The organism is Klebsiella sp. (genome assembly GCF_027492335.1).
GTDB lineage: Bacteria > Pseudomonadota > Gammaproteobacteria > Enterobacterales > Enterobacteriaceae > Klebsiella > Klebsiella huaxiensis.
In genome coordinates, this window is record NZ_JAPUEW010000054.1 from 1 (window position 1) to 57671 (window position 57671).

Genomic DNA, 57671 nt, shown 5'->3' on the forward strand with positions numbered 1-57671 from the left:
TGGCGAATGCTGTTCCGTATCGGGTGCCTGATTTTTATCCTTGCGGAGATCGGCGATGGAAACAGGGCTGCTGATACTTCCTTTTGCACTATGTCTCGACGCCTGTTCTCTGGGGCTACCGCTATTTATTCAACAGCGAAACCCTCGCCGCCAATGCCAAATGGGGCTGATCGCAGGAATATCAGGCGCGCTCATTGCCGCAGCAGCGCTGCACGTGAAGGGATTTTACTCCTGTGCTGATGGCCTCAGGGCTTTGTTTGATAGGCGCAGGAATGGGTACTATCGCGACCAATGCCCCGATACTGGTCACCACTGGCGCAGGGAATCAGCATGCTGAACAGTCTGGCGGCGTCCAGGCCGCCTCGCGCCATATCGGACAAGCGCAGGGAATGGTGGTCATCACCCTGGCGCTGCTTATCCGCCTTCGCAATCTGCCGAAGTCATCGTAGATTGCGCTATACTGCCGCCACTATCAAAAAAAAGCGGAACTGAACCATGAACGACAGTGAATTCCATCGCCTGGCCGATACCCTGTGGATGACTATCGAAGAACGTCTGGATGACTGGGACGGCGACAGCGATATCGACTGTGAAATCAACGGCGGCGTACTGACCATCAGTTTTGAAAACGGCAGCAAAATCATTATTAACCGTCAGGAGCCACTGCACCAGGTGTGGCTGGCAGCCAAGCAAGGCGGCTATCATTTCGATCTAAAAGGCGATGAGTGGATTTGCGACCGCAGCGGCGAAACCTTCTGGGATCTACTGGAACAGTCGGCAACGAATCAGGCCGGTGAAGAAGTGAGTTTTCGTTAAGGCGGCAAAGCTTCGATTTTCCCCGGAGGCGATGCTAACGCATCTGTCCGGGCTACACGATCCGATACCGCACGTACTCGTAGCCCGGGCAAGCGAAACGCCCCCGGGAAATTTACCAGCGCGGAATCACAGCTCTACGCAGCAGGTTAAGAGTAGTGCTGCAACATCGATGATGTCGCGGAATCCTCACCTGCAGCAAGGGTTGCAGCGGCAATCACCTGGCTGCGGAAGGGAATCACCTGTTCACGACCATCAACATCAACAATCTGATAGAACTGCGGCAGGTTAAAGTTGATAAAGCTCGAACCGTAGGTAAAGCGGTCATGGGATGACGAGTAGAAGCGGCTGACGTCGCGCACCAGCTCCTCTTTACTGCCTTCGCAATGATGATACACCTCGGCGCGGTTGCTCTCATCAAGGATATAGATGTTAAAGCCGTTATCGTTATCCGCATCTTCAAAGAAGAACTGAATAATCCCTTCGCTGGCAAAACCATCCACCACCTGCGGTAGCCTGACGTGGTTGGTTTCCACCTGCACCGACAGGCCGTGCAGTTTGTTATGTGAAATCGCACCGTAGAACTCAATAGCGTTCTCCAGCTTCTGCACCGAGACGTTAAGACGCTCGAAGAACAGCCCCCAGGTTTGCCCGGAAACGCGCAGCGCTTTAAAGCGGCCGGTATCCTGGCGGGTGCTGGAGAGACGCAGCTCGACGCATTCGGAAACCAGTTGCTGCACGCGAGTGCGGATTAACCCGCGCAGATGCTGGCTATAGCAGAACACTTCTACGCTGTCCGGCGGCGCGGCATCCTGATGCATTTTACCAAGAATGGTTTTCAGCGCTTCGATCATCGCCTGCTCGCCGTTGAAGTGCAGCGTACGCACTTCGTTCCACGAGTTACGGTACAGCAGATCAACGCTGCCAATCAGACATTTTTGCTCTTCACCAAAACTGAAAACGTCCAGCTTGCGGAAGTCAAAATGCACCACCTGATTGCGGAAGGCCGCCGTCGGGTCGTATTCCAGGTTTACGATGATCGCCAGATGGCGAATTTCGCACGGACTATACAGCGCTTTAGGCGTCGGAGACGGCAGGCGCAGCGGGAAGTGGTGCGATACGTCGGCAACCATTTCCTGCAATTTAGCCAGATCGACAATGCCGTTGCCCTTAATAAACAGGCGAGTTCGTGACGTCAGCAGGCCGTTAAACCAGGCCCAGGCCACCAGCTTATTAAGATAACGGTTATATTCCAGCGGCTGATGGCTGATGATCGACTCCATATCCGGCGCGCGGTTATAAACATACCAACCGGTACGGTTGGCACGGCCCGGCGGCACATGGATAAAGGTCAGATTAGGTTCAGACAGATCCGGTGAAATTTGCGGGTTGACCAGGGTGACTTTCCCCGGCAGCGCTTCAAATGCGGCGTACAGCTTACGCGTCAGCACGCCAATATCCTGCGGGCTGGCGGAAACGCTCAGGTTATTGCGGCGCGCGAAGCGAATCAGATTGCGATAGCTTTGCATCATCGCATCAAGCAGCTCGTTGTGCGCCTTGCGTACTTCGTCGATCTTCCAGTTGGCCCGGTTGTCGAGCATCATCAGACGCTTTTCATCCCAGCCCCACTCTTTCACCAGATGGCTAACCACTTCACGGCGCCAGCCGACGCAGGCGCGCTCGCGGCTAAGCTTTTCGCACACTTTTAAATAGAAACATCGGCGCACCAGGTCGAGGCGCGTTTCGTCTTCAATGGCTTGCAGATAGAGCGTCACGCGCTCCAGCATCATGCAGTACGGATCGAGACCAAACGAGACAATCTCGCCGTCATGCAGGCGCTGTTTGATATCTTTCGCCAGCAGGCGGTTGTTCGGATATTCCCAGGAATAGGCTTCCAGCAGCAGCGTCTTCAGCACCGCTTTATACGGCGAGTCGATACTTTTGTAGAGCTGCCACAGGCTGGCACCGAAGTATTCTTCCGCCGACAGCGAACTCAGGCCGCCGAGATCCAGCCATTCGTTCGGCGTCAGGACCCCCTGCGAGTACAGCGACATCACGTAATCATCGTAATGCTCTTCTTCATCGCACGGCACCATATTCCACAGAATACGTTTCCCGGCGAGACGCACAGCGGTACGGTAAAACTCATCCAGCAGCAGGATATGTTGGGTTGAACCGCAGTCTTCGCCGCCGAGGCTACCGCTTTCATTATGACGGAAGCGGTTTTCATCGATCAGGAAGAAGCTAACTTCAACGCCCAGCGATGCCGCCCAGCTTTCCAGCAGGCTGCATTTACGCTGTAACAGCTGACGCTCATCGGTATCCAGCCAGGCCTGATGACAAACCCAGATGTCGAGATCGGAAGAGCAGCTTTGGCCGACGGATGAAGTACTGCCCATGGAGTAAAGGCCGGTGATCGGCAGTTCGCCTTTCGGCGGCTCCTGCGTCAGCATTCCACGGTGCAGTTCAAGCTCGTCAAGGTAGTGGCGTTGGGTTTCATCAGGCGTGTAGAGGCAAATGCCTCGGGGAACGTTACCGTCAAGGTAACCCGGCATCAGCGGGTGATGATAATGTAGTAATGTCGGCAGTAGACTGTAAACCTGCTGGAAAGCGGGTCCCATGGCAGCAAGGGCGCGATCCACGCGCAATTGGTTGATGGCATCCAGTCTCTGTTTCAGTGTCTCAATATAGAGGTACAAGACATATCGCCTGATGTTCAAAAACCCGACGTACAATAGTACGGAGAGTTTCAGTATTTCAACAAAAACCGTCACCATTCGTCGTCGGTGTGGTTGTGATGAACTGCTGACTGACAAATGGTTTAAAACGTGATCAATCTAACACCTTGCGGATTGACCGTAAAGAAAGATGCGCTACATACAAGTGTAGCACCCTTTACTATGTGTAAATTCTTCACTACGTTTGCGGCAACCCGCAAACGCATGAAAGGCTAAAAAAGATGGCCGCGACCCTTATCCCCACAAAACTAACATCCCTAAGACAACAATGTTAGGATGGTTAGTGGTCGACTATGACGGTAACAAGCATGTTAGACAAAGTTTTGAGAATTGCCACACGGCAAAGCCCGCTTGCGCTATGGCAGGCACATTATGTGAAAGAGCGCCTGGAGTCCTGTCATCCGGGGCTTTCTGTTGAACTGGTGCCGATGGTCACCCGCGGTGACGTGATCCTTGATACTCCCCTTGCAAAAGTGGGCGGTAAGGGTCTGTTTGTCAAAGAGCTGGAGCTGGCCATGCTGGATGGTCGCGCCGATATCGCCGTCCATTCCATGAAAGACGTGCCGGTGGAATTCCCCGAAGGGCTGGGGCTGGTCACCATTTGCGAACGCGAAGATCCGCGCGATGCGTTTGTCTCAAATCACTATGCGTCCATTGATGAACTGCCGCATGGCAGCATTGTTGGCACGTCAAGTTTACGCCGACAGTGCCAACTGGCCGCCGATCGTCCGGATCTGGTGATCCGCTCTCTGCGCGGCAACGTTGGCACACGTCTGAGCAAGCTCGATAACGGCGAGTACGACGCCATTATTCTTGCCGCTGCAGGGCTCAAACGCCTGAATCTGGAAACGCGTATTCGTCAACCGCTAACGCCGGAACAATCCCTGCCCGCCGTCGGCCAGGGCGCCGTTGGCATCGAATGCCGCCTGGACGATGAGTGGACGAAAGCTTTGCTTGCACCGCTGAACCATACGGAAACGGCCATACGCGTACGCGCCGAACGAGCGATGAACACCCGGCTTGAAGGCGGGTGCCAGGTGCCTATCGGCAGCTATGCCGAACTGATCGACGGTGAGCTATGGCTGCGCGCGCTGGTTGGCGCGCCGGATGGCTCGCAAATGGTGCGCGGCGAGCGGCGTGGTCGCCCGGAAGATGCCGAAACGCTCGGCGTCTCCCTCGCCGAAGAACTTCTGGATAACGGTGCTCGCGACATTCTCGCGGTCGTTTATGCGGGAGAAGCCCCGCAATGAGTATCCTGGTCACCCGTCCGCTGCCGCAAGGCGAAGAGTTAGTCAGCCGCCTGCGCGCGCTGGGACGCGTGGCCTGGAGCTTTCCGCTCATTGAATTTACTCCGGGCCGTCAGCTTCCAGAGCTGGACGGTCAGCTGGCAGGCCTCAAGGCGGGTGATTTACTCTTCGCGCTATCGCAGCACGCCGTTGAGTTTGCCCACGCTCGCCTCCAGCAACAGCGACTGCACTGGCCCTCTGCGCCTGATTATTTTGCGATTGGCCGTACCACCGCGCTGGCCCTACACAAAGTCAGCAGTCATGATGTTCGCTATCCGTTAGATCGGGAAATCAGCGAAGTCTTGCTACAATTACCTGAATTACAAAACATTGCGGGGAAAAGGGCGCTCATCCTGCGCGGTAACGGTGGGCGAGAATTACTCGGTGACACACTCCGTGAACGCGGTGCCGATGTCACTTTTTGTGAATGTTATCAACGTAGTGCAAGGCACTATGATGGCGCAGAAGAAGCAATGCGCTGGCAGTCTCGTGGGGTCTCGACGTTGGTGATTACCAGCGGCGAGATGCTGCAACAGCTCTGGACGTTAATACCGCAGTGGTACCGCGAACATTGGCTCCTGAGCTGTCGCATTTTAGTTGTCAGTGAACGTCTGGCCGAACAAGCCAGGGAATTGGGCTGGCAGGATATCCAGGTTGCCGATAGCGCCGACAACGATGCGCTGCTACGCGCATTACAATAACTCTCAACATTGGAAGCCATAATGACGGAACAACAGAATCAATCCGCCGTGGTTGAAGAGACCAGGGAGGCCGTGGAAAAAACACCACAGCCAGAAAAGAATAATGTAGAAAAGAAAAACGGCGGCAGTAAAACCAGTCTCGCCCTGAGCGCAATAGCCATTGCTATCGCCCTCGCCGCTGGCGTAGGCCTTTACGGCCTCACGAAAACTCAGGCAACCCGTCAGAGCGAAACCAGCGCCGAGCTATCCAGCCAGATCGCCACACTGCAAAAAGCGCAGGAAAGCCAAAAAAGCGAACTCGAAGGCATTATTAAGCAGCAAACCGACCAGTTGACGGAAGCCCAGCGCCAACAAGATTCGCTAACGAAGAAACTTGAAGAGGTACAGGAAAAAGTTGCCATTATCTCAGGTAGCGACGCCAAAACCTGGCTACTCGCACAGGCTGATTTTCTGGTAAAGCTAGCCGGGCGTAAGCTGTGGAGCGACCAGGACGTGACGACCGCTGCCGCGCTGCTGAAAAGCGCCGACGCCAGCCTTGCGGATATGAACGATCCGAGCCTGATTAGCGCCCGTCGCGCCATCACTGACGATATCGCCTCGCTTTCCGCCGTGAGTCAGGTGGACTATGACGGCATCATCCTGAAGGTTAACCAACTCGCCAACCAGATTGATAATTTACGCCTGGCGGACAATAACGACGATGACTCCCCGATGGATTCTGATAGCGACGAACTATCCAGCTCCATTAAGGAGTGGCGGGTAAACCTGCAAAAAAGCTGGCAGAACTTTATGGACAGCTTTATTACCGTTCGCCGCCGTGACGAAACAGCGGTTCCGTTGCTGGCTCCAAACCAGGACGTCTACCTGCGCGAAAATATTCGTTCCCGCCTGTTAGTTGCGGCACAGGCCGTACCACGTCATCAGGAAGAGACCTATAAACAGGCTCTGGATAACGTCTCTACCTGGGTTCGTGCCTACTACGACACCGAAGACGCGACCACTAAAGCCTTCCTTGAGGATGTGGACAAGCTCAGTCAGCAAAGCATCACTATGAACGTACCGGAAACCCTGCAGAGCCAGGGCCTGCTTGAAAAACTCATGCAGACACGGGTACGTAATCTGATGGCGCAACCGGCTGAAACACAGACCAGCGCTCCGGCGCCTGCTGTTCCTGCGCCAGTAGCCCCCGCGCCAACACCTGCGCCACAAGGAGAGTAACGCATGTTGAAAATTCTCTTACTCTTCGCGCTGCTGATTGCTGGGATCGTTGTCGGCCCGATGATCGCCGGTCATCAAGGCTACGTGCTGATCCAGACCGATAACTACAACATTGAAACCAGCGTCACCGGGTTAGCGATCATTCTGATCCTCACCATGGTGGTCCTGTTTGCGATTGAATGGCTGCTGCGGCGTATTTTCCGCACCGGCGCGCATACCCGCGGCTGGTTCGTTGGCCGTAAACGCCGTCGTGCCCGCAAGCAAACCGAACAGGCGTTGCTGAAGCTGGCGGAAGGTGATTACCAGCAGGTTGAGAAGCTGATGGCGAAAAATGCCGATCACGCGGAGCAGCCGGTGGTGAATTACCTGCTGGCGGCGGAAGCGGCCCAGCAGCGTGGGGATGAAGCCCGCGCTAACCAGCATCTGGAGCGCGCGACCGAACTGGCAGGTGACGATCTGATCCCGGTAGAAATCACTCGCGTACGTCTGCAGCTGGCGCGTAATGAAAATCACGCTGCCCGCCACGGTATCGACAAACTGCTGGAGATCACCCCGCGTCATCCTGAAGTTCTTCGCCTGGCCGAGCAGGCCTATATCCGTACCGGGGCCTGGAATTCGCTGCTGGATATCATTCCGTCAATGGCGAAAGCCAACGTCAGCGATGAAGAGCATCGCGCCGAGCTGGAACAGCTGGCGTGGATTGGTCTGATGGATAAAGCGCTGGCCGACGGCGGCAGCGAAGGGTTGCGCGACTGGTGGAAAAGCCAGAGTCGTAAAACTCGTAGCCACGTGGCTCTACAGGTGGCCATGGCGAATCGCCTTATCGAAAGCGACGACCATGATACCGCCCAGCAGATTATTATTGATGGTCTGAAAAAGCACTACGACGACCGGCTGGTCATGCCTATTCCGCGGCTGAAAACCAATAATCCGGAACAGCTGGAGAAGGTGCTGCGCCAGCAGCTTAAAACGGTCGGCGACCGCCCGCTGCTGTGGAGCACGCTGGGGCAGTCGTTAATGCGCCACGGTGAGTGGCAGGAAGCCAGCATTGCGTTCCGCGCCGCGCTCAAGCAGCGTCCGGATGCGTTTGATTACGCGTGGTTGGCCGATACCCTTGACCGCCTGCATCAGCCGGAAGAAGCGGCAACCATGCGCCGTGACGGCCTGCTGTTGACCCTGCAAAACAACCCGCAGCAGTAAGCACGATCTTCACTATCGCCTCCATCGGGGGCGATAGCACTCCCCTTCAGCAAATGCTTCACACACCCAAATAAAAAAACGCCTGCTCTGAAACCAGGGCAGGCGTTAAAACAGGTCTGTTTGACAACAAATTGGGTGCTTCACTCAACGTAGTGTCCATGGTGTTTGATGAGGCTATATGCTTCATCCTTCACGCTGTCTCTTCGTTGGCTGCACACGCTCACCCCAGTTACTTACCTTTGTAAGCTCCTGGGGATTCCCGTGCTGGCCGTCTCGACACATCATGAAAGATTTAGCATATAAAATGCGACATCTGTCAGTGGACGATAAGCACCGTAAACGGCTCTGCATCATTCCTGGGTTTATGAGGCACTAAGGCGAACATAAGAGATGGAATGAGCATCTACCCGTTTATTATCGCACAGGATCTACGGAAATTGCATCTATGAGAGTAATGAATTGGGAGTATTCCGCATAATAAATCGCGTCGCAATCAGCGAGATATTTTTAGGGAGATCATGGGGATAAGAGAGTTTTTGGCAAATTCAGAAAACAAAAAACCCCGCCGAAGCGGGGTTCAAAATTGGTCGGCGAGAGAGGATTCGAACCTCCGACCCACTGGTCCCAAACCAGTTGCGCTACCAAGCTGCGCTACTCGCCGATGTACTGCTTTTTTGAATTTTTAGTTCAATTCTTTATAAAGTCGTGGTGCGAAGGGAGGGACTTGAACCCTCACGTCCGTAAGAACACTAACACCTGAAGCTAGCGCGTCTACCAATTCCGCCACCATCGCATGTTCACAACTTTCTAAATAATGGGGTGGCTAATGGGATTCGAACCCACGACAACTGGAATCACAATCCAGGGCTCTACCAACTGAGCTATAGCCACCACTACAAATCTTTTTACGCGGTCTTATAACCACCGCAGCTCCAGCACCGGGTAAATGGTGCGCCCGACAGGATTCGAACCTGAGACCTCTGCCTCCGGAGGGCAGCGCTCTATCCAGCTGAGCTACGGGCGCTTAGCGCCGTTGCGGGGTCGGATATTACGGACTTCCTACCCCGCTGTCTAGTGCCTTTTTAAAGAAAATTACCGTTTGCTCATGCTTTGTGCATTTTGTCGCTTATTCCGCCACATTATCCACATTTCCGCGTCGACCAAGGCCAAAAACCTTATAAATGAGCGTGACAGCCGCCAGGAAAATAATCCCGACGAAGAGCGACATGCGGGTATCGTCATTAAATCCCATACCTATCAGCACGCAAATCAGGAATGCCATGGTTAAATAGTTCGCCCACGGGAACAGCAGCGAGCGGAAAGGATGGCTGGCCATTGCTTCTTTGTGTACAAGACGAAAACGCAGCTGGCTAATCAGAATCACAAACCACGGCACCATGCCCGGCAGCACGCTGGCGCTGTAGACATAGACGAAGACCCGCTGTGGATTAGGGATGACATAGTTGAGGCAAGAACCAACTAACAGAATCAGTATCGACAGCGCAACACCCACCGCCGGCACGCCATTACGCGAGACTTTAGCGATCGCCGCTGGCAACTGGCGATTTCTTGCCAGCGCATAAAGCATACGCCCACAGCTGTACATACCGCTGTTACAGCCGGAAAGCGCTGCCGTCAGCACCACAAAGTTAATAATTCCCGCCGCTGCGGTAATGCCGATTTTGGCAAAGGTCAGCACAAACGGACTGCCGTTGGAGCCAATCTGATCCCACGGGAAAATAGTCACAATAACGAAAATCGCACCGACGTAGAAAATCAGGATACGCCACAGCACCTTCCCTACCGCGCTGCGCAGAGTGACCTGCGGGTTCTTCGCTTCACCGGCGGTAATACCGATAAGTTCAACACCCTGGTAGGAGGCGACCACAATGCACAGCGCCGTCAGGAAGCCTTTCCAGCCACCAGCAAAAAAGCCGCCATGCTCGGTCAGGTTCCCAAAGCCAATGGAGTGTCCGCCGTTGCCAAAGCCAAAGAAAATGACGCCCAGCCCAACCACAATCATCACGATAATGGTGGTGACCTTAATCATCGCGAACCAGAATTCGATTTCACCATATAGCCGCACCGCCGCCAGGTTCGCCAGCGCCACCAGCCCAACGGCAATCAGCGCCGGTATCCACTGCGCCATATCCGGGAACCAGAACTGCACATAGACCCCGATAGCCGTAATCTCCGATATCCCGACCGCCATCCACATAAACCAGTAGGACCAGGCGGTGAGATAGCCGAAAAACGGACTCATATAGCGATGTGCGTAAACGGCGAACGAGCCGGTTACCGGTTCGAGGAACAGCATTTCGCCCATGGAACGCATGATAAAGAAGACAAACAATCCCGCGATAATGTACGCCAGCAGGACCGAAGGCCCAGCCCACTTCAGCGTACTTGCCGCTCCCATAAATAAACCCACGCCAATCGTGCCGCCAAGGGCGATTAGCTCAATATGCCGCGCCTCCAGTCCTCGCTGAAGTTCCGCTTTTTTCTCAGTCATATAGCCTCTTGTGTTTGCCCTGCTCCGGGTTTATTGCACTCCAAACGAAGGTGTATATATCCCGGTTATTTTTATGAATAAATAAAATGGAAAGCCCTGCCTGAGCGACGGCAAAACCTGCCCGTCGCGTATTAAGCATGCGAATGGTTAATGAATTTTATGGAAATGGCAAATAAAGTATCAGGCGAGTGAATACATTACACAGAATACCCAGGTAAACTCGCCAGAACGTAGTGGAATGTCAAAGCTTATCGGTGTAATGCCAGCGTAAATAGCGTAGCAGGCGGGCCTGTCTTTTTATCCGGCTCGGCTGCGACACCAGACGATAAAACCATTCCAGCCCAAGGTCCTGCCAGAATTTTGGTGCCCGCTGAACGTGACCAGTAAAGACATCGTAGGTCCCGCCGACACCCATATACAGCGCCTGCGGATAAACATTCCGGCAATCGCGCATCAAGATCTCCTGGCGCGGCGAGCCCATCGCCACGGTGACAATTTTCGCCCCACTTTCGCGAATGCGTTCAAACAGCGCCTGACGTTGATCGGCGGCGAAATAGCCGTCCTGGCTACCGACGATATTCACGTTCCAGCGCTGGCGAAGCTGCCGCTCGGTTTGCGCCAGCACTTCCGGCTTGCCGCCAATCAGAAATACCGGCGTTCCCTGAGCGCCAGCACGCTCCATCAGCGCTTCCCATAAATCAGCCCCGGCGACGCGCGACACCTGCGCTTGAGGATATTTTTTACGTAATGAGCGCACCACGCTGATGCCATCAGCATATTTAAATTCTGCGGCTTCAATCAGCGCCCGAACCTCGGGGTTGTCTTCTACCGCCAGCATCTTCTCTGCATTAATCGCGACCAGCGTCCCCTTGCGGAGCTCGCCATCGCCATACAGATAATCCAGAGCGTGTTGCATATCGCGCCAACCAATGAGTTGCAAGCCTCTCAGCAGATACAACGGCGCGGATGTAGTCCCAGTCATGTACACCCTTATCAGACTTGAGGTTGCGTCAGCGGTTTAACCCGCTTATGAATCAGTCCAACGCTATCCAGGAACCAGTACAGCAGCTTTGCCGCCAGCAAGCAGAGACCAAAGATAACGAGGAAAAAAACCACGCGGGAGCCGAATGAATCCAGCCCTTCGCGCGCCAGCACGATCATATTGAAGATAGCGCCGAAACAAAAACTGTGCAGGATCGCCGCTTTATAGCGGTTAGTCTCCCGGTTGCCCAGCTCGTACAGCCAGTCAAACCATTTAATAATTAGCCCAACCGCCACCGCGCCCAGCGGTACAAACCAGACGCCGCCCATCACCACCAGTGAGCCAATCAGGGTCGGCGAAATCGCCAGGCCAGAATGGTTATTCAGCACTTCCCAGGTGAAATAGTTAGCGGTATTGAGCACCATCGTCGGGCGACCATGCCATAACCAGCTAGGGATAAAGACATAAAAATCCCGGACGATCGGCGCCAGACCCTGGAACTCAATCTTGTCGTAGTTTTGCAGCAGCAGAGCCAGGTTTTCCCACGGCGAGAAGGTATCGCGGGTCAGATAGAGAAAAGTATAAAACGCCTCGTCACCACTCACGTTCATGCCATAGCGTTTAAGCGCCAGCCAGAACATACCGACGATACCCAGCACGCCCGCCGCCGCCAGCATCCACAGGCTGATCCAGCCGCGAATAATGCCGATGAACAAAAAGATAGCAAAAGCGATGATAATATTCGCCCGGGTGCCGCCGACGATGGCATAGGTCAGCAGGCCAAAGGCCACGGTGCTGACAAGGAAAAATATCCACGCCTTATAATCCTGACGCAGAAAATAGACCACCAGCATCGCCGGGATGAAGAAGTAGAAAAAGCGCTTGAGCGCCACGCCGGAAACTTCACTGGAAAAGATCTGGCTATAGGAGTTGAGTCTGAATAACAGGAAGCCGTTGTGCGCAAAGAAAATCCCCACGCAAAGCAGCGCAATACCCAGCAAAATCAACCAGGTCAGGTGAGTTTCCACGCGGTTCATGGTGTACAGCGGGCGATGCTGATGCTCCCGACTCGCTGGGCGCAGTCGCGTTTTATAGGTGACGTAGTAAACCGCATAAAAACAGACCGAAACCAGCAGGGTTTGCAGCAGGATTTCCGGTGGGGCCACCGCCACGTCGAAACGGAACACCAGAATGCTGGTCAACGGGAAACCGAAGAAGAAGGTCAACAGAAACAACAACGAGAAAAAGACGTTGAAATTAAACCGCACGCGGCGAAATTCAAAGTACGTGGTGGTGGCGATAAATAGCGTCGACAGCAACCAGACCGCCAGTAACCCGCTAAATTGCATTAATGTCATGCGTCCACCCCCGCGGCAACCCGCAACGCTCGTCGCCAGCCCGTCAGGTAATTCGGACGGAAGAAGGCAATCTGATTCTTATCCACACCGGCCAGCTGGCGCTGCGCTTCTCGCACCACGGCCGCGTCCAGCGTATCGCTGGTAAAGAGTACCGGAATATGCTGCTCCGACATATCCTGCCAGAAGGGATTCTCCCGGTTCAGAACGCAGGGGATCCCAGCCTGAATCAGCAGGCACAGCGTGCCGATACCCTGCTGGCGGGCAAACAAGAAGTAGCCGAGATCACAGCGGCGCAATAGCGCAAGGTAGTCATCGAACGCCAGCTTGTCGCTCAGAACCTGAAGATGCTGCGGGCTAAACAGCGCCGCTCCGGCCTCGCGGACCTGGTTGATGTAATCACTATTATTGGCCGGGTAACCCATCGGCACAATCACGTTGACCGTATCGCCAAACTGCTGATGAATCGCGCGCAGCGCCGCAATATGTTCATTGCTGCGGTCACCGGAATTCCCCACCAGGATAGTCAGCGTGTCGCCGCGCGGAGCGCTATCAGCAAGGGTATTCAGCGCCGGGTCCATTCGGGTCGGGAAATAGAGCAGTCCGCCCGGCACGTCCGAATGACGGGCGGCAAACCAACTGAGATCGCCGCGGGTGGCAAATACTCGCCCTACTCGCCCCTGTGCCATACGCCGTAGTGGATAAAACAAGCGAAACTTCAGGCTGGCGGAATTCTCATACAGATCCGCGCCCCAGATATGCCAGTTAAACTGCGCTGGGCGGATCCCACCGCTGAGTAACGCCAGCCACAGCCCGGTATTGAACTGGCCATGAAAGAAAAAGCGCTGCTGCCGGTTGGCCTTTGCCAGCGCGATAACCGCCTGTGCCAGCAACTTTTTCCCTGCAAAGCAGGTGATGAATAGCGCGGGATACGCTTCGCGAACTCCTGTCACATCACCGACGACCATAAACGTACGAGCCTGCTCGTCATCAACGGCCAGCTCGTCATTAAAGAACCGCAGAACGGTCTGGTTGTGGTGCGGGATATCCGATCCCAGTACATGTATTAGTGCTGTCATGCCCGTTTACGCCAAAGTAAAAACACGCCACTACAGAGGGCGAAATAAACAATATAAGTAGCCATATACGCCTGCGCCGCGCCGATTGCACCGTGTGCCGGAATAAGCCAGTGCGAAAATGCGGTTAACAGCGCGAACTGGCTGATTTCCGTCAGAATATAAAAACGCAGCGAGGCTTTGGCGATCACCAGATAGCCGTAAACATACGCCCCGACCTTCAGCACATCGCCCACAAGCTGCCAGGCGAAGAGATCGCGCATCGCCGTAAAGCGGTCGGAAAAAAGCAGCCAGATGGCGAAGTCGCGCAGCAACCACACGGTTAAGCTCGCTGCCGCCACCGCCGGAAGGACAAATTTCAGCGATTTGCCAATCTCACGGGTGATGTCCGCTTTGGCGGTCAGGCGAGAGAGCGTAGGCAGCAGGTACACGCTAAACGAAGCGGTAATAAACTGCAAATAGGCGTCGGAAATGCTGCTGACGCCTTGCCAGATCCCCACCGCCTCCCAGCCATAATGGGCCGCCAGCAGGTTACGCATCATCACGTAGGCGACCGGCAGCGTCACCGAAGTAATCAGCGCCATCAGGGTAAACTTCGACAGCTGACCCGCCAGGCCGTTATCCCAACGCGGGCGCAGCGCACTCAGCGGGATATTACCGCGTCGCCACAGCACAACAGCTGCCGGAACCACCACCAGAGCAGGTACCAGCGCCAGACCGAGCAATGCGCCCTGATAGCCGCCGAAACGGTAGCAGGCATAGTATGCCGCCACGCCAATCAGGCTCCCGGCGATCAGCGACAGCGCGTTTCCCGCCGCATCGCGAAAGCCTTTCATCAGCGCTAACAGGAAGTTCGCCCAGGCGATACCCATCTGCACCAGCGCCACCAGCCGGACCAGATTCTGGTAATGCTGATGCCCAAACAGCCCCTGGCTTATCGGCGCTGCCGCCAGCAGGAATATCAGCGCCAGTAGGGTTGAGAAACCCAGAACCATCGCTGAAGAAGTGCCGACAACCTTATTCAGTTGCTGACGATCGTCATGATGCTGGGCCACCAGCTTAGTGACGCCGTTAAAAATCCCGGCCCCCGCCAGTACACCAAGCACGGTCACCAGTTGGCGGAAGTTACCCGCCTGACCCACTCCGGCAGGGCCGAACGATACCGCCAGCAGTTTAACTACCAGCAGTCCCGCCCCGATTTTGACCAACGTGGACGCGGCGGTCCACAGAGAAGCTTTAGCCAGCGACATATCAGGAGAAATAGCTCAGCAGCGAGTTAATCACCGTACGCTGGTTTACCACCGACAAATTGTAGAATAACGGCAGGCGCAGCAGGCGCTCGCTCTCCTGGGTGGTATAACGATCTGCACCGTGGAACACGCCGAAGCTCTCCCCTGCCGGGCAACTGTGCAGTGGGATATAGTGGAACACTGCCAGAATCTCCGCTTCTTTCAGCCAGGCGATCAGCTTGCTACGATCGTCAATATCGCGCAGCTTGATATAGAACATATGCGCATTGTGTCCGCAGTCGGCCGGAATCACAGGCAGGTCGATACGCCCGGCGCGCGCCAGCGGTAAAAGCGCGTCATAGTAACTCTGCCATAGCATCAGGCGCTGCTGGTTAATCCGCTCCGCCGCTTCCAGCTGTGCCCATAGATAGGCCGCCTGTAGATCAGACATCAGGTAGCTGGAGCCAATATCGCGCCAGGTGTATTTATCCACCAGACCACGGAAGAACTGGCTGCGGTTGGTGCCTTTTTCGCGAATGATCTCCGCACGCTCCACCAGCTTACGATCGTTAATCAGCGTCGCGCCGCCTTCACCGCCCGCGGTGTAGTTTTTGGTTTCATGGAAGCTGAAGCAGCCAATATGGCCGATAGTACCGAGCGCCCGGCCTTTGTACGTCGACATCACGCCCTGCGCGGCATCTTCCACTACAAACAGATTATGTTTGCTGGCAATGGCCATAATGGTGTCCATCTCGCAGGCCACGCCCGCATAGTGGACCGGCACAATCGCCCGTGTTTTTTCGGTGATTGCCGCTTCAATCAGCGTTTCATCGATATTCATGGTATCGCGACGAATATCGACAAAGACGATTTTCGCTCCGCGCAGTACGAAGGCGTTGGCGGTGGAGACGAAGGTGTAGCTCGGCATAATTACTTCATCGCCCGGCTGAATATCCAGCAGCAGCGCCGCCATTTCCAGTGACGCGGTACACGATGGCGTCAGCAGCGCTTTCGCCGTTCCAAAACGCTGCTCCATCCACTGCTGGCAGCGACGGGTAAAGCCGCCATCGCCGCACAGCTTGCCGCTACCCATTGCGGACTGCATATAATCAAGCTCGGTTCCCACCACCGGCGGCGCGTTAAATGGAATCATCATTTCACCTGTATAACCAGTACGCGGCGCTTTCCACATTCGCACCGCTAAGAATGTAACGTTTAAGCGCGGCGGTGTTGCCCATCTGGGTCGCCACCCGCAATGTAGTCAGTTCACGCTGCACGGCCCAGTGCTGTGCCGCTTGCATCAGTTCCGTTCCAGCGCCTCGTCCGGCCAACAGGCCAATCCTCGCCTCACGCTCGTTAAGCTGTCGCAGAGAGACAAACGCGCGGATATCGCCATCGGGCGCGCGAAAAATCAGGCACTGGTGATCGAAAGTCCCTCGTACCGCATTTTCAATCCACTGGGCGTAGAAACGACCGCTGGCATCGGCAGCGTACCAGGGGGCACGAAAACGACTTAGGGCAAAGGCCAGCGCCGCCAGCTCGCGCAGCCGAGGAATATCCGCCTCCGTCGCCAGCTCAGCTCCGGCATCGTCAGAGGCAGTCAGCGCAAGCGCAAGATCGACCTCTCCCTCCACCAGCCGAAAGCCTAATGCCTGCAGCGCATCCAGACGGGCGGTATCATCCGCCGCGACTTTCGCCTGCACCCGCGACCATCCAGCCAGCGCCTGCGCCGTCAGCAGCGGCGCATCATCGCCAAAGCGCACGATGGCGCTGTTGACGCCAAAGAAGCGGTTTTCCCACTCCAGGGGCTCAATACTGGCGCGGGCGAGCACGGAGCAGATCCAGTAAGTATTGGCCGTAACCAGTTTTTTCCAGCCGTTTCGCCGCACGTTTGACGCCGTCGTCGTCCAGCCAGCCGTTGCGCCAGGCGATCTCTTCCAGACAGGCAATTTTGAAACCCTGGCGTTTTTCAACGGTTTGTACAAACATGCTGGCTTCAATCAGGCTGTCGTGCGTGCCGGTATCCAGCCAGGCAAAACCACGGCCCAGCAGCTCCACCGTCAGTGCGCCATCGTCGAGGTACATTTGATTGATAGAGGTAATTTCCAGCTCACCGCGTTCCGAGGGTTTAACCCGCTTCGCGTACTCCGCCACTTTACCATCGTAGAAATAGAGGCCGGTCACCGCCCAGTTGGATTTGGGCTGTTTTGGCTTCTCTTCCAGCGAAATCGCGCGGAAATCGTCATCAAACTCCACCACGCCAAAGCGTTCCGGGTCCATGACCTGATAGCCGAACACCGTCGCCCCGGTAGTGCGGGCCGCCACGCTGCGCAACTTCGGACTAAAACCCTGACCGAAAAAGATGTTGTCGCCCAGCACCAGGCATGAGGGTTCGCCGTTGAGGAACTCCTCGCCGATGATAAACGCCTGCGCTAATCCGTCCGGGCTAGGCTGGGCGGCATAGCTTAACTGCACGCCGAACTCTGAACCATCACCCAGCAGGCGCTGGAAATCGCGCTGGTCATCAGGCGTGGTGATAATCAAGACTTCGCGGATCCCGGCCAGCATCAGCACCGAGAGCGGGTAGTAGATCATCGGCTTGTCATAGATGGGTAGCAGCTGTTTTGAGACGCCGCGCGTGATCGGATGCAGGCGGGTACCAGAACCGCCTGCAAGGATAATACCTTTCATTTTTCCCCCTCAAGCACTCAGGCTTGCAGCCCCAGGCGTTCGCCTTGATAACTGCCGTCCAGCACCTGCTGCCACCAGGCTTCATTGACCAAGTACCACTGAACGGTTTTGCGCATCCCGCTGGCAAACGTTTCGTCCGGCGTCCAGCCCAGCTCACGCTCAATTTTCGCCGCGTCAATGGCGTAGCGCAGGTCGTGTCCGGGACGGTCGGTAACGAAGGTGATGAGATCGCGATAGCGCTCCAGGCCATTCGGTTTGCGCGGCGCCAGCTCTTCCAGCAGATCGCAAATCGTTTCCACTACCTCAATATTCTTACGCTCGTTATGGCCGCCGATATTGTAAGTTTCGCCCGGCTCCCCGCTCGTTGCCACCCGATACAGCGCCCTGGCGTGATCTTCAACGTACAGCCAGTCACGGATCTGTTGACCATTGCCGTAAACCGGCAGGAGTTTACCCGCCAGCGCGTTGAGGATGGTCAGCGGGATCAGTTTTTCCGGGAAATGATACGGTCCATAATTATTCGAGCAGTTAGTTACTAGCGTCGGCAAGCCATAGGTGCGCTGCCAGGCGCGTACCAGATGATCGCTACTGGCTTTAGAGGCGGAATAAGGGCTGCTTGGCGCATAAGGCGTAGTTTCGGTGAAAAATTCACCGCTATCATGCAAGTCGCCATAGACCTCATCCGTCGAGATGTGGTGGAAGCGAAAGGCCGATTTTGGGTCATCCTTGAGCCCATTCCAGTAAGCCCGCGTCGCTTCCAGCAGCGTATAGGTGCCAACGATATTGGTTTCGATAAACGCCGCAGGGCCGTCAATAGAGCGGTCAACGTGGCTTTCGGCGGCCAGGTGCATCACGATATCCGGCTGATGATGGCTAAATACGCGATCCAGCTCCGCGCGATCGCAGATATCCACCTGCTCAAAAGCAAAGCGAGCATCCTGAACAACAGGAGACAACGACATCAGATTCCCGGCGTAGGTCAGCTTATCAACGACCACCACGTTATCGGCGGTCTCAGTGATAATTTTACGTACCACCGCCGAACCGATAAACCCGGCTCCGCCGGTGACCAGAATCGTTCTCACCGCCAGACCCCTTTGGTATCGACGATAAACGGCTGGCTGACGCTATCGCCGCTAATGGCTTTAAATTCTTTGTGATCGACCAGCATCACCAGCACGTCCGCACTCGCCAACGCCTCGTCCAGCGACGCCAGAGCGCACAAGCCGTCGAGCTTTTTCGGCAACTGATGAATATTTGGCTCAACAACCAACGTCTCACCGCCATGCCAGCGGGCGATTTGCGCGGCAATCGCCATGGCCGGACTTTCACGCAGGTCATCGATATTGGGCTTAAATGCGAGGCCGAAGCAGGCAATTTTCAGCTCGCTGGCGCGCTTATTGCTGGCCGCGAGGCAGTCGGCAACCCGCGCTTTAACCTGGTCGATCACCCATTCTGGTTTATGGTCGTTCACCTCGCGCGCGGTGCGGATAAGCCGCGCCTGCTGTGGGTTCTGCGCTACGATAAACCACGGGTCAACCGCGATGCAGTGGCCGCCAACTCCCGGGCCGGGCTGGAGAATATTGACGCGCGGATGGCGATTCGCCAGACGAATCAGTTCCCAGACGTTGATCCCCTGATCGGCGCAAATTAGCGAAAGTTCGTTAGCAAAAGCGATGTTAACGTCGCGGAAACTGTTTTCGGTCAGCTTGCACATCTCGGCGGTGCGCGAGTTAGTCACTACGCATTCGCCTTCGAGGAAGATTTTATACAGCTCGCTAGCGCGGGCGGAGCAAACCGGGGACATTCCGCCGATCACGCGGTCGTTTTTAATCAGCTCAACCATGACCTGCCCCGGTAAAACACGTTCAGGACAGTAGGCGATATTGACGTCTGCCGCTTCACCAACCTGCTGTGGGAAGCTCAGATCAGGGCGCATTTCCGCCAGCCAACCTGCCATTTGCTCGGTTGAGCCGACAGGGGAAGTGGACTCGAGGATCACCAACGAACCTTTCTTCAGCGTCGGTGCGATAGATTTGGCCGCCGATTCAACGAAAACCATATCCGGCTCATGCAGGTCTTTAAACGGCGTCGGTACCGCAATCAGGTAAGCGTCGGCTTCCACCGGCGCGGTGGTGGCGCTCAGATAACCCTGCTCGACCGCCGTTTTGACGACGCTCGCCAGATCCGGCTCCACGATATGAATTTCACCACGGTTAATGGTCTCCACGGCATGTTGATTGATATCAACGCCGACCACCCGCTTTTGCCGGGAGGCGAACGCGGCTGCAGTTGGCAGGCCAATATACCCAAGGCCAATTACCGAAATGGTAGAAAAGCTCATAGCGTTACCTGATTATTTTTAAGTGCGGACAAAATACGATGACACGCTTGTCCATCGCCGTACGGGTTATGCGCCCGGCTCATGGCCTGATACGCGGACTCATCTTGCAGTAAGCGCGTGACCTCATCGACGATGCGCTGGCTGTCAGTACCCACCAGGCGCACGGTGCCAGCGCTGACGGCTTCCGGGCGCTCAGTCATTTCACGCATCACCAGTACCGGCTTGCCAAGCGACGGCGCTTCCTCCTGAATACCACCGGAGTCGGTGAGAATCAGCCATGCGCGATTCATCAACCAGACAAACGGCAGATAGTCCTGTGGCTCAATCAGCATGACGTTATCAACATGGCCGAGAATGCGGTTAACCGGTTCGCTGACGTTCGGGTTCAGATGAACCGGGTAAACAATTTGTACGTCCGGGTTATTAGCTGCAATTTCCGCCAGCGCATGGCAGATTTGCTCAAAACCGCGACCGAAGCTCTCCCGACGATGCCCGGTAACCAAGATCATCTTCTTGCCATTGCCAAGGAAGGAATAGCGCTCGGTCAGTTCACTGCTTAACGCTTCGTTGCTCAACACGCGATCGCGTACCCAGAACAACGCATCAATCACCGTGTTACCCGTGACCGTAATTTGAGCATCCGCAATGTTTTCCTGCAGCAGGTTTTGTCGCGAGGTCTCCGTCGGCGCAAAATGGTACGTCGCCAGCCGTCCGGTTAACGTGCGGTTCCCCTCTTCCGGCCACGGCGAGTTCAAATCCCCCGTGCGCAACCCTGCTTCGACATGTCCCACCGGGATGCGTTGATAGAAAGCCGCCAGGCTCGCCGCCATCGTGGTGGTAGTGTCGCCATGCACCAGCACGACGTCCGGTTTGAATGACTCCAGCACCGGCTTTAATCCCTCAAGGATGCGACAGGTAATCTCCGTCAAGCCCTGACCCGGCTGCATAATGTTGAGGTCATAATCCGGAACAATTGAAAAAAGTTTCAACACCTGATCGAGCATCTCCCGATGCTGCGCGGTCACGCAAACTTTCGCCTCAAAATGAGGATCCCTTGCCAGCGCATGTACCAGAGGTGCCATCTTGATGGCTTCTGGTCTCGTGCCAAATACGGTTAGTACTTTCACATCGATTCTCTTCGATTAGGTGATGAAGGGCGAATGTCCTTCATCACAGGCTGCATTCACTGGATACGGCGACGCGATAACGCAACGCCTGCGCCGATGAGCGCGCCCACAATCCCCCACATCACCATCAGAAATACGCGGCGCGGGCTATCGCGTTTTACCGGTTCTTCAGGTGTTCGCAAATACCGGTAAGTCTGAAAACGCGGGTCCAGCGTTGGCCCAACGTTCAATGTTGTTAGCATTGCGCGACTTTGGTCATAGTCGATATCGTATTCCGGTCCTACTGCCTGTAGGTTTTCCAGTCGAGCCTGCAGCATCGGCCGCCCCAGTAAAAACAGTTCCGAATCTGGCAGTTGGTCAGGCGGAACATCGGTTTCGCTGCGAGAAATGTTGTGCTGTTGCGCGACTTTCAGCGCCTGCTCCACGCTATGGTTGCGGCGATTGAAAATCTCACGCGCCACCTCCTCCTGTCGCTTTACCTGCGCTTTCATCTGCACGGTCCGCGCCGCCCAGGCACCTTTCAGTTCATCGTTCAGATGCCCTGCCGCACGCTGGCTGGCGAAAGCGACATACTGACGCAGCAAGTTGTTAGCATCCGGTGCCGTTTCAGCCGTCAGCTTCACACTATCATTGACGCTTTTTAGCGCATCGCCGGGCATAAACTGAATATCGTTAATCAGGTCATCCAACAATGCAGCGTCTGCGCGGGCGTTGCCCGACTGGCGCTGTTTGTAGTAATCCGTTTGCAGCCAGAAGTCGCGCCGGGTATCCCAGGACGCCTGCTGCATAATGAACTCTTTGTACGCCTCGTCCATTACCGAAGGTTGATCGACCGATACAAGATTGGCCTTGATGTCGAGATTGCGTAAGAACTGCTGCTGCGAATAGTAGCCGCCCAGCATATTCACTGTTGGCCGGTCAGTAATCGCCGTTGCGCTCCACTCCTGGCGAGCAAAAAAGGTATAAACCAGAACAATCAGCGCAAAGAGCACTGCCGTACCTACTATCCAGCTTTTTCCTGCCCATAAGGCGCGAAACAACCCGCGAATATCCAGCTCATTCTCAACGTTCACTGCTCGTGCTCCCGGTAATGGTTGAGTCATCACATCCCCAGACTTACTTGGTTAATTTGGATTATTGCTGCTGTGTCGCCGTATTCTGCGTCTAATGCGCTTAACCAGACGCGCCACTTTCCAGGCGCGTTTAATGCAGTAGCCATAAAGGAAGAAGGCTAACAAAAACAGTATCAACATCACCCATTCAGGAACAATACGGGTGTATTCCGCCACCACGCCTACCAGCGCCAGCAACGCGGCGGCCAGGGTGATCAGCACGAATGCCTGGCGGGAAGTAAACCCGGCACGCATGATTAAATGATGAATATGTTGACGGTCCGGGGAGAACGGACTCATCCCTTTACGCAGGCGGCGATACATAATCGCCACCATATCCATCAACGGAATGGCAATAATCCACAGCGCGGTAACCGGGCTAATGGGGTGCGTTTTACCTTGCGTGGTCTCCAGCAGGATCCAGATGATAGTGAAGCCAATCATGGTACTGCCGGCATCACCCATAAAGACCTTGTAGCGACGACCAAGCGCACCGAGGTTAAGTAAAATATAGGGCAAAATGGCGGCGATCATCGCAAAACACCACATCGCCAGGCTGTATTGACCATCAAACCACAGAATGATGCCCGTCGCCGCGAAAGAGACAGAGGAGAGACCGCCAAGCAGACCATCAATACCATCAACCATATTGAAGGCATTGATCGCAGCCCAAACGGCAAAAAGCGTGAGGAAGAATCCGAAAGGGCCGAGCACCAGCTCCCACGAACCAAAAATAAAACCCAGGCTACTAAGATGAAGATTACCGACCGTCATCATAATGACGGCGATGGCGGCCTGAATAACCGCGCGAATTTTTACACTGATATCAAAGCGGTCGTCCAGTGCACCAACCAGCACAAGTACCCCTGCGCAAGACAGATATAACCGCGCGTGGGGGATATAATAATCTGCGATAGCAAACGTAAAACAAATACCTGCATAAACTGAGATACCACCGACTAACGGAATCAAACCCTGATGCCGTTTGCGATAGTTAGGTTTATCCACCAACCCAACTCTTTTTGCCGCCTTACGAGCAACAAATATAAATAGGGTAGTGAATAAGAAAATACTGATTAATTCAGTAATAGCAGTGAGTAAATTCACAACGCATGTGCTCTCAGCATAGTTAATCCGGGAAGTATAACGATGATGTCTCAACTCCTGAAGGGGTAAAGCAGAACATTACAAATTTATTGTATAGATTTTAGTCTGTTAAAGTTCACTCTGCCTGGTATTGTGCTGCACACATCATACGATAACACCCGCTTTGTTTTCCCTTTCTGGATCATACAAACCCAGAAAACAAAACGCCACGCAATAGCGTGGCGTTTTCTGGCTTTTTTTAACTTACGAGCGCTTCATCATGTCAAAGAAGTCATCGTTAGTTTTGGTCATCGCCAGTTTATTGATGAGGAACTCCATCGCGTCAATTTCACCCATAGGATGGATGATTTTGCGCAGGATCCACATCTTCTGCAGCTCTTCCTGAGTGGTGAGCAGCTCTTCTTTACGCGTACCGGAACGGTTGTAATCGATCGCCGGGAAGACGCGTTTTTCAGCGATCTTACGCGAGAGGTGCAATTCCATGTTGCCGGTACCTTTAAACTCTTCATAGATAACTTCATCCATTTTAGAGCCAGTATCGACCAGAGCTGTGGCGATAATCGTCAGGCTACCGCCCTCTTCCACGTTACGCGCAGCACCGAAGAAACGCTTCGGACGATGCAGGGCGTTGGCGTCAACACCACCGGTCAACACTTTACCGGAAGCCGGTACGACGGTGTTGTAGGCACGAGCCAGACGGGTGATGGAGTCGAGCAGGATGATAACGTCTTTCTTGTGTTCAACCAGACGTTTCGCTTTCTCGATAACCATTTCCGCAACCTGAACGTGGCGGGATGCCGGTTCATCAAAGGTAGAAGCAATAACCTCACCTTTCACCAGACGCTGCATCTCTGTCACTTCTTCCGGACGTTCGTCGATCAGCAGTACCATCAGCACACAATCAGGGTGGTTGTACGCAATGCTCTGTGCAATATTCTGCAGCAGCATGGTTTTACCCGCTTTCGGCGGTGCAACAATCAGACCACGCTGACCACGACCGATCGGCGATGCCAGATCCAGGACACGAGCAGTTAAGTCTTCCGTAGAACCATTACCACGCTCCATACGCAGACGTGAGTTTGCGTGCAGCGGCGTTAAGTTCTCGAACAGAATCTTATTACGCGCGTTTTCCGGCTTGTCGTAGTTAACTTCGTTAACTTTCAACAATGCAAAGTAACGCTCACCCTCTTTAGGAGGACGAATCTTACCGGAAATGGTGTCACCAGTGCGGAGGTTGAAACGGCGGATTTGGCTAGGGGATACGTAGATGTCATCAGGACCGGCGAGGTAGGAGCTGTCTCCAGAACGGAGGAAACCAAATCCATCCTGCAGTATCTCCAGCACACCGTCGCCAAAGATATCTTCGCCACTCTTTGCGTGCTGCTTCAGGATGGCAAAAATGATGTCCTGCTTGCGCATACGTGCCTGGTTTTCCAGACCCATATTTTCGCCGAGAGTAATCAGCTCAGAAACCGGCGTATTCTTTAATTCGGTAAGATTCATAATGGTGTGGGTTCTTAAACTCGGGGTAAAACTCGAACTTAATGTTGTGAATGGTATGGCAGGAACATCCATGCCTGTTAACGGCCTTCATCTCGTGTCTGTACGTCGCCTGGTCACAGGAAAGAACGCAGAACTGAAACGACTAGACGGAATGAGTGATAAGCCCGGAATTATTAGCTTCACGCGCATTTTCTGCGGGACGCTTTGGGTAAAACAAGATTCAAACAAAGGTATGTTTAAAACGAAGTCTGGAATTAACTTAGCACGACTCTTGCCGGGCGTCCAGAGATCCGCAAAAAATAGGAGTCTGGACGCCGGAATAGCAAATCGCTTACGCCAGGTTGGCGTCGAGGAACTCTTTCAACTGGCCTTTAGACAGCGCACCAACTTTGGTTGCTGCAACTTCGCCATTTTTGAACAGCAGCAGAGTCGGGATGCCGCGAATGCCGTATTTCGGCGCAGTACCCGGATTCTGATCGATGTTCAGTTTCGCAATGGTCAGTTTGCCCTGATACTCTTCAGCGATCTCATCCAGAATCGGGGCGATCATTTTGCACGGACCACACCACTCTGCCCAGAAATCGACGAGGGTTAGCCCGTCAGCCTTGAGTACGTCCGTGTCAAAACTGTCGTCAGTCAGGTGAATAATTTTATCGCTCATATTTAACTCCACAGGAATAAGCCTGGTGTGTTGGTGTCGCAGTCATCAACGACGTGTCGATGCTCCGTTATGCACGCTATTTTCAGGATGCCCCTTTAAGCCACCTGCGCGACACGGCCCATCATGGACCTCGCCGCTCAGGAGTCAAAGCAATCTGTATTCAAACCGGCTTATCGCAGATTTGTCACCCCGGCTCGCTTAAGTAGTCTAAGCTTTCGAGGATTCGTTCAGTTGCCGCAGACGCACCTTGAGTCATTTCATGCATAGCCAACGAAAGGTTGACGTTATTTCACCGGATACGCTTTCTTAATGCAATAGTTAGCTGATATTCTACCACACTATGAGCAAAACACACTTAACAGAACAGAAGTTTTCCGACTTCGCCCTGCACCCGGCAGTGATTGAAGCCCTTGAAAAAAAAGGGTTTCATAATTGCACACCCATCCAGGCACTCGCTCTCCCGCTGACGCTGGAAGGTCGTGATGTTGCCGGGCAGGCGCAAACCGGTACCGGTAAAACGATGGCGTTTCTGACGTCAACGTTTCATTATCTTCTCACTCACCCGGCCATTGCTGACCGCCAGGTCAACCAGCCGCGCGCACTGATCATGGCTCCGACCCGCGAACTGGCAGTGCAGATCCACGCTGATGCAGAACCGCTGGCACAGACTGCCGGTCTGAAGCTCGGCCTCGCATACGGCGGCGACGGCTACGACAAGCAGTTGAAAGTACTGGAAAGCGGCGTTGATATTCTGATCGGAACCACCGGCCGCCTTATCGACTACGCCAAACAGAACCATATCAACCTCAGCGCCATTCAGGTTGTTGTCCTCGACGAAGCCGATCGCATGTACGATCTCGGCTTTATTAAAGATATTCGCTGGCTGTTCCGTCGTATGCCGCCGGCCAATCAGCGCCTGAACATGCTGTTTTCTGCCACCCTTTCTTATCGCGTGCGTGAACTGGCGTTCGAGCAAATGAACAACGCCGAATACGTCGAAGTCGAGCCGGAGCAGAAAACAGGTCACCGAATTAAAGAAGAGCTGTTCTACCCTTCCAACGAAGAAAAAATGCGCCTGCTGCAGACGCTGCTGGAAGAAGAGTGGCCGGATCGCGCCATTATCTTCGCCAACACCAAACATCGCTGTGAGGATGTCTGGGGCCACCTGGCGGCGGACGGCCATCGCGTTGGTCTGTTGACCGGCGATGTCGCACAGAAAAAACGCCTGCGCATTCTCGACGAATTCACTCGCGGCGATATCGATATTCTGGTCGCCACCGACGTTGCCGCCCGCGGCCTGCATATCCCAGCGGTTACTCACGTCTTTAACTACGACCTACCGGACGATTGTGAAGACTACGTTCACCGCATCGGTCGTACTGGACGCGCTGGCGCTAGCGGTCACTCAATCAGCCTGGCTTGTGAAGAGTACGCGTTGAATCTGCCGGCTATCGAAACCTATATTGGACATTCGATTCCGGTGAGCAAATACAATCCAGATGCGCTCATGACCGATCTGCCCAGGGCTCTACGTCTGACGCGTCCGCGTCCGGGTAACGGTCCACGCCGTAACGGTCCGCCACGTAACCGTCGTCGTTCAGGTTAAAGCTATATGCCATACACAAAATCATTCAAGTTGCATCAAGGCGGCAAGAGAACGAATCCCGATGAGCTTACTCTGGTAAGTGATTCGGGTAAGAGAACGCAGCCAACGCAGAGGCAATTTGAAGGATGAAGTGTATGAACTCCACCTCGCTCTATGCAGCTATCGATCTAGGTTCTAATAGCTTTCATATGTTGGTTGTACGCGAGGTGGCGGGGAGCATCCAGACCCTCAGTCGTATTAAACGCAAAGTGCGTTTGGCTGCCGGTCTGAATGGCGACAATACGCTCTCTGTAGAAGCAATGGAGCGCGGCTGGCAATGTTTACGTCTGTTTGCCGAGCGCCTGCAGGATATACCTCCAGCGCAAATTCGCGTGGTCGCCACCGCGACGCTTCGTCTGGCAGTAAACGCTGGAGAGTTTCTGGAAAAAGCGCGGGAAATCCTCGGCTGCCCGGTGCAGGTCATCAGCGGTGAAGAGGAAGCTCGTCTGATTTATCAGGGCGTTGCGCATACCACTGGCGGCGCAGATCAGCGTCTGGTCGTGGATATCGGCGGAGCCAGTACTGAACTGGTTACTGGAACCGGTGCGCAAACCACCTCGCTTTTCAGCCTGTCGATGGGTTGCGTCACCTGGCTGGAGCGCTACTTCGCCGATCGCAGCCTCACCAAAGAAAATTTCGACCTTGCCGAAACCGCCGCGCGCAAAGTGCTGCGTCCCGTGGCCGATGTTCTGCGCTATCACGGCTGGAAGGTCTGTGTCGGCGCATCCGGTACCGTTCAGGCCTTGCAGGAAATCATGATGGCGCAGGGGATGGATGAACGCATCACCCTGGCCAAACTGCAGCAGCTCAAACAGCGCGCAATTCAGTGCGGTCGTCTGGAAGAGCTGGAGATTGAAGGCTTGACGCTCGAACGGGCGTTAGTCTTCCCGAGCGGTCTGGCAATACTGATGGCCATTTTCAGCGAGCTGAACATTCAGTGCATGACCCTCGCGGGTGGGGCACTGCGTGAAGGTCTTGTCTACGGCATGCTGCATCTGTCGGTCGATCAGGATATTCGTAGCCGCACGCTGCGTAATATTCAGCGCCGGTTTCTGGTGGATACCGAGCAGGCGCAGCGCGTTGCACAGCTGTCCGCGCATTTTGTTCGTCAGGTGGAAAATAGTTGGGATATTGAGCCATTATGCTTCGATCTGCTGCAAAGTGCCTGTCAACTGCATGAAATAGGCCTGAGCGTAGAGTATAAGCAAGCGCCTCTGCACGCGGCCTGGCTCGTTCGAAATCTCGACCTGCCTGGCTTCACACCTGCGCAAAAAAAACTGCTGGCGACGCTGTTGCTAAACCAGACCAACGCCGTCGACCTCTCTTCGATTCATCAGCAAAACGCGGTGCCGCCGAGAGTCGCGGAACATATGTGCCGCCTGCTGCGTCTGGCTATTCTGTTTGCCAGCCGCCGACGCGACGATCTGCTACCGATGATTACGCTGACTGCCAAAGATGAAAATTTGACGCTGACGCTACCGCAAGGCTGGCTGGAGAATCATCCGCTGGGCCGGGAGATGGTAGAACAAGAGTGCCAGTGGCAAAGTTACGTTCACTGGCCGTTGCAGCTCAGCGAGGAGCGCGCAGCAAAATAGCTCAACCAGGGAAATATCATGCGAGAAGAACTGGATTTCAAATCGCTGCGTTTTTTTTCCGCCCTCTTCCGCCTGGGGAACGTCTCTCCCGCCGCCGAAGCGCTCAATATCAGCCAGCCGACCGGCAGCCTGCTGTTGAAAAAACTGCGCGAGCATTTTGACGATCCTCTGTTTGTGCGTATAGGGCAACGCATGGTGCCCACGCCGCGCGCTGATGATATCGCCCAGACCATTTTTACCATTCTTCAATTGGTCGATAATCAACTTCCTGGCAACCCTGAATTTATCCCCCAAACCAGTACGCGTAATTTCACTATTGGCATGACCGATATCAGCCAGATGACATTGTTACCGCCCTTGCAGGTACGGTTACAGCAACAAAACGCTGAAGGTATTACTTTTTCAGTGCTGAATATCGACGATCAAACGCTGGGTGCGCTTGAATCAGGCAAGTGTGATTTAGCCATCGGTTATCTGATGCAGCTACCGGATAGCGTTTACCAGCAGCGCCTGTTTAATCAATCCTATGTTTGCCTGGCGGCAAAAAATCATCCGCGGATCCGTTCCTCGTTTACCGCCGAGAACTGGCGGCTGGAAAAACATCTGGCCGTTCACGTCAACGGCACCGGGCATGGCGATATCGATCGACTGCTCAATGAGTACGGCATGCCACGCCGTATTTCCCTCACCCTCCCCAGCTTTTTAGGTGCAGGTGAGCTGGTTTCGGGCAGTGAACTGATCGCCGTCGTTCCCGAGCAATTGGCACACCATATTACCCATCGTTATCCCTGCTGCAGCTGGCCGTTACCCTTTTCGCTGCCGGAAATCGCGATTCGTCAGGTCTGGCATCAGCGTCTGCACCGCGATCCCGGGCACATCTGGCTGCGTACGCTGATCGCCAACTTTGCTACAGCCAGCCACAATAAAAACCTCTATTAACTTTTAAGCATTCAAAAATAATGCTGTATTAGTTTTTCTGATAACCCGTATTGGATTCTGTTTATTGCCGTAAGTACGTAAAAAATTCTATTCTCCTCGCATCAGGTCATACAAAAACAGATTCGAGGAATATATTATGCGTGGAAAAATCGCTTTAGAAGAGCACGTTTCAACACCGAAAAATAACAGCCTCTGGGACTCAACTGGCGAAGCGGCAAGAAATGGCTCAGAATATATGAAAGACGTTGAACGCCGTTTATTAGATCGCAGCTATCAGCTGGATGAAATGGCGCAACGTAATATCGACCACGTGATTCTTTCTCTGACTTCACCTAGCGCACAATCTATTTTAGATAAATCAGCTGCGGTATCTTTCGCTCGTGAAACCAACGACTATATCGTTGAAAATTATGTTAAGCCAAACCCGGATAAATTCAGCGCATTTGCGACTCTGGCATTACAAAATCCAGAGGCTGCAGCCGAAGAACTGGATCGCGCAGTCAAAAAACTAGGCATGAAAGGCGCGCTGATTAACGGTTATACCAACGTCCAGGATAGCGAACATGGCCTGTACCTGGATGATGAATCCATGCTGGTATTCTGGGATAAAGTCAATGAGCTGAACGTCCCCGTATATTTGCACCCGCGTGAACCATTAGAAGGCCCAGCGCGCGGTATCTACACCGGCTATGAAAGCCTGATCGGTTCCGCCTGGGGCTTTGCTCAGGAAACGGCGGTCCATGCGATTCGCCTGATGATGAGTGGTCTGTTTGACCGTTATCCTGACCTGAACCTGGTTTTAGGCCACTTAGGCGAAGGCCTGGTACACATGCTGCCGCGTACTCAGCATCGTCTCTACCGTCAACGCTTCGGCTGCGGTTTGGGCAAAGCAGAGAAACCGTTAATGCACTATTTGCAGAATAACTTTATCGTCACCACCAGCGGTCACTTCAATACTTATTCTCTGCAAAATGCGATTGATATTATGGGCCCGGATCGCGTGATGTTCTCCGTCGATTATCCGTATGAGGATATTCATCAGGCTTGTGATTGGTTCGATCCGCTGGAAATGGATACTGAATTGAAAAATAAAATCGCCTGGGGCAACGCCAACCGCGTATTCAATATCAAATAATTTCCTCCTGTCGTAACAAAAGGGCCTGACACAGGCCCTTTTCATTATTAATTACCAAATCCATTCTCGATTCCTTTACCACCGTTATTTTTACCTCCGCACTCGGCTACATTATCGCCATCATCTTTGTGCCTCAGCTTATTGTCTTCGTTATTCTCTTTTTTGCCGCCAGTTTTATCATGACGATGATTAATCCCTCGATGGTGGCCGATTTTACGGCCTGCGGGGGCATCATCATGCTGGCGACAGGTTTTCGGCTCTGCGGAATTCACGCTTTTCCTACGGCAAATATGCTGCCATAGCTAATTCTGGTAATGCCCTTCTCCGCCGCGTGGCAACTATTCATCTTTCCAGGCTGTGCCTGCAGTGCCCTATGCCCGCAACGCCTGAAGCTTTACTCTGAAATCAAAGTTAAAGTAATTACTCAGGCAAAACGCGGTTCCATACTCAAGCACGTCCCCATGAGCATTACGGCTTTTCAGCGTAATTTTCATCAACGGCACCCCATGCGGTAAGTCGAGCAAATTCAGTTCCTCACCCGAAGGGATATGCACCGTCAGGGAGTAATCCTGAAGATCGGGAAAAATATTGTTTTCAGCCCAGTGGGCATACAGCGAGCCTTCGAGCAAATCCGGGCGAGGCAAGAAACGTTCAGGGATAAACATGGTTTCGATGGAAACAGGAAGGGCATCAACTAAACGTACACGTTTTATTTTTGCCACCCGATCTCCAACCGCGATCTCCAGCTCACGAGCCAGAATATCATCCGCCACCAGCTTTTCCCTCACCAGCCACCGATTAGACACCGTCCCTGAATTTTGTAGCTGGGCAGAAAATCCGCCGCTGGCAAGGTTATAGCTTACCGGCAGATTCACCTCAGTACCTTTCCCGTGACGCTTGGTAACCAGTCCGGCTTCCAGCAGCGCCTCCAGCGCCTTGACCACCGTCACGCGCGATAGCTCGAGAGCCTGGGACATTTTGCGTTCAGAGGGCAAAATACTGCCATGAGTCAGTAACCGATCCGCTATTGCAGCTTCAATAGCCTGTTTTAATTGAATATAAAGCGGCGCAGGCGCCTCGGCATTCAGACGACCTTTTATATACTCAAGCAGCGGTTGCGACATAATTCATGTGGCCTTAAAGGATTAATCACCAGTGGATTTATCATAGTGGATCCATACTGGAATCTATACCCTCATCATAACCCCTCCCCGCACTCTCCCGAATCCCAATTTGCTATCAGAATGCGCCGTCGATCACAGAGTGATTATAAAGGACTTTAACTGGACTTAATCTGGATCTATTTTTAGTACAACTTTTATTCATCTCTTACCGGGAGTCGTCGATGTCTGATATTCGCCCTACCTATACCGCCGAACGCCGTATCCTTGGCTGTCTTTATGGGCAAGCCATTGGTGATGCAATGGGTATGCCTTCCGAGCTATGGCCTAAACGTCGAGTCATCAACCATTTTGGCTGGATTGAACGCTTTCTTCCCGGCCCGAAAGAGAATATCGCGGCCTGCGAATTTAGCGCTGCGGAGTTCACCGATGATACGCACCAGTGTATCGCTTTAATGGATGCACTGAATGAAACCAACGGTGTAACCGATCCACTGGTCATCGCCAAACATATTCTGCTGTGGGCCAGACGCTGCCAGGCGTTTGAGAAAAATATTCTCGGCCCGACTTCGAAGGCCTCTCTGCTCGCACTCGAGCAAGGGCAAGCGCTTGATGAGATCGCAGCTAACGGCGTGACCAACGGCGCGGCGATGCGTGTAGCGCCGATGGGTTGCCTATTGCCAACCCGAGACAGGGCGTTTTTCATTGCGCAAGTACGGCTATCCTGTCTACCGACGCACAAATCAGATATCGCGATTGCCGGCGCGGTGGTGATTGCCTGGGCTATCAGCCGCGCCATTGAAGGTGCCGGGTGGCCGTTAATCAAAACCGAGCTGGCATCACTCGCCAATGAAACCCAGCGCCAGTACGAGTCCACTTTTAGTCCACTTCTCGGGAATCGCATCCACTTAGCGTTAGATATGATGACCAGAGAGACTGACCATCTGACAGGCATTGAACGTATTTACGAAGATATCGGTGCCGGCATGGATATTATCGAATCCGTCCCGGCAGCGATTGCGCTGGTCGAACTGTCAGGAACTCAGCCCATGAAATGCGCCATGCTGGCGGCAAATTTAGGCGGCGACACGGATACCATCGGCGCGATGGCAACGGCTATCTGCGGCGCGCTTCATGGCATAGAAGCTTTCCCTGAAGAACATATACAACAGATTAATCAGGCCAACGGCATCGACTTCGCGCCTTACGCACAGCGGCTTGCAGGCTACCGCTTCGCATAATTCACAGAGGGCATCAATATGGACAACAAAGCTTCATACGATGGTAATATCCAAACGGCGGATCCCGGAATGGCGGAGTTGGGGATCGGTCTGGTTCCCCCGGTTCACCAAAACCAAAAGCCGGTACAGCTCTTTTTCGTCTGGTGCGCCGCAAATATCGGCATTCTTGGGGTTGTTTACGGTGCAGTTATTGTGTCGTTCGGTCTCTCATTCTGGCAGTCAATTCTTGCCGCCGTTGCGGGAGTCGCCTCCTTTGCGCTGGTCGGAGTGACCAGCATCGCCGGAAAAATCGGGCGAACGACAACGTTGACGCTCTCCCGCGTGATATTTGGCAAACGCGGTAATATCGCGCCCACCAGCTTTTGCTGGGTGAACCTGATGGGCTGGGAATCGGTCAATATCATTACCGGCACGCTCACGCTCGTCGCGCTGTTTGCCGCCATGGGTTTTGAAGAGAGCCTGACGACCACTGCACTATCGCTTTTCCTGTTTGGCGGGTTGACCGTGCTGGTCAGCGTACTCGGCCAAAATGCCGTGCTGATGATGCAAAAATGGATCACCCGAATCTTTGGTGCCATGACGCTACTGGTAGTGATTTATTTGCTGTTCACTGCGGACTGGCAGGCCATCCTCGCCCTGCCTTCAGGCAGTTGGCTGACCGGTTTTCTCCCGGCAGTCTCTATTATCGCCGCAGGCACCGGCATCAGTTGGGCTATTGCCGGTGCCGACTATAGTCGGGATCAGCGCCCTGACTCCGGTGAAAAGAGCATTTTTCTCGCCGTTGTTAGCGGCGCTGCCCTTCCCTTACTGCTGCTGATGCTCACCGGGATACTGCTTACCGCCCAAATCCCTGATTTGGCGTCCAGCGAAAATCCAATTTCCGCGATCGGCAAACTACTGCCTTCGTGGATGGCAATCCCCTATCTTGCGGCGGCTACCGCCGGGGTTGTGACCATCGCAGTGTTGAGCCTCTATTCCGCCAGCCTTAATCTATTAAGCATGGGGATTAAGCTACAGCAGCGTTCCGCCGTGGCCATCGACGCCGTGCTGGTGCTGGGGATCGCACTCTACGTGCTGTTTGTGTCGAAAGATTTTCTCGGACCGTTCATTGCGTTTCTGATTTTCTGCGGCGTATTTCTGGCCGCCTGGGCCGCCATTTTTATCGTCGACTTCTACCGGATCCGCCGCCATGTCGGATACTCGGAAGCTGACTTATTCAGGGAAAGCGGCGCGAACCGAACCGCGCTGGGCTGCTGGATTGTCGGCGCGTTGGCGGGATTGATGGTATCCAAAACCGGGTTTATCGACGGGCCTTTCGCGGTCGGGATTTTCGCGGACTCCAGCCTGGGATTATTCATCTCTTTTGTTCTGGGCCTGGTGCTGTATCTCGCTTTTGGAGCCGGGAAGGGGGCTTGCCATGACAATAACAGCTGACCTGCTATCACCACAGCGCCCAATAGTGGTTATTGGCGCTGCTTTTGGCGACCTTATTCTCCACCTCAATACGCTGCCGCAAAGCGGTAGCGATGTCTCCGCCCGCGATGGCGGGCGGCAGATTGGCGGCTGCGCGTTCAACGTCGCCCGTGCGCTCGCGCGTCTCAACCTGGCCCCGGTTAACGCCATACCGGTGGGCAATGGCGACTGGGGGCAAGCCGTTGCGCAAAAAATGGCGCAGGAAAGTTTACCGGTTCTCTTGCGCCACCCTACCCACGATAACGGCTGGTGTCTGGCCCTCGTTGAGGCCAACAAAGAGCGGACGTTTGTCACCGTTGAGGGCTGCGAGCAGCACTGGAGCACTGAGCTACTGGCGCAAATTCCACAGCCGAAGGACGCAATTATTTACGTCTCAGGCTACGAGCTGGCCAGCGAAGCGCTGCGTCAGTGGATCCTCACACTTTCTGAAGATAAAACGCTGTTTGTCGATTTTGGCCCCCGCCTGTGCGATCTGGATATTGGTTTTATTAAGGCGCTGTTGCATAAACGTCCCGTGCTCACTCTGAACCGCAACGAACTCAGCGCGCTAAGCACACGTTTATATCACCAGGAGAATGCTACGCTTGAGTCAGCCTCGCGGCTCGCCAGAGACTGGCAGCTACGGGCAATTTGTCGGTTTGATAAGGATGGCGCGTGGGTGGTTGAACCCAACGCGGAGCCACAGCATATCCCGGCATGCCGCGTGGTAGTTCACGATACGATTGCCGCAGGAGACAGCCACTGTGCAGGAACAATTGCCGGGCTGGCCTGCGGGATGAGTCTGCGTCAGGCAACGCAATTGGGCAACGAGGTGGCGGCTATCGTCGTCAGCAGGCCTGGCTCAGACGGTGCGCCGACCCGCCAGGAGCTACGCCAGTTCCAGCTTCAGCAGGAAAACGACCGCTAACCGCTATTTACGCGCTTTCGCCAGCATCTCCCGGATGTTGGCGACGTTCGCCTGGCCTTTATGCATCCTCTCTTCCGCCGAGATAACCTTGCGCTCCTGCTCCCAAATCAGGTCGTCCTGCGGCAGCTCCAGCAGGAAGCGGCTCGGCTCCGGACGCACTAGCTCACCGTACTGTCGGCGTTCCCGACATAGCGTAAAGGTCAGTTCTTTCTGTGCCCGAGTGATGCCTACGTAGGCAAGGCGTCGTTCTTCATCGACGTTGTCTTCGTCAATACTGCTTTGATGGGGAAGCAACCCCTCTTCCATGCCGACCAGATAAACATACGGAAACTCCAGGCCCTTTGAGGCATGAAGCGTCATCAGCTGAACCTGATCCGTCTCTTCATCAGACTCTCCTCGTTCCATCATATCGCGCAGCGTGAAGCGGGTGACAACCTGAGTGAGCGTCATCGGCTCATCGATTTCGCTCCCTTCCAGCATTTCGGTCATCCAGGTGAAGAGCATATTGACGTTTTTCATCCGCATTTCGGCGGCTTTCGGGCTGGGTGAGGTCTCGTAGAGCCAGGATTCATAATCCACCCCGCGGATCAGGTCACGGACGGCGACAATCGGCTCACGCTCTGAGAGCTGCTGGATCTCCCGCAGCCAGTGGGTGAAGCGGGTCAGCGACTCATAGCCACGCCCGGTTAGCGTCTGGTTCAGTCCCATATCGAAGCTGGCGGTAAACATGCTTTTGTTACGCCCCATCGCCCACTCGCCCAGCTTTTGTAGGGTCGCCGAGCCAATTTCACGCTTTGGCGTATTAACGATACGCAGGAAAGCGCTGTCGTCGTCCGGATTGGTCAACACGCGTAGATAAGCCAGAAGGTCTTTAATCTCCGGGCGAGAGAAAAACGACGTGCCGCCGGAAATTTTGTACGGGATGCGGTTTTGCATCAGCATCTTTTCAAAAACCCGCGACTGATGGTTGCCGCGATAAAGGATCGCATAATCCTTATATTCGGTTTTATTAATAAAGTGATGGGCGATCAGTTCACCGGCGACGCGCTCAGCTTCATGTTCTTCATTATTGGCGGAAAGTACCTTCAGTTCCACACCATAGCCCAGCTCGGAAAACAGGCGTTTCTCAAAGACGTGCGGGTTATTGGCAATCAGGATGTTGGCCGCCTTCAGGATACGCCCGGAAGAGCGGTAGTTCTGCTCCAGCTTAATCACCTGCAGCGCCGGAAAATCCTGACTGAGCAGAACCAGGTTCTGCGGCCGCGCGCCGCGCCAGGAGTAGATCGACTGATCGTCGTCACCCACCACGGTAAAGCGCGCCCGTTGTCCCACCAGCAGTTTCACCAGCTCATACTGGCTGGTGTTGGTGTCCTGGTATTCATCCACCAGCAGATAGCGAATCTTGTTCTGCCAGCGTTCACGCACTTCTTCATTGCGCTGCAGCAACAGCGTTGGCAGCAGGATAAGATCGTCAAAATCCAGTACGTTGCAGGCTTTCATATGCGCGTCGTACAAGCTATAGCAGTGGGCAAAGATCCGATCCCGCTCTCCTTTCGCGCCAGCGGCAGCCTGTGAAGGCGTTTGCAGATCGTTTTTCCAGTTCGAGATCGTGGAGATCAACTGCTGAAGCATCACTTTATCGTCTTCAATAAGCCCTTCGGTGAGCTCTTTTAACAGCGCTACCTGGTCGGTATCGTCGAACAGCGAGAAGTTAGATTTCATGCCTAATGCGGCATACTCACGTTTGATGATATCCAGCCCCAGCGTATGGAAAGTGGAGATCATCAGGCCGCGCGCTTCTTTGCGTCCCAGCGTTTGCCCGACGCGCTCTTTCATCTCACGCGCGGCCTTATTGGTAAAAGTCACCGCCGCGATATGGCGCGCCTGATAGCCGCATCCGCGGATCAAATGGGCGATTTTATTAGTTATAACGCGGGTCTTACCGGAACCGGCACCCGCCAGCACCAGGCACGGTCCGGTAACAAATTCGACGGCTTGTTGTTGGCCAGGGTTTAAACGCATGGGAGTATTTTGCTCAATCTTCGAACGGGGTGGGGATTGTAGCAGAAAGAGGGGGAGAAGGCGTAACAGGCTACCCCTGAGGGTAGCCTGAAAATCAGTCTATCAGGAAGCCGTCGCGGCTAGTGGCGTATAGCCGTTGCGCTGCGCGCTCTTGATCCAGCTGTAGGATCCCATCACCGCAATTGCCGTCAGCAGGACATATTCGAGCGACATGGCGTAAACGCCCTGCACCGCGTAGATAACCACGCTAATCACGTCGATAAGTACCCACAGCAGCCAGTTTTCGACGAACTTGCGCGTCATCAGTACCATAGCCGCAATCGACAATACCAGCATGGTGGAATCCCAGAACGGGAAGGCATCGGGCTGGAGGTCAGGCATAGCGACCTGCATACCAAATGTTTGCAGCAAGGCAATCATGATGCGGGTGAGCGCCGAGAACACGGGGTCGATAAACAGCGTCATCATAACAATCGCCACCGCGCAAACGCCTGCTAATGCCAGTGTTTGCTGGCGGGAAAGCCAGCGTACCTTGAGCGCAGCTTCCTGCGCCTCGTTTTGTCGGCTCCATGCATACCAGCCGTAAATGTTGGCGGCGAAGAAAAACACCTGCAGCAACAGGCTGGCGTAGAGCTGAATCTGAAAGAAAATCGCCGCAAACAGCGTGACGTTAATCAGGCCAAACAGGTAGTTGATAATTTTTTCCCGGCTGGCGCACCAGATGCACAACAGGCCAAACACGGTACCGATGGCTTCAATCCACGATAGCGCATAGCCGCCTTCGCCGAGAGGAATGTTGACCATCACATTGTTAATGCTAAAAAAGTCCATCACTGACCCCCTTGCTGGCTATCGGAATGAATGGCGCGCAGCGCCAAAGTAATTTGTCGTTCTTCGCCCTGTTGGCACAGCGTTTCCTGCTGGACATAATCATTGATACTGCTGTCCAGGCAACCGTTGTGGGCAACAACCACGTTGAGTAATGAGGCAGTTCGTAGTCCGCGTAATGCACCGATAGTCATCAAAGCGGCGCTTTCCATGTCCGCGCCAAGCACGCCGCGAGCTGACCATTCGGCATCCAGTTCCGCTTCCCGGTCGGTATAAAAACTGTCATGGCTACGCACCAGACCGCAGACGGCAGGGATATTCATCTGACGCACCTGCGCCATGAGTTCCCAGGTAAGATGTGGGTCGGCGCAGGCCGGGTAACCCGCTGGCGCATAGGTTCGACTGGTGCCATCATCCATAACCGCAGCATAAGCGATAATCACATCGCCAAGCGCAAGGTTATCCTGCAATGCCCCGCAGCTACCGATGCGAATTAGGGTGGTCACGCCAATCTGGCGCAGCTCTTCAATGGCGATAGCCGTGGATGGCCCGCCGATGCCGGTGGAGACCACCAGGATTTCAACGCCCTGATACCAGCCGCGTGCGGCGCGAAACTCCCGGTTCTGGCCCAGCAACTCCGGGTTATCAAGAAAACTGACAATGCGATCCACCCGCTGCGGGTCGCCCGGTAACAGCGCGTACCGTGCGCTGGTCATTTCCTGGCTTAACTGGATATGGGGTTGCAGCGCCATTCTCCCGCCTCCTTTACTCTTACGGTTATCCGATATCAGCCTCCTGCTTTAATTTGTCAGGGGCTAACAACACAATGCGTTCACCATCGGTATCAATAATCTGTAACGCTTTCAGGTCATGCAAAATACGATTAATACTGCGGGTCGTCGCCGCAAACTCCTGGCTAAGGTTCTGCTTATTCAGCAAGATTTCATTCGCGCCATCCTGTTGATAGCGCAGCCATAATGCCTGGCACACTCGCTGATGCAGCGAGTAGAGATTGTCGCTGCTGGCCTTTTTCGACAGCTGGTAATATTGCTGACTAAAGAAACGCAGCATCCGCTGGTTAAAATGGTTATCTAATGCCAGCCAGCGGCAGAAATGTTCCTGCGACAAACTCAGAAGCTGCACATGCCCTACCGCTACCACCGAGCAGATGTAATGACGCGACTCAAAGATCTCGAGCTCGCCCAGCATGTCGCCTTTACGGTAGCGGGCCTGACGGTAACGACGCCCATCTTCGGCTTCATAGAAAACATCGACCTCACCGGCAATAATCAGTGAAAAACGCTGACACACTTCCCCTTGTCGGCAGATAAAATCGCCGCGCGGAATTTCTTCAAAGCGCCAACGCTGCATAATTTCCAGTGGGCAATATTTCAGTAATTCATACAACTGCGGATCGCCAACAATCTCGCTAAGCCCGGCAAGCCAGGCGACTGAAAATTCAGCTTTTTTCATTGCATCCATGTTATCTCTCTCCACGACGGGAAGGACAGGACGACTGTCCTGGGCAAGAAGGAATACACCGGGTAAAAATGTCGCTCATCTCCCGCTTCCATTAACCAGGCGGGACATCTGTCCTGGGATGGCAAAGAGTATATGTCCAGGACCAGGACGGGTGGTAAAGTAACGGCACATCTTTGAGAAGTGAGAACAAAATAATGGCAAAGAGCGCAGCAGCCCTGCACATCCTGGTAAAAGACGAAAAGCTGGCACAGGAGATCCTTACGAAGCTGGATCGCGGCGTGAGTTTTGATCACCTGGCAAAGCGCTATTCAAAGTGCCCATCCGGCCGCAACGGCGGCGATCTTGGTGAATTTAATCAAGGGGTAATGGTCGGGCCGTTTGATAAAGCCGCCTTCAGTTGCCCGCTGCTAAAGCCTTACGGGCCGGTCAAAACCAAGTTCGGCTACCATATCATTAAGGTGCTATATCGCCGCTAGCCCATGCTACTATTGCGCCCTAATTCATCCCCATTCAATCAAGGCGCAATCATGGCTAAAACAGCGGCAGCAATGCACATCCTGGTTAAAGAAGAGAAACTGGCCCTCGACCTGCTGGAGCAGATTAAAAACGGCGGCGATTTCGAGAAACTGGCGAAGAAACACTCTACTTGCCCTTCAGGCAAAAAAGGCGGCCACTTAGGTGAATTCAAACAGGGCCAGATGGTTCCTGCGTTTGATAAAGTCGTGTTCTCCTGCCCGGAGCTGGAACCTACCGGCCCGCTGCACACCCAGTTCGGCTATCACATCATCAAAGTGCTGTACCGCAAATAACCAGTTTGGCCCTTTTCTTTCGTAAAGGGCCAGTATCTGACATGTTAGTTATACGAAAAAATTCCCATAACTCATAATGAATACTGACGTTTCCTGCAATAACAGAACCAGCCCACATCAAAATCTCAAATCTGACATGTCAAAAACATTCATTTACTCCATTTTTTTGTGATAAATGTCACACTGAAAAGCATTTATATCGCCATTTTTCGTGATCTAAACTTCAATTTATTACGCTCTCTGTCGTCATATAAAAAATGAGTGATATCTTATGTGACATGTCAGATTGAGTGGTAATGTCTCAACTGACTAAAACAGCGGCGTCTCTATGAAGACAAACCCAGGACTCCATGCCATGGTGTGGAGACGCGCACCAGACCTTATGACTTTATTCAGGAAACACGTGTTATGAGTCATTCAATACAACAACAGTCCCTGGATGCGAAAAATGATTTCGAAAAAATCATCGTAACAAAAACGACCAGGAAACTTGTTCCACTGATGGTATTGATGTACATCGTGGCGTATATAGATCGTCAGAATATTAGTTTTGCTAAATTACAAATGGTAGATAGCCTCGGATGGAGTGAAGCGGCTTTTGGACTCGGCGCATCGCTTTTTTTCATCGGTTATTTAGTTTTCAGCGTTCCCGGAAATTTAATATTATCAAAAGTAGGTGCTAAGCGCTGGTTCACTATTAGCTTATTGTCATGGGGAGTCATTACCATGGCGCTGGCGTGGACCGAAAAAATGTCAACGTTTTACGCCTTACGTTTCATTCTTGGCGTTGCCGAAGCCAGCTTTTATCCTGGGTTAATTTACTACTCCACTAAATGGTTCCCTTTAAAGTATCGACCACGTATTGTCGGTTATTTAGTCACGGCAAGTATGGTCGCAAATATGATTGGCGCCCCAATTAATGGCTCTCTGCTTAGTATGCATGGTTTTATGGGACTGGAGGGATGGCAATGGTTATTTCTGGCAACTGGAGTGCTCGCACTTCTGCTGATTGCCCCAGTGCTGCTATGGTTCCCGCAAGGCCCGGAACAGGCTCGCTTCTTAAACAAAGAAGAGAAAAGCTGGTTAATTAAAAAACTGGCGGCCGAACAGGATGCCAACACCGATAAATCGGTCAATAGCTTAGGTAAGTCACTAACCGACTGGCGTGTTCTGGCCCTCGCGCTGGTATACGGATTCATCTGCTTTGGCGCCTACGGTATCAGCTACTGGATGCCGACTATCGTTAAAACCTTCGGTGCTTCGGATATGATGAATGGCCTGGTCAATATGATCCCATGGGCGATGGTTATCATCATGTTGCGCTGGATAACCAGTAAGCCAGAACGTACCGAGAACCCTTATATTAATGTCGCATTACCTATGTTCACCGCCGCAATATGCCTGCTGCTCTCGGTCTGGACATTCTCACAGCCGATTATTAGCTTCCTCTGTATTTGCGGTGTTGTATTATCAGTATTTGCGATTCAACCTTGCTTCTGGAATTTAACTAAGTTTCTTTCAGGCGCAACGGCGGCAGCAGGTATTGCTATTATTAACTCACTGGCAAACCTGGGTGGATTCTTCGCGCAAAACACCATTCCTTTGGTACGCGATTTAGAAAAAAGCGACTCAGCACCAATGCTATATTTAAGCGCAGTTATGCTTATCGGCGGTGTTGTCACAATCTTAATTATTCGCTGGTTAAAGAATATTGCTATCAAGGACACTCAAACGGTTACACAGTAATTTTATAAAACCCGAATAAAAACCCATTAGTTTCACATCCTGTTTTCAGGATGCGGCGAACTACAGCCATAAAAATTTAATCCTTAATTTTATAATTAAGTATGGTAGATATTATGAAAAAGATAGTCGTTATTGAACCCGGATATTTAAATTACTCTGCAGAAGAAAGTATTTTACGCGAGTGGGACCCGAAGTTTGTTGTCGTTCCGGCAAATGCCTCTCTGGAAGAGAAGTTGCGCCAGGTAAGTGATGCTGATGCCGTCATGGTCCGCGAAGCAACCGTCAGTCGCCCCATGATTGAAGCAATGCTTCAGTGCCGCATCATCGTGCGCTACGGCGTCGGTGTAGACAATATCGATAGCCAGGCCGCCAGGGAAAAAGGCATTTACGTCGCTAACGTACCGGACTACGGCTCGGAAGATGTTGCTGAGCACGCTCTGGCGCTGCTCCTGGCCGCAACGCGCCGCATCGCCACCCGCAATCGCGACGTTCGCGATGGACAGTGGGGGATTGGTCAACGCGAACCCATGTTCCGTCTGGCAGGAAAAACGCTTGGAGTCGTCGGATTTGGCCGTATCTCCCGCTGCTTCGTGCAAAAAGCATCCGGGATCGGCTTTAAGCGCATTCTGGTTGTCGATCCGTTGCTTACCGATGAGCAGGCGTTACTGGCAGGCGTAACCCGGGTCAGTCTCGACACGCTGTGCCATGAAGCGGATTTCATCTCCCTTCACGCCCCATTAACCCCGGACACCCATCACCTTATTGGTGAGGCCGAACTGGCGAAAATGAAGCCCAGCGCCATTCTGGTCAATACCTCGCGCGGCGGGCTTATCGATGAACAGGCGCTGATCAACGCCTTGCTGCAACAACGTATTTTCGCCGCCGGACTCGATGTTTTTGAATCCGAACCCCTCAGTGCAAAAAGCCCATTACTGCAAATGGAGAACACCTTATGCACGGACCACACTGCCTGGTTTACCGAAGAGTCGGTGATCGAACTGCAAAGTAAAGCCGCACATGAAGTACGTCGGGCATTTGAAGGCCAACAACCGCTTAACTGGGTTAACCCATAGATCCGTATTCGCTATAAAAAGAGGAAGTGTTATGTACAGCAAAGATATTATCGACGGTTTTCGCGCTATTTTTTCGACCGCTTCTGTCGCTGATGCCTGCGATCAGATCCTCGGCAAGACCATGTTCCTGCCTTTTGAAATCAAAAACCGCATCAACGACAAAAAAATCGTTGGTCCGGCCGTCACTATTTATGAAGACGTCACTGACGAAAAACTGCCACCGCAGCATGCGCTGGACGCGATTGACGAATCCGCCAGCGGTTCGGTCATCGTCATTACCGGCAACCCGTCGCTGGAAACCGTTGCCGTCTGGGGCGGGCTAATGACCGCCGGGGCCGTTGCCAATAAACATGAGGCCGCAGTGTTGAACGGCGGCGTCCGTGACCTGGCGGAGATCCGCCGCGATTATGATTTCCCGGTTTACGCCAAGACCGTAACCCCAGGCACTACGCTTGGTCGTTTCAAGACCATTTCAGCCAACCAGCCCGTCACCATCGGCGATGTCACGGTGAATCCAGGGGATTTGATTGTTGGGGATATCGACGGCGTGGTGTGCATACCGCAGGCGGTCGCTGCCGAAGTCTTAGCGCTTGCGCAATCCATTGATAGCCGCGAGCTGGAACAGGCCAAACTGATTATTCAGTCCGGTTCTCTGCGTGAAGGCCTGGCGAAATACGGCCGAATCTAATTAACCCAGACGCCATCAGCCAAACCGGCTGATGGCGAGCCTGGACTATCATATGGAGAACGCAATGAAGCAGTTCGATATTCTTTCATTTGGTGAACCCCTTTTCGAATTCAATCAGCTTCCCACGGAGCATTCTGAGCAGCATTACCTCAGCGGATTTGGCGGTGATACGTCAAATTTCGCCATCAGCGCGGCGCGACAAGGTGCTCAGGTTGCCATGTTAACCCGCCTCGGTGACGACGTATTTGGGCAGAATTTCAGATCATTATGGGATGAAGAAAAGGTCGATCATCAATGGGTTGGTGCGCATAAAACAGCCCCGACGGGTATCTATTTTATTTCGCACAATGAACAAGGCCATCACTTTACCTTTTATCGTAAAGGCTCTGCGGCCTCAACGATGACTGTCGATGATATCAATGAGTCCGCGATTGCGGCCGCACGCTTATTTCACAGCTCAGCTATCACGCACGCCATTGGCAATAACGTCAGTGATGCGCTTTTTCACGCCATTGAATTATGCAAAAAACACCAAACGCTGATTTCCTTCGACACCAATCTGCGGCTCAAACTGTGGCCATTAGCCCGCGCCCGCGCCATCATTCATGAAACGATCCGTCATGTAGATTACTGCATGCCCAGCCTTGATGAAGCCCGTCTGCTCACTGGGAAACACCATGCAGATGAAATTACGGATTTCTATCTCCAGCTTGGGGCAAAGAATGTAGTGTTAAAAATGGGTGCGGAAGGCGCGATGTTTGCCAATGAGAACCGGCGGGTCATCTATTCTGGCCATAAAGTCGCCACCGTCGATGCAACCGGAGCCGGGGACTGTTTCTCAGGCGCTTTCCTTTATCGCATTATCAAAGGCGATTCGCCGGAAGATGCGCTGTGCTACGCCAATGCCGCCGCTGCGCTCACGACAACCGGTTATGGTGCCGTCGCGCCTATTCCTCGCCAGCCACAAGTTGAAGTATTGATCCAGCAAACTCAATCACAGTAATCTCCGCCGCGCCTGCCAGCGCGGCACATTTTCTCACGGTACACCAGCGGCAACTTGTTGCCATATATCATTTTCCCATTCCCGTAAATCTGTTATACAGTCACCTCTATTGCTGGTCCTAAACGGCCGCTCACCGAGTTAACATGCCGGAATTTTCAATCAATATGACAACGGACTTACTCAAAGACGTTATTTATCGTCGTATCAGAGATATGATCATTAACGGCACATTACCGATGGGCTGCAAAATATCAGAATCAGCCCTCGCGACGCGTTTATCTTCCACTAAAGCGCCAGTACGCGACGCCTTGAGACGTCTGCAAAGCGAGGGGCTGGTACATATCCGCCCAAAAAGCGGGACCTTTGTTTTCAATCTGAGCGATATTGAGTTCAATGGATTGCTGGAGTTTCGTTATTTTGTTGAGGCAAAAGCGCTGAGGCTGTCCCTGCATCGCAATCAGCGCCAGCTAGTACAAGCATTATCTTCCTATCTCGATCACATGACGTTTTGTCTGGAAAATAACTCCACGCATGAATATATTCGCCTCGATAATCTGTTCCACGAGGCTTTATTCACCTATTGCGGCAATGCCTATTTACAGCAATCCTACGTCCTTATTTCCGCACAGATGGCGACAATTCGTAATTACCTTGGCAGTAATGACGAGCATATGCACCGCTCTCATCAACAACATGTCGCAATCATTCAGGCCATCCAGGATGCGGATGCGGAAAAAGCGCTCCAGGCATTACAGGAACACATCCTTCCAGAAAAAGGCGCGTATTGGGGACAATTCGGCTAATACCGCGAACAGATTGACCGAACGCGGTATTTATTGGTAATAAAACCTTATTTATGCGGCTGAAGAAGCTTCTGCGCTTCGTATTTCATCACATGGGTACTGACGGCGGCCTGGAAAACTTTAAACATCAGGCCGTTAATTAGCGTGGTGAGGGTAATCACGATAAACGCCGTCATTACCCAGTCAATCAGCGCAAAGCCGCTGTTCAGTAGCGCCGGGCGATATACCGCCATCCCGCCAAAAACGACCCAGTGACTTAAGCAGTAGAAGCACTGGAACAAGTGGCCCATCAGCGCGTTCTTCTTCGCCGTCCATTCTCGAAACACAGCAAACAACTCCGTCTGCGTCACCGTCATCGAAATACTGCTCGCCGCCATCGCAATCATCAGGCAGGTGGTTAAGGTTTCAGTCATGGTCGTGGCCTTTGTCGTTGAAGTAGCTGATAAATTCGCTGCCAATATCCTGCAACGTCAGGCGCTTAAAGCGATCGAGGATTAGCGTCTGCGCGTCGGCGAGCGTCTCTGACATCACCCGGTTTACCCCCTGCTCCACCAGGCACTGCGGGTTTTCGCTGCGGTTGCCAAGCGCAAACAGCGCCGGTTCGCCGAGCGCCATATAGATGTCGTAAAGCGTAATGTCACTGACCGGTCGGCAGAGCCGCCAGCCGCCGTGGTGCCCCTTAGTGGCACAGACGATACTGTTTTCCCTGAGCCCGGCAAGCAATTTGCGGATGAACGCCGGATTGCCGTCAATAAAAGAGGCCATCTGTTCCGACGTCAGGGGCTTATCCATCTGCTCCAGGTGAAGCAAGATGTGCAGCGTGGCTGAGAATGAGTTGTTTATTTTCATGTAACTTACAATATTACATAAGATAGGTGTGAGCAATCCCAGAAAGGATAATCGGTACAAATAAAAGCTATCTACATGATAACCAGATGAATTTATATGATGAGAGTGTGGATTCAGAGATCCCGCCAAACGCGGATAAAAAAACAGCCCGGCAGCGAGACGCTGACCGGGCCGGATGATAATGAGGTTTTATTAGCCAGCGACGGCAATGCGTTTCATGTCGGTCATGTAGCCGCGCAGTTTCTTACCAACCTGCTCGATAGCGTGGCCGCGAACCGCTTCGTTCACATCGCGCAGCTGGGCGTTATCTACCGCGCCTTCAGCAATCGCTTTGCCCAGGTCGCCGGTCTGCAGGGTAGTCATGAACTCTTTCAGCAGCGGTACGCAAGCGTAAGAGAACAGGTAGTTACCGTATTCTGCGGTATCGGAGATAACCACGTTCATTTCGTACAGACGCTTACGGGCGATGGTGTTGGCGATCAGCGGCAGTTCATGCAGTGATTCGTAGTAAGCAGACTCTTCGATGATGCCAGAATCAACCATGGTTTCGAACGCCAGCTCAACGCCCGCTTTCACCATCGCGATCATCAGAACGCCTTTATCGAAGTACTCTTGCTCGCCGATTTTACCTTCAAACTGCGGTGCGGTTTCGAATGCGGTTTTACCGGTCTCTTCACGCCAGGTCAGCAGTTTCTTATCGTCGTTGGCCCAGTCAGCCATCATACCAGAGGAAAATTCACCGGAGATGATGTCGTCCATGTGTTTCTGGAACAGCGGCGCCATAATCTCTTTCAGCTGTTCAGACAGCGCGTAAGCACGCAGCTTAGCCGGGTTGGACAGACGGTCCATCATCAGGGTGATGCCGCCCTGCTTCAGCGCTTCGGTGATAGTTTCCCAGCCGAACTGAATCAGTTTTTCTGCGTAAGCAGCGTCGGTGCCTTCAGCCACCAGCTTGTCAAAGCACAGCAGAGAACCTGCCTGCAGCATACCGCACAGGATAGTCTGCTCGCCCATCAGGTCAGATTTCACTTCTGCAACGAAGGAGGATTCCAGTACGCCAGCACGGTGACCACCGGTTGCCGCGGCCCAGGCTTTAGCGATCGCCATACCTTCGCCTTTCGGGTCGTTTTCCGGGTGAACCGCGATCAGCGTCGGCACACCAAAACCACGTTTGTACTCTTCACGTACTTCGGTACCCGGGCACTTCGGAGCAACCATCACTACGGTGATGTCTTTACGGATCTGCTCGCCCACTTCCACAACGTTGAAACCGTGGGAGTAACCCAGCGCTGCGCCGTCTTTCATCAGCGGCTGCACAGAACGCACAACGTCGGAGTGCTGTTTATCTGGAGTCAGGTTAACCACCAGATCTGCCTGCGGAACCAGCTCTTCGTAGGTACCGACTTTAAAGCCGTTTTCAGTCGCTTTACGCCAGGAAGCGCGCTTCTCGGCAATCGCTTCTTTACGCAAGGCGTAAGAGATATCCAGACCGGAGTCACGCATGTTCAGGCCCTGGTTCAGACCCTGAGCGCCACAGCCGACGATGACCACTTTTTTACCCTGAAGGTAGCTCGCGCCGTCGGCGAATTCGTCGCGGCCCATAAAGCGACATTTACCCAGCTGTGCCAGCTGCTGGCGCAGGTTCAGTGTATTAAAGTAGTTAGCCATGATGGTGTACTCCGTGATGTTGTGTGTCGTGCTTATTGTTCGGTTCGCTTATGCGAGAATGAACCCACTATATGACAGGAAATTTATTGCGGAAATTGATATATTCACAACATCACGTTGCAATTTATGCAATGTAAAAACGTGGAGTACGAGCCGTGGATTTACGCGATCTAAAAACCTTCCTGCATCTGGCGGATAGCCGCCACTTTGGCCGCAGCGCGCGGGCGATGCACGTCAGCCCCTCTACGCTTTCCCGGCAAATTCAACGGCTGGAAGAGGATCTCGGTCAGGCGCTGTTTATTCGCGATAACCGTACGGTAACGCTCACCGAAGCGGGCGAAGAGCTACGCGTCTTTGCCCAACAGACGCTGTTGCAATATCAGCAATTACGCCACACCATCGATCAGCAAGGACCGTCGCTGTCGGGCGAGCTACATATTTTCTGCTCGGTGACCGCCGCCTACAGCCATCTGCCGCCCATTCTCGACCGTTTTCGCGCCGAACACCCGTCGGTGGAGATTAAGCTCACCACCGGCGATGCCGCTGACGCAATGGAAAAAGTGGTCACCGGAGAAGCTGACCTGGCGATAGCAGGGAAACCGGAGACGCTGCCCGGCGCGGTGGCGTTCTCCATGCTGGAAAATCTGGCGGTGGTACTGATCGCCCCGGCGTTACCCTGCCCGGTGCGCAATCAGGTCTCCGCCGACGAACCCGACTGGTCAACGGTGCCGTTTATCATGGCCGACCAGGGGCCAGTACGCCGCCGCATTGAGCTGTGGTTTCGCCGTAATAAAATCAGCAATCCGTCAATTTATGCCACGGTCGGTGGTCACGAGGCGATGGTGTCGATGGTGGCGCTGGGCTGCGGCGTGGCGCTGCTGCCTGAGGTGGTGCTGGAAAACAGCCCGGAACCGGTACGCAACCGCGTGATGATTTTAGAGCGCAGCGATGAGAAAACGCCGTTTGAGCTGGGCGTCTGCGCGCCCAAAAAGCGGCTGCATGAGCCGCTAATTGATGCCTTCTGGAAGATTGTGCTGGAGAGAAAAATCGAAGAAGGCAAGTGAACGCTATAGATCAGCCGAGTCAATTTGCTTCATCGTTTCTACCGTCATTAACCATTGATACAGCGGCTCCAGTTGGCGGAATCCATCCGCCAGCAGCGTGACCAGATCGGCGTGGAAGAGTTTTTCCACGTCGTTATCCGTCGCCATCGCCGCGAAAGATTTACGGTGATACCAGTCTGAAATAGTCGGTTCGAGGTCTTTGACCAACGGCCGCTTATAGCTCTCCCCCACCAGTTCAAACGGTGCCCGACAGCAGCTAGCAACTTCCAGAAACTGCTCCGGACGCCGTTTCAACGTGTGGCGAAACAGATCCATCGTCGGTTTACTGGCGCTGTAGTAGCCCAACCCGTAACGCAACGTATCCGGACTGATTTCAAAGAAATATGCCGGGGCATCCGTCCAGTTTTTAGCTGAACGCTTAAAGGTCAGCCACATCCGGCTGCGATAAAGGGATTTGTCGTGCGAAAAACGGGTATCGCGATGAATGCGCGATAAGGTTTTGCCGATAGCGGAGCGGGTCTCCAGCTGTGGGTCGATCTCCAACATCGCGGGTGCTAAATCATCCACCAGCGCGCGAAACGGCGTGAGTATGCTGCGATCATAAATAAAACGGTGCTCTTCAAACCAGGTTTTATCGTTCTCGATACATACCTGCTGCAGAAAATTAAGCCCTTCTTGTGCAAAGCCCTGAAAGCGTCCCGCCATCTGCTTGCCCTTTTTCGAGGAGGTTGTTAATGCATTATCGCACCTGCAGATCCACTGTCTATACGATACTGGTAGATGACCGGAAGAGATCACCCTCTCTTCCGGTCATCATAATCATTAACCCGCGAGAAAAAATCGGAATGCCGGATTATTACTTTCATCATGACAGTCGTAGCCCAGCTCATGCAGACGGGTTTCGAAATCAGGCTCGTGATCGCCCAGTTCGAATGCCGCCAGCACGCGACCATAATCGGTACCATGGCTGCGATAGTGGAACAGAGAAATATTCCAGTGGGTACCCAGCGTATGCAGGAACTTCAGCAAAGCACCGGGCGATTCCGGAAACTCGAAGCTGAACAAACGCTCCTGCAATGGCTGCGATGGACGTCCGCCGACCATGTAGCGCACGTGAAGCTTGGCCATTTCATCGTCGGAGAGATCCACCACACTATAGCCACCCTCGTGCAGCAGATTGAGGATTTCTTTACGTTCTTCCAGACCGCGGCTCAGACGCACACCGACAAATATGCAGGCGTTTTTTGCATCGGCGAAGCGGTAGTTGAACTCGGTGACCGAACGCCCCCCCAGCAGCTGGCAGAACTTGAGGAAACTGCCCTTCTCTTCCGGAATAGTTACTGCCAGCAGCGCTTCACGTTGTTCACCCAGCTCGCAGCGTTCGGAAACATAGCGCAGACCGTGGAAGTTAACGTTCGCACCGGAAAGCACGTGCGCCAGGCGTTCGCCGCGAATATTGAGCTGAGCGATGTATTTTTTCATGCCCGCCAGCGCCAGCGCGCCGGAAGGCTCAGCCACCGCACGCACGTCTTCAAACAGATCTTTCATCGCCGCACAGATAGCATCGCTGTCAACGGTGACGATATCATCCAGATACTCCTGGCACAGACGGAAGGTTTCATCACCGATGCGCTTAACCGCCACGCCTTCGGCAAATAAACCGACGCGGGGTAAATCCACCGGATGGCCAGCATCCAGCGCGGCTTTCAGGCAGGCGGAATCCTCAGCCTCAACCGCAATGACTTTGATCTGCGGCATCAGCTGTTTAATCAGCACCGCCACGCCAGCAGCCAGACCGCCGCCGCCGACCGGCACAAACACGCGGTCAATATGGGCATCTTGCTGTAGCAGCTCCAGCGCCAACGTCCCCTGCCCGGCGATCACCATCGGATGATCGAACGGCGGTACCCAGGTGAACCCCTGCTGCTGCGACAGCTCAATAGCTTTGGCTTTCGCTTCATCGAAGTTAGCACCGTGCAACAGCACTTCTCCGCCGAAACCGCGAACGGCATCGACTTTGATATCCGCGGTTGCGGTTGGCATGACGATCAGCGCCTTCACCCCCAGACGAGAAGCTGAGAAAGCGACGCCCTGAGCATGGTTGCCCGCCGAAGCGGTAATTACGCCATGAGATTTTTGCTCTTCAGTCAGCCCCGCCATCATCGCGTAAGCGCCACGCAACTTGAAGCTATGTACCGGCTGACGGTCTTCGCGCTTCACCAGAATCACGTTATCGAGGCGCGACGACAGCTTGTCCATTTTTTGCAGCGGCGTAACCTGCACCGCTTCATAGACCGGTGCGCGTAGCACCGCTCTGAGATATTCCGCCCCCTCAGGGGCGGCGGATAGGGGTTGTGACTCGGCCATCATTAACCCCCAAGTTTTGATTTATCACGCACTGCGCCTTTGTCAGCACTGGTTGCCAGGCTGGCATAGGCGCGAAGAGCGAAGGAAACCTGACGCTCGCGAGCTTTCGGTGTCCAGGCTTTATCGCCGCGGGCTTCCTGCGCTTCACGGCGTGCTGCAATCTCAGCATCGCTCAGTTGCAGCTGAATGCCACGATTCGGGATGTCGATAGCAATCATGTCGCCATCTTCAATAATGGCGATATTGCCGCCACTGGCCGCTTCCGGTGAAACGTGGCCAATAGAGAGGCCGGAGGTACCGCCGGAGAAACGACCGTCGGTGATAAGTGCGCAGGCTTTGCCCAGCCCCATTGATTTCAGGAAGGTCGTCGGATAGAGCATTTCCTGCATGCCTGGCCCGCCTTTCGGCCCTTCATAGCGAATCACCACCACGTCGCCAGCCACCACTTTACCGCCAAGAATCGCTTCGACCGCGTCGTCCTGGCTCTCATACACTTTAGCTGGACCGGTAAATTTCAGGATGCTGTCGTCCACGCCGGCGGTTTTAACGATACAGCCATTTTCCGCGAAGTTACCGTACAGAACTGCCAGGCCGCCGTCCTTGCTGTAAGCGTGCTCCAGCGAACGGATGCAGCCTTCAGCGCGATCGTCATCCAGCGAATCCCAGCGACAATCCTGAGAGAAGGCCTGAGTCGTGCGGATACCCGCAGGGCCAGCGCGGAACATCTTTTTCACCGCTTCGTCCTGCGTGACGGTGATGTCGTACTGCTCCAGCGTCTGCGGCAGGGTTAAACCAAGCACGTTTTTCACGTCGCGGTTCAACAGCCCGGCGCGATCCAGCTCGCCTAAAATACCCAACACGCCGCCTGCGCGGTGAACATCTTCCATATGATATTTCTGCGTACTTGGCGCGACCTTACACAGCTGCGGTACTTTGCGGGAAAGCTTATCGATATCACTCATGGTGAAGTCAATTTCCGCTTCCTGCGCCGCCGCCAGCAGGTGCAGTACGGTATTGGTGGAACCGCCCATGGCGATATCCAGCGTCATGGCGTTTTCGAACGCTGATTTGCAGGCAATATTGCGCGGCAGCGCGGAGTCGTCATCCTGCTCGTAGTAACGCTTGGTCAGCTCAACGATGCGTGAACCCGCATTCAGGAACAACTGCTTACGATCGGCGTGGGTCGCCAACAGCGAACCGTTGCCCGGCTGCGACAGGCCCAGCGCTTCGGTCAGGCAGTTCATGGAGTTGGCCGTGAACATCCCCGAGCAAGAGCCGCAGGTCGGGCAGGCGGAGCGTTCAACCTGATTGCTCTGATCGTCAGAGACTTTCGGATCAGCGCCCTGAATCATCGCATCAACCAGATCGAGTTTAATGATCTGATCGGAAAGTTTGGTTTTCCCGGCTTCCATCGGGCCGCCGGAAACAAAAATCACTGGAATATTCAGGCGCAGAGACGCCATTAGCATCCCTGGGGTGATTTTATCGCAGTTGGAGATACAGACCATCGCGTCGGCGCAGTGTGCGTTAACCATGTACTCCACCGAGTCGGCGATAAGCTCGCGGGATGGTAGTGAATAAAGCATACCCCCGTGGCCCATGGCGATCCCATCATCCACAGCGATGGTGTTAAATTCTTTGGCGACGCCGCCAGAGGCTTCAATTTGCTCCGCAACCAGCTTACCGAGATCGCGCAGGTGAACGTGACCCGGCACGAACTGGGTGAAGGAGTTAACGACGGCGATAATCGGCTTGCCGAAATCAGCGTCGGTCATTCCAGTGGCGCGCCACAGCGCGCGGGCACCTGCCATATTGCGGCCGTGAGTGGTTGTGGCGGAACGGTACTTAGGCATGCTTTAGTTACTCCCAGTGTCTGTTAAATGGGGCGTTGCGTGCCGCCCCATCTTTTTATACTTAGTTATTAACCTGATCCAACCAGCCCCATTTATCCTCGGTTTCACCGGTGAAGAGGCCAAAGAATGCTTGCTGAATACGTTTGGTGATCGGGCCGCAGCGGCCTTCGCCGACCTGAATACCATCGACGCTACGTACCGGCGTAATTTCTGCAGCAGTACCAGACATAAAGACTTCGTCTGCCAGATACAGAGACTCGCGGGACAATACCTGCTCACGCACTTCCAGACCCAGATCTTTCGCCAGCTTGATGATAGCGTCGCGAGTGATGCCCGGCAGAGCGGAAGAGGTGAACGGCGGAGTAAACAACACGCCATCTTTCACTTCAAACAGGTTTTCACCCGCACCTTCAGAGATATAGCCGTTAACGTCGAGTGCAATACCTTCCTGATAACCATGACGGCGCGCTTCGCTACCGACCAGCAGAGAAGAGAGGTAGTTACCGCCTGCTTTAGCCGCGGTTGGAATGGTATTCGGCGCAGCACGATTCCAGGAAGAAACCATCGCATCGATCCCCTGATCTAACGCTTCGGCACCCAGATAGGCACCCCACGGGAACGCCGCGATGATCACGTCAGTGGTGTAGCCGTCTGGCGGGTTAACCCCCATGCCGACGTCGCCAACAAATACCAGTGGACGGATATAGGCGCTGGTCAGGTTGTTTTTACGCAGTACTTCACGGCAGGCTTCCATCAGTTCATCAACGCTCTGAGAAACCGGGAAACGATAAATTTTGGCGGAGTCACGCAGACGCTGCATGTGCTCACGGTGACGGAAGACAACCGGACCTTTGTGAGAATCGTAGCAGCGGATACCTTCGAATACGGAAGTACCGTAATGCAGCGCGTGAGACATGACGTGTACCTTCGCCTCTTCCCAACGTACCATCTCACCGTTAAACCAGATGTAGTCCGCTTTTTTCGTCGTCATTTCTTTTCCTTTTGCGCTCAGGCGCGAATTTGTTGTGATGTAGGTTGCTGGATCTCGACGCAGGCAACGTCGATCAGTTTGCTTAATTGACTAAACAGTAATTCGACTGGCCGCTGGCTGGCAACGGTCAACTCGATATTAATATTCCGGGCGTCGGCAGCCGTTTCCATATTCATGGCGCAAATCTGGAATCCGCGATGGCGCACTACGCGCAGCACACGTTCTAAAGTTTCTGGGTTAGAGCGAGCCTGTAAAGCGACTTGATGTTGCATCATGATAATTTCTCCAGCATTTCTGCGTTACTGGCACCGGGTGGCACCAACGGCCAGACGTTCTCAAGTTCGTCGATTGAGACATGAAGCAGGTAAGGCCCCTGGCTCGAAAGCATGGTGTCGAGTGCCGCTTCAACCTGGTCTTTACGGGTGATGTGTTGACCAGGGATGCCGAAGGCGCTGGCCAGAGTAAGGAAATCGGGGTTATCAGTCAGAGTGGTTTCGCTATAACGTTCCTGGAAAAACAGCTGCTGCCATTGGCGAACCATCCCCAAACGCTGGTTGTCCAGCAGCACAATCTTCAGCGGTAACTGTTTACGTTTTACGGTGCCCAGCTCCTGTACGTTCATCATGAAAGAGCCGTCACCGGAGATGCAGATAATCGTATCATCCGGACGAGCCACCTGCGCACCAACCGCAGCAGGTAAGCCGAAGCCCATCGTACCCAACCCGCTGGAGGTAATGAAGTTTTCAGGGCGCGTGTAGGACATATGCTGCGCTGACCACATCTGATGCTGACCCACATCGGTGGTGACTACGCAATTCGCTGGCTTGCGATCGGAAAGCTGCTTTAACAACAAAGGAGCGTAGATAGCATCACCAGGATGGTCGTAGCGCCAGGCATGCTCAGCACGCAAATCAGCATTACGTTGACGCCAGGCATCGATAGACAGCGGTTGCTGCAGTGCTGGCAGCATCGCATTCAGATCGCCCGTCAGGCCAATATGCACCTGACGAAGCTTGTTCAATTCAGCCGGGTCGATATCCATATGGATAACTTTGGCATTCGGCGCAAAGGTATTCAGCTTACCGGTTACACGATCGTCAAAGCGCGCGCCCACAGCGATCAGCAGATCGCACTCCTGTACCGCCAGGTTAGCCGCTTTAGTACCGTGCATTCCCAGCATACCCAAATAGTACGGATAGTCGGCGTCCACAACACCCAAACCTTTCAGGGTACTGGTCGCTGGCATTTGCGTCACGGCTAGAAATTCACGTAACGCGGGCACCGCCAGCGCCATACCCACGCCGCCGCCAACGTATAACATAGGTTTCTGGGACTGAGCCAGCATCTGCAAAGCGTATTCAATATCCGCATATGGGAAGTCAACATCATCGGCTACCATGGAGAAATGTGGGTCAAGGTCACCCTGAGCCAATTGGATATCTTTTGGAATATCGACCAATACCGGACCTGGACGCCCTGAGTTTGCTACATAGAAAGCTTCAGCGATTACCCGCGGCAGTTCTTCCAGCGACTGCACCAGGAAACTGTGTTTAGTGCAAGCCAGTGATAAGCCAAGAACATCCACTTCCTGAAATGCGTCCGTACCAATGAACGGAGCAGAAACCTGTCCGGTGATTGCAACAATAGGAACAGAATCGAGCAGTGCGTCTGCAAGGCCGGTTATCAAGTTTGTGGCGCCGGGACCAGAGGTGGCGATACACACCCCAGTTTTTCCGGTAGCACGAGCATAGCCGATGGCCGCCATCGCAGCCCCTTGTTCATGTCGGCACAGTAAGTGTTCCACGCCGCCGTCATACAACGCATCGTAAACCGGCATAATTGCGCCACCTGGATAGCCAAATACCGTGTCGACTCCCTGCGCTCGCAAAGCATGTACAACCCACCGTGCTCCATTCATAGTTACTTCCCCGTCATAGATCGAGAGAAACAGAACATTATGCTACTCATCATCATCTGCTCCTCACTTCTGTTTTTAAGTTATAAAAAAACCCCCGGACCTTTCGGTGCGGGGGTCTTAGTTCGTTAAGGCTTGTTTTCTAAGCCTTTCCTCGTCCAAGTGCAGCCCCGCACGGTGGGATAATAATCACCACCACGCTAATCACGACCAGGCTAATCACTCGTAGAAGGGCTGTCATTTTATGTTCTTTCTGGCTTCATGTTCGAAGGAATACCTAAAGAGGTACCACAGACATCACATTAAACACAAGATTTTTTTATGGCTGAGTTTATTACCCTGCTAACCATTTCTGAGAAGATAATTGTTTTTAATAAGAAAAATATGAAATGAAAATATTTCAATTTGTGGAGCATACCACAGCACTTTCTCATACCGCTGACCCACGGCTGCCTCCTGCGAGTCAGTTTCCAAAAATGCCTGAAACGTAACAACTGGCAGTGAATCGACTGGAATGAGGCATCTAAAATTCAATATTGCTGGATTACTCAGCAAAAAATCCCCGACATAATTCCAGCTACCAGGAGGTTTTATGTCACTTGCCATAGTTTACACACGCGCTGCTCTCGGGATCGGTGCTCCGCTTATCACGATTGAAGTGCATATCAGCAACGGACTCCCTGGCCTGACGATGGTGGGACTTCCCGAAACAACGGTTAGAGAAGCCCGTGACCGAGTGCGTAGTGCAATTATTAACAGCGGCTACACCTGGCCTGCAAAGAAAATCACCATCAATCTG

Annotated in this window: 52 protein-coding genes, 4 tRNA genes and 2 pseudogenes (1 of these 58 running past the window's edge); 23 read left to right on the plus strand and 35 right to left on the minus strand. The window is 53.6% G+C overall.

Annotation, left to right across the window (positions count from 1 at the left end; genetic code table 11):
- Positions 1-272: 272 nt before the first annotated feature.
- A complete protein-coding gene (locus QVF11_RS16830) occupies positions 273-449 on the plus strand; it encodes a hypothetical protein (RefSeq protein ID WP_260611187.1) in 177 nt (58 codons plus the stop codon).
- Positions 450-495: 46 nt separating this feature from the next.
- Positions 496-816, plus strand: coding sequence for an iron donor protein CyaY (cyaY, locus tag QVF11_RS16835; protein WP_287858338.1), 321 nt, complete (start codon positions 496-498; stop codon positions 814-816).
- 146 nt (positions 817-962) lie between these two features.
- On the opposite strand, the gene cyaA is transcribed toward cyaY, so the two are convergent.
- Positions 963-3512 carry a class I adenylate cyclase gene (gene cyaA / locus QVF11_RS16840; protein WP_110276873.1) on the minus strand — a complete coding sequence of 850 codons (2550 nt, stop codon included), beginning with the start codon at positions 3510-3512 and terminating at the stop codon, positions 963-965.
- A 347-nt stretch (positions 3513-3859) separates the two neighbouring features.
- Between cyaA and hemC the strand changes: the two genes are divergently transcribed.
- Genes hemC through hemY form a run of 4 tightly spaced genes read left to right on the plus strand, consistent with a single transcriptional unit; the run spans position 3860 to position 7956 of the window.
- A complete protein-coding gene (gene hemC, locus QVF11_RS16845; protein WP_142463014.1) occupies positions 3860-4801 on the plus strand; it encodes a hydroxymethylbilane synthase in 942 nt (313 codons plus the stop codon).
- Positions 4798-5538: a uroporphyrinogen-III synthase gene (gene hemD, locus QVF11_RS16850; protein WP_287858341.1), complete on the plus strand. Its 741-nt coding sequence runs from the start codon at positions 4798-4800 to the stop codon at positions 5536-5538. Before hemC ends, hemD begins: the two co-directional genes overlap by 4 nt.
- Positions 5539-5559: 21 nt before the next feature.
- A complete protein-coding gene (gene hemX, locus QVF11_RS16855) occupies positions 5560-6756 on the plus strand; it encodes a uroporphyrinogen-III C-methyltransferase (RefSeq protein WP_287858342.1) in 1197 nt (398 codons plus the stop codon).
- A gap of 3 nt (positions 6757-6759) precedes the next feature.
- A complete protein-coding gene (hemY, locus tag QVF11_RS16860; protein ID WP_110276877.1) occupies positions 6760-7956 on the plus strand; it encodes a protoheme IX biogenesis protein HemY in 1197 nt (398 codons plus the stop codon).
- 584 nt (positions 7957-8540) lie between these two features.
- Here the strand turns inward: hemY and QVF11_RS16865 are convergent.
- From QVF11_RS16865 to trxA, 19 genes are all read right to left on the minus strand, one after another.
- A tRNA-Pro gene (locus tag QVF11_RS16865) sits at positions 8541-8617 on the minus strand.
- Between the two features lie 45 nt (positions 8618-8662).
- A tRNA-Leu gene (locus QVF11_RS16870) sits at positions 8663-8749 on the minus strand.
- 22 nt (positions 8750-8771) lie between these two features.
- Positions 8772-8847: transfer RNA gene (locus QVF11_RS16875), tRNA-His, on the minus strand.
- Between the two features lie 56 nt (positions 8848-8903).
- A tRNA-Arg gene (locus QVF11_RS16880) sits at positions 8904-8980 on the minus strand.
- A 102-nt stretch (positions 8981-9082) separates the two neighbouring features.
- Entirely contained in the window at positions 9083-10468 is a 1386-nt protein-coding gene (thrP, locus tag QVF11_RS16885; protein ID WP_182235555.1) for a bifunctional threonine/serine APC transporter ThrP, read from the minus strand.
- 241 nt (positions 10469-10709) lie between these two features.
- Positions 10710-11450, minus strand: coding sequence for a lipopolysaccharide N-acetylmannosaminouronosyltransferase (gene wecG / locus QVF11_RS16890; protein WP_142512670.1), 741 nt, complete (start codon positions 11448-11450; stop codon positions 10710-10712).
- Between the two features lie 11 nt (positions 11451-11461).
- The gene (wzyE, locus tag QVF11_RS16895) at positions 11462-12808 is read right to left on the minus strand and encodes an ECA oligosaccharide polymerase (protein ID WP_112216138.1); all 1347 of its coding nucleotides are present in this window, start codon (positions 12806-12808) and stop codon (positions 11462-11464) included.
- Positions 12805-13884, minus strand: coding sequence for a TDP-N-acetylfucosamine:lipid II N-acetylfucosaminyltransferase (locus QVF11_RS16900; RefSeq protein ID WP_287858344.1), 1080 nt, complete (start codon positions 13882-13884; stop codon positions 12805-12807). Before QVF11_RS16900 ends, wzyE begins: the two co-directional genes overlap by 4 nt.
- Complete coding sequence (gene wzxE, locus QVF11_RS16905; protein WP_112216136.1) at positions 13881-15131, minus strand: lipid III flippase WzxE; 1251 nt, start codon at positions 15129-15131, stop codon at positions 13881-13883. Before wzxE ends, QVF11_RS16900 begins: the two co-directional genes overlap by 4 nt.
- A gap of 1 nt (position 15132) precedes the next feature.
- The gene (gene rffA / locus QVF11_RS16910; protein WP_287858383.1) at positions 15133-16263 is read right to left on the minus strand and encodes a dTDP-4-amino-4,6-dideoxygalactose transaminase; all 1131 of its coding nucleotides are present in this window, start codon (positions 16261-16263) and stop codon (positions 15133-15135) included.
- Between the two features lie 4 nt (positions 16264-16267).
- Complete coding sequence (gene rffC, locus QVF11_RS16915; protein WP_287858345.1) at positions 16268-16942, minus strand: dTDP-4-amino-4,6-dideoxy-D-galactose acyltransferase; 675 nt, start codon at positions 16940-16942, stop codon at positions 16268-16270.
- The gene (gene rfbA / locus QVF11_RS16920; protein ID WP_287858347.1) at positions 16920-17801 is read right to left on the minus strand and encodes a glucose-1-phosphate thymidylyltransferase RfbA; all 882 of its coding nucleotides are present in this window, start codon (positions 17799-17801) and stop codon (positions 16920-16922) included. The genes rffC and rfbA overlap by 23 nt, the downstream gene beginning before the upstream one ends.
- Positions 17802-17818: 17 nt before the next feature.
- A complete protein-coding gene (rffG, locus tag QVF11_RS16925; RefSeq protein WP_287858348.1) occupies positions 17819-18886 on the minus strand; it encodes a dTDP-glucose 4,6-dehydratase in 1068 nt (355 codons plus the stop codon).
- Positions 18883-20145, minus strand: a complete 1263-nt coding sequence (wecC, locus tag QVF11_RS16930; protein ID WP_142512673.1) for a UDP-N-acetyl-D-mannosamine dehydrogenase — start codon at positions 20143-20145, stop codon at positions 18883-18885. Before wecC ends, rffG begins: the two co-directional genes overlap by 4 nt.
- Complete coding sequence (gene wecB / locus QVF11_RS16935) at positions 20142-21272, minus strand: non-hydrolyzing UDP-N-acetylglucosamine 2-epimerase (RefSeq protein ID WP_112216131.1); 1131 nt, start codon at positions 21270-21272, stop codon at positions 20142-20144. The genes wecC and wecB overlap by 4 nt, the downstream gene beginning before the upstream one ends.
- A gap of 56 nt (positions 21273-21328) precedes the next feature.
- The gene (gene wzzE, locus QVF11_RS16940; protein ID WP_110276889.1) at positions 21329-22375 is read right to left on the minus strand and encodes an ECA polysaccharide chain length modulation protein; all 1047 of its coding nucleotides are present in this window, start codon (positions 22373-22375) and stop codon (positions 21329-21331) included.
- Between the two features lie 21 nt (positions 22376-22396).
- On the minus strand, positions 22397-23491 hold the full coding sequence (gene wecA, locus QVF11_RS16945) for a UDP-N-acetylglucosamine--undecaprenyl-phosphate N-acetylglucosaminephosphotransferase (RefSeq protein ID WP_110276890.1): 1095 nt from the start codon (positions 23489-23491) through the stop codon (positions 22397-22399).
- 243 nt (positions 23492-23734) lie between these two features.
- The gene (gene rho, locus QVF11_RS16950) at positions 23735-24994 is read right to left on the minus strand and encodes a transcription termination factor Rho (protein WP_110276891.1); all 1260 of its coding nucleotides are present in this window, start codon (positions 24992-24994) and stop codon (positions 23735-23737) included.
- 331 nt (positions 24995-25325) lie between these two features.
- Positions 25326-25655: a thioredoxin TrxA gene (trxA, locus tag QVF11_RS16955; RefSeq protein ID WP_004097507.1), complete on the minus strand. Its 330-nt coding sequence runs from the start codon at positions 25653-25655 to the stop codon at positions 25326-25328.
- Between the two features lie 340 nt (positions 25656-25995).
- Between trxA and rhlB the strand changes: the two genes are divergently transcribed.
- From rhlB to QVF11_RS16980, 5 genes and pseudogenes are all read left to right on the plus strand, one after another.
- Positions 25996-27261 carry an ATP-dependent RNA helicase RhlB gene (gene rhlB, locus QVF11_RS16960; protein ID WP_287858352.1) on the plus strand — a complete coding sequence of 422 codons (1266 nt, stop codon included), beginning with the start codon at positions 25996-25998 and terminating at the stop codon, positions 27259-27261.
- A 125-nt stretch (positions 27262-27386) separates the two neighbouring features.
- Entirely contained in the window at positions 27387-28895 is a 1509-nt protein-coding gene (gene gppA / locus QVF11_RS16965) for a guanosine-5'-triphosphate,3'-diphosphate diphosphatase (RefSeq protein ID WP_287858353.1), read from the plus strand.
- 18 nt (positions 28896-28913) lie between these two features.
- Positions 28914-29841 (plus strand): annotated as a pseudogene (locus tag QVF11_RS16970) (LysR family transcriptional regulator).
- 129 nt (positions 29842-29970) lie between these two features.
- Entirely contained in the window at positions 29971-30969 is a 999-nt protein-coding gene (locus QVF11_RS16975) for an amidohydrolase family protein (RefSeq protein ID WP_287858356.1), read from the plus strand.
- Between the two features lie 41 nt (positions 30970-31010).
- Positions 31011-31271, plus strand: a pseudogene (locus tag QVF11_RS16980) (DUF554 family protein); the annotation flags it as partial.
- 69 nt (positions 31272-31340) lie between these two features.
- Here the strand turns inward: QVF11_RS16980 and QVF11_RS16985 are convergent.
- Positions 31341-32093, minus strand: coding sequence for a GntR family transcriptional regulator (locus QVF11_RS16985; RefSeq protein ID WP_287858357.1), 753 nt, complete (start codon positions 32091-32093; stop codon positions 31341-31343).
- A gap of 221 nt (positions 32094-32314) precedes the next feature.
- On the opposite strand from QVF11_RS16985, the gene QVF11_RS16990 reads away from it, so the two are divergent.
- The 3 genes from QVF11_RS16990 to QVF11_RS17000 are packed head-to-tail and all read left to right on the plus strand — an operon-like array spanning position 32315 to position 35711.
- The gene (locus tag QVF11_RS16990) at positions 32315-33331 is read left to right on the plus strand and encodes an ADP-ribosylglycohydrolase family protein (RefSeq protein ID WP_142512677.1); all 1017 of its coding nucleotides are present in this window, start codon (positions 32315-32317) and stop codon (positions 33329-33331) included.
- An 18-nt stretch (positions 33332-33349) separates the two neighbouring features.
- Positions 33350-34765, plus strand: coding sequence for a purine-cytosine permease family protein (locus QVF11_RS16995; RefSeq protein WP_287858359.1), 1416 nt, complete (start codon positions 33350-33352; stop codon positions 34763-34765).
- Positions 34749-35711: a PfkB family carbohydrate kinase gene (locus QVF11_RS17000; protein WP_287858361.1), complete on the plus strand. Its 963-nt coding sequence runs from the start codon at positions 34749-34751 to the stop codon at positions 35709-35711. Before QVF11_RS16995 ends, QVF11_RS17000 begins: the two co-directional genes overlap by 17 nt.
- A 3-nt stretch (positions 35712-35714) precedes the next feature.
- On the opposite strand, the gene rep is transcribed toward QVF11_RS17000, so the two are convergent.
- The 4 genes from rep to QVF11_RS17020 all read right to left on the minus strand — a co-directional run bounded on the left by rep (position 35715) and on the right by QVF11_RS17020 (position 40043).
- Positions 35715-37733: a DNA helicase Rep gene (rep, locus tag QVF11_RS17005; RefSeq protein WP_287858363.1), complete on the minus strand. Its 2019-nt coding sequence runs from the start codon at positions 37731-37733 to the stop codon at positions 35715-35717.
- A gap of 102 nt (positions 37734-37835) precedes the next feature.
- Complete coding sequence (pnuC, locus tag QVF11_RS17010; RefSeq protein ID WP_112216119.1) at positions 37836-38564, minus strand: nicotinamide riboside transporter PnuC; 729 nt, start codon at positions 38562-38564, stop codon at positions 37836-37838.
- The gene (locus tag QVF11_RS17015) at positions 38564-39313 is read right to left on the minus strand and encodes a nucleoside phosphorylase (RefSeq protein WP_287858365.1); all 750 of its coding nucleotides are present in this window, start codon (positions 39311-39313) and stop codon (positions 38564-38566) included. The genes pnuC and QVF11_RS17015 overlap by 1 nt, the downstream gene beginning before the upstream one ends.
- A 25-nt stretch (positions 39314-39338) precedes the next feature.
- Positions 39339-40043, minus strand: coding sequence for a Crp/Fnr family transcriptional regulator (locus tag QVF11_RS17020; protein ID WP_287858367.1), 705 nt, complete (start codon positions 40041-40043; stop codon positions 39339-39341).
- A 194-nt stretch (positions 40044-40237) separates the two neighbouring features.
- Here QVF11_RS17020 and ppiC (QVF11_RS17025) point away from each other — a divergent pair, with 194 nt between their 5' ends.
- The 7 genes from ppiC (QVF11_RS17025) to QVF11_RS17055 all read left to right on the plus strand — a co-directional run bounded on the left by ppiC (QVF11_RS17025) (position 40238) and on the right by QVF11_RS17055 (position 46165).
- Positions 40238-40519, plus strand: coding sequence for a peptidylprolyl isomerase PpiC (gene ppiC, locus QVF11_RS17025; RefSeq protein ID WP_112216117.1), 282 nt, complete (start codon positions 40238-40240; stop codon positions 40517-40519).
- Positions 40520-40570: 51 nt separating this feature from the next.
- On the plus strand, positions 40571-40852 hold the full coding sequence (ppiC, locus tag QVF11_RS17030) for a peptidylprolyl isomerase PpiC (protein WP_110276900.1): 282 nt from the start codon (positions 40571-40573) through the stop codon (positions 40850-40852).
- Between the two features lie 408 nt (positions 40853-41260).
- The gene (locus QVF11_RS17035) at positions 41261-42598 is read left to right on the plus strand and encodes an MFS transporter (protein ID WP_142512681.1); all 1338 of its coding nucleotides are present in this window, start codon (positions 41261-41263) and stop codon (positions 42596-42598) included.
- A 113-nt stretch (positions 42599-42711) separates the two neighbouring features.
- Positions 42712-43671 carry a C-terminal binding protein gene (locus QVF11_RS17040; protein WP_287858370.1) on the plus strand — a complete coding sequence of 320 codons (960 nt, stop codon included), beginning with the start codon at positions 42712-42714 and terminating at the stop codon, positions 43669-43671.
- A 31-nt stretch (positions 43672-43702) separates the two neighbouring features.
- Entirely contained in the window at positions 43703-44359 is a 657-nt protein-coding gene (locus QVF11_RS17045) for an RraA family protein (RefSeq protein ID WP_287858371.1), read from the plus strand.
- 64 nt (positions 44360-44423) lie between these two features.
- A complete protein-coding gene (locus QVF11_RS17050) occupies positions 44424-45362 on the plus strand; it encodes a sugar kinase (protein ID WP_287858372.1) in 939 nt (312 codons plus the stop codon).
- A 164-nt stretch (positions 45363-45526) separates the two neighbouring features.
- Positions 45527-46165, plus strand: a complete 639-nt coding sequence (locus QVF11_RS17055; protein WP_000205685.1) for a GntR family transcriptional regulator — start codon at positions 45527-45529, stop codon at positions 46163-46165.
- 47 nt (positions 46166-46212) lie between these two features.
- Here QVF11_RS17055 and QVF11_RS17060 read toward each other — a convergent pair whose 3' ends face one another.
- The 3 genes from QVF11_RS17060 to ilvC form a co-directional block, all read right to left on the minus strand.
- Positions 46213-46578: a DUF1360 domain-containing protein gene (locus tag QVF11_RS17060; RefSeq protein WP_112216112.1), complete on the minus strand. Its 366-nt coding sequence runs from the start codon at positions 46576-46578 to the stop codon at positions 46213-46215.
- Entirely contained in the window at positions 46571-47014 is a 444-nt protein-coding gene (locus tag QVF11_RS17065; protein ID WP_112216111.1) for an Rrf2 family transcriptional regulator, read from the minus strand. Before QVF11_RS17065 ends, QVF11_RS17060 begins: the two co-directional genes overlap by 8 nt.
- 192 nt (positions 47015-47206) lie before the next feature.
- Complete coding sequence (ilvC, locus tag QVF11_RS17070; RefSeq protein ID WP_142512684.1) at positions 47207-48682, minus strand: ketol-acid reductoisomerase; 1476 nt, start codon at positions 48680-48682, stop codon at positions 47207-47209.
- A 155-nt stretch (positions 48683-48837) separates the two neighbouring features.
- On the opposite strand from ilvC, the gene ilvY reads away from it, so the two are divergent.
- Entirely contained in the window at positions 48838-49746 is a 909-nt protein-coding gene (gene ilvY / locus QVF11_RS17075) for an HTH-type transcriptional activator IlvY (protein ID WP_110276906.1), read from the plus strand.
- A gap of 3 nt (positions 49747-49749) precedes the next feature.
- On the opposite strand, the gene QVF11_RS17080 is transcribed toward ilvY, so the two are convergent.
- The 7 genes from QVF11_RS17080 to ilvL form a co-directional block, all read right to left on the minus strand.
- Positions 49750-50451, minus strand: a complete 702-nt coding sequence (locus QVF11_RS17080) for a DUF2461 domain-containing protein (protein ID WP_112216109.1) — start codon at positions 50449-50451, stop codon at positions 49750-49752.
- A 117-nt stretch (positions 50452-50568) separates the two neighbouring features.
- The gene (gene ilvA / locus QVF11_RS17085; protein WP_287858385.1) at positions 50569-52113 is read right to left on the minus strand and encodes a threonine ammonia-lyase, biosynthetic; all 1545 of its coding nucleotides are present in this window, start codon (positions 52111-52113) and stop codon (positions 50569-50571) included.
- A 2-nt stretch (positions 52114-52115) separates the two neighbouring features.
- The gene (ilvD, locus tag QVF11_RS17090) at positions 52116-53966 is read right to left on the minus strand and encodes a dihydroxy-acid dehydratase (protein WP_112216108.1); all 1851 of its coding nucleotides are present in this window, start codon (positions 53964-53966) and stop codon (positions 52116-52118) included.
- Between the two features lie 61 nt (positions 53967-54027).
- Positions 54028-54957, minus strand: a complete 930-nt coding sequence (locus QVF11_RS17095; RefSeq protein WP_110276909.1) for a branched-chain amino acid transaminase — start codon at positions 54955-54957, stop codon at positions 54028-54030.
- A 17-nt stretch (positions 54958-54974) separates the two neighbouring features.
- Positions 54975-55232, minus strand: coding sequence for an acetolactate synthase 2 small subunit (gene ilvM, locus QVF11_RS17100; RefSeq protein WP_110276910.1), 258 nt, complete (start codon positions 55230-55232; stop codon positions 54975-54977).
- Entirely contained in the window at positions 55229-56875 is a 1647-nt protein-coding gene (gene ilvG, locus QVF11_RS17105) for an acetolactate synthase 2 catalytic subunit (RefSeq protein ID WP_287858373.1), read from the minus strand. The genes ilvM and ilvG overlap by 4 nt, the downstream gene beginning before the upstream one ends.
- 139 nt (positions 56876-57014) lie before the next feature.
- Positions 57015-57113: an ilv operon leader peptide gene (gene ilvL, locus QVF11_RS17110; RefSeq protein WP_001311244.1), complete on the minus strand. Its 99-nt coding sequence runs from the start codon at positions 57111-57113 to the stop codon at positions 57015-57017.
- Between the two features lie 351 nt (positions 57114-57464).
- On the opposite strand from ilvL, the gene QVF11_RS17115 reads away from it, so the two are divergent.
- Positions 57465-57671 carry the start of a YifB family Mg chelatase-like AAA ATPase gene (locus QVF11_RS17115; RefSeq protein ID WP_287858381.1) on the plus strand. Its footprint extends 1314 nt past the window's final position, so 207 of the gene's 1521 nt are visible here — the first part of the coding sequence; it begins with the start codon at positions 57465-57467; its stop codon lies beyond the right edge, outside the window.

Excerpts from the sequence above, each read along its gene's own strand:
- QVF11_RS16830 (WP_260611187.1), top strand. The coding sequence starts at position 273 with ATGGGTACTATCGCGACCAATGCCCCGATACTGGTCACCACTGGCGCA.
- cyaY (WP_287858338.1), top strand. The coding sequence starts at position 496 with ATGAACGACAGTGAATTCCATCGCCTGGCCGATACCCTGTGGATGACT.
- hemC (WP_142463014.1), top strand. The coding sequence starts at position 3,860 with ATGTTAGACAAAGTTTTGAGAATTGCCACACGGCAAAGCCCGCTTGCG.
- hemD (WP_287858341.1), top strand. The coding sequence starts at position 4,798 with ATGAGTATCCTGGTCACCCGTCCGCTGCCGCAAGGCGAAGAGTTAGTC.
- hemX (WP_287858342.1), top strand. The coding sequence starts at position 5,560 with ATGACGGAACAACAGAATCAATCCGCCGTGGTTGAAGAGACCAGGGAG.
- hemY (WP_110276877.1), top strand. The coding sequence starts at position 6,760 with ATGTTGAAAATTCTCTTACTCTTCGCGCTGCTGATTGCTGGGATCGTT.
- thrP (WP_182235555.1), bottom strand. The coding sequence starts at position 10,468 with ATGACTGAGAAAAAAGCGGAACTTCAGCGAGGACTGGAGGCGCGGCAT.
- wecG (WP_142512670.1), bottom strand. The coding sequence starts at position 11,450 with ATGACTGGGACTACATCCGCGCCGTTGTATCTGCTGAGAGGCTTGCAA.
- wzyE (WP_112216138.1), bottom strand. The coding sequence starts at position 12,808 with ATGACATTAATGCAATTTAGCGGGTTACTGGCGGTCTGGTTGCTGTCG.
- QVF11_RS16900 (WP_287858344.1), bottom strand. The coding sequence starts at position 13,884 with ATGACAGCACTAATACATGTACTGGGATCGGATATCCCGCACCACAAC.
- wzxE (WP_112216136.1), bottom strand. The coding sequence starts at position 15,131 with ATGTCGCTGGCTAAAGCTTCTCTGTGGACCGCCGCGTCCACGTTGGTC.
- rffA (WP_287858383.1), bottom strand. The coding sequence starts at position 16,263 with ATGATTCCATTTAACGCGCCGCCGGTGGTGGGAACCGAGCTTGATTAT.
- rfbA (WP_287858347.1), bottom strand. The coding sequence starts at position 17,801 with ATGAAAGGTATTATCCTTGCAGGCGGTTCTGGTACCCGCCTGCATCCG.
- wecC (WP_142512673.1), bottom strand. The coding sequence starts at position 20,145 with ATGAGCTTTTCTACCATTTCGGTAATTGGCCTTGGGTATATTGGCCTG.
- wzzE (WP_110276889.1), bottom strand. The coding sequence starts at position 22,375 with ATGACTCAACCATTACCGGGAGCACGAGCAGTGAACGTTGAGAATGAG.
- rho (WP_110276891.1), bottom strand. The coding sequence starts at position 24,994 with ATGAATCTTACCGAATTAAAGAATACGCCGGTTTCTGAGCTGATTACT.
- trxA (WP_004097507.1), bottom strand. The coding sequence starts at position 25,655 with ATGAGCGATAAAATTATTCACCTGACTGACGACAGTTTTGACACGGAC.
- rhlB (WP_287858352.1), top strand. The coding sequence starts at position 25,996 with ATGAGCAAAACACACTTAACAGAACAGAAGTTTTCCGACTTCGCCCTG.
- gppA (WP_287858353.1), top strand. The coding sequence starts at position 27,387 with ATGAAGTGTATGAACTCCACCTCGCTCTATGCAGCTATCGATCTAGGT.
- QVF11_RS16975 (WP_287858356.1), top strand. The coding sequence starts at position 29,971 with ATGCGTGGAAAAATCGCTTTAGAAGAGCACGTTTCAACACCGAAAAAT.
- QVF11_RS16985 (WP_287858357.1), bottom strand. The coding sequence starts at position 32,093 with ATGTCGCAACCGCTGCTTGAGTATATAAAAGGTCGTCTGAATGCCGAG.
- QVF11_RS16990 (WP_142512677.1), top strand. The coding sequence starts at position 32,315 with ATGTCTGATATTCGCCCTACCTATACCGCCGAACGCCGTATCCTTGGC.
- QVF11_RS16995 (WP_287858359.1), top strand. The coding sequence starts at position 33,350 with ATGGACAACAAAGCTTCATACGATGGTAATATCCAAACGGCGGATCCC.
- QVF11_RS17000 (WP_287858361.1), top strand. The coding sequence starts at position 34,749 with ATGACAATAACAGCTGACCTGCTATCACCACAGCGCCCAATAGTGGTT.
- rep (WP_287858363.1), bottom strand. The coding sequence starts at position 37,733 with ATGCGTTTAAACCCTGGCCAACAACAAGCCGTCGAATTTGTTACCGGA.
- pnuC (WP_112216119.1), bottom strand. The coding sequence starts at position 38,564 with ATGGACTTTTTTAGCATTAACAATGTGATGGTCAACATTCCTCTCGGC.
- QVF11_RS17015 (WP_287858365.1), bottom strand. The coding sequence starts at position 39,313 with ATGGCGCTGCAACCCCATATCCAGTTAAGCCAGGAAATGACCAGCGCA.
- QVF11_RS17020 (WP_287858367.1), bottom strand. The coding sequence starts at position 40,043 with ATGGATGCAATGAAAAAAGCTGAATTTTCAGTCGCCTGGCTTGCCGGG.
- ppiC (WP_112216117.1), top strand. The coding sequence starts at position 40,238 with ATGGCAAAGAGCGCAGCAGCCCTGCACATCCTGGTAAAAGACGAAAAG.
- ppiC (WP_110276900.1), top strand. The coding sequence starts at position 40,571 with ATGGCTAAAACAGCGGCAGCAATGCACATCCTGGTTAAAGAAGAGAAA.
- QVF11_RS17035 (WP_142512681.1), top strand. The coding sequence starts at position 41,261 with ATGAGTCATTCAATACAACAACAGTCCCTGGATGCGAAAAATGATTTC.
- QVF11_RS17040 (WP_287858370.1), top strand. The coding sequence starts at position 42,712 with ATGAAAAAGATAGTCGTTATTGAACCCGGATATTTAAATTACTCTGCA.
- QVF11_RS17045 (WP_287858371.1), top strand. The coding sequence starts at position 43,703 with ATGTACAGCAAAGATATTATCGACGGTTTTCGCGCTATTTTTTCGACC.
- QVF11_RS17050 (WP_287858372.1), top strand. The coding sequence starts at position 44,424 with ATGAAGCAGTTCGATATTCTTTCATTTGGTGAACCCCTTTTCGAATTC.
- QVF11_RS17055 (WP_000205685.1), top strand. The coding sequence starts at position 45,527 with ATGACAACGGACTTACTCAAAGACGTTATTTATCGTCGTATCAGAGAT.
- QVF11_RS17060 (WP_112216112.1), bottom strand. The coding sequence starts at position 46,578 with ATGACTGAAACCTTAACCACCTGCCTGATGATTGCGATGGCGGCGAGC.
- QVF11_RS17065 (WP_112216111.1), bottom strand. The coding sequence starts at position 47,014 with ATGAAAATAAACAACTCATTCTCAGCCACGCTGCACATCTTGCTTCAC.
- ilvC (WP_142512684.1), bottom strand. The coding sequence starts at position 48,682 with ATGGCTAACTACTTTAATACACTGAACCTGCGCCAGCAGCTGGCACAG.
- QVF11_RS17080 (WP_112216109.1), bottom strand. The coding sequence starts at position 50,451 with ATGGCGGGACGCTTTCAGGGCTTTGCACAAGAAGGGCTTAATTTTCTG.
- ilvA (WP_287858385.1), bottom strand. The coding sequence starts at position 52,113 with ATGGCCGAGTCACAACCCCTATCCGCCGCCCCTGAGGGGGCGGAATAT.
- ilvD (WP_112216108.1), bottom strand. The coding sequence starts at position 53,966 with ATGCCTAAGTACCGTTCCGCCACAACCACTCACGGCCGCAATATGGCA.
- QVF11_RS17095 (WP_110276909.1), bottom strand. The coding sequence starts at position 54,957 with ATGACGACGAAAAAAGCGGACTACATCTGGTTTAACGGTGAGATGGTA.
- ilvM (WP_110276910.1), bottom strand. The coding sequence starts at position 55,232 with ATGATGCAACATCAAGTCGCTTTACAGGCTCGCTCTAACCCAGAAACT.
- ilvG (WP_287858373.1), bottom strand. The coding sequence starts at position 56,875 with ATGAATGGAGCACGGTGGGTTGTACATGCTTTGCGAGCGCAGGGAGTC.
- ilvL (WP_001311244.1), bottom strand. The coding sequence starts at position 57,113 with ATGACAGCCCTTCTACGAGTGATTAGCCTGGTCGTGATTAGCGTGGTG.